Raw genomic sequence first — 57,013 nt, 5'->3', positions numbered from 1 at the left:
GTGGCGTTGTGGGTGGCGAAGCAGTACCAGGGCTCGCCCTTGCGGCAGGCCCGGCACTCCCCGCACACCGCGCGCCAGTTGAGGATGACCTTGTCCCCGACGGCGACCTCGGTGACGCCCTCGCCGACCGCGGACACCACGCCCGCGGCCTCGTGGCCGAGCAGGTAGGGGTAGTCGTCGCCCACCGCGCCCTCCTTGTAGTGCAGGTCGGTCTGGCAGACCCCGCACGTGAGGACGTCCACCAGCGCCTCCCCGGGCCCGGGGTCCGGGACGAGGATCGTCTCGAGGGTGGCTGGTGCGTTCTTCGCCGTGACGACGACGGCTCTGACCTCGTGCATGAGTCGGACCTTTCCTGCGGACGACGTGACGGTTCCGGTGCGGAACATCGCTCCCAGTCTAGGGAAGGACGCCCGGGGTGTGCGGTGCGGCGGTGGGACGCGGCGACGCCCTGCCGTGCCGTGCCCCGGCAGGTCCACCTCCGGCGCACGGAAGCCCGCGCGCCCGAGAGCACACCTCTCCGGACGGGGCGGACCCGGCCGGAGCGCGACGGAGCGGCGGACCCGTGGCTCAAGCCCACGGGTCCGCCGCTCGGGTCGCCGTCGAGCTCCAGGAGCTCCACGCGCGCGGGTCGCCCCCCCCCCCCCAGGGACGGCGGTCAGCTCCTGCCGGAGTCCTTCCCGGAGTCCTTTCCGGAGTCGTCCGACGAGTAGTCGAGGTGCTCGTGGTCGAGGCGCAGCTTGCGGCCCTGGTCGACGAGCTTCTCCTCCTTCTTGTCCTTCTTGTCGACCTGGCGGGTGTCGCGCGGCGGGAGCTGGATGGTCTCCTCGGCCTTGATCCCGCCCTGGAGCTGGCGGCCGCGCTCGACCTCGGCGTCGATCTCCGCGCCCAGCAGCAGCACGTTGTTGATGATCCACAGGCCGAGCAGCAGGACGATGACGGAGCCGATGATGCCGTAGGTGGCGTTGTAGGACGCGAAGTTGCTCACGTACCACGTGAAGGCCGCCGCGGCCACGGCCGCGACGAGCAGGGCGACGATCGAGCCCATGCTGATCCAGCGGAACTTGGGCTGCTTCACGTTGGGGGTGAAGTAGTAGAGCACCGCGATGAGCACGACGGCGAGGATCACGACGGCCGGCCACTTGGCGATGTTCCACACCGTCACGGCCGTGGTGCCGAGACCCACGAGGTCACCGACCCACTGGGCGATGCCGCCGGAGATCAGCACCATGAGCATGATCAGCACCACGATGAGGACCAGCATCAGCGTGACGAGGAGGTTCATCGGCCGCAGCTTCCAGATGGGCCGGCCCTCCTCGACCTCGTAGATGCGGTTCATGGCCCGGCCGAAGGCCCCCGTGTAGCCGGAGGCGGTCCACAGGGCGCCGACGATGCCGACGATCAGGGCGAGCCCGGCGCCGGTGCCGGAGGTGAGGTTGTTGATGGGTTCCTCGAGCAGGGTCACGAGCTCGGGCGGGGCGGCGCCCTCGAGGAAGCCCGTGATCGCCTGGGTCGTGGCCTGCCCCTGGCCGAACACGCCGAGCAGGGACACGATGGCGAGCAGCGCGGGGAAGAGGGAGAGCACCGCGAAGTAGGTCAAGGACGCGGCGAGGTCGGTGCAGTCGTCCTTGGAGAACTCCGAGAGCGCGCGCTTGGCGACGTAGCCCCACGAGGGCTTGCTGATCTCGGTGGGGCTGTCGGGCTTGCGGGGGTCCTCGGGGTCCGGTGCGGTGCGCTCCTTGGAGCGGCTGTCCTGGGTGGTGTCCTGGGCCATGCTGCGTCCTTCGCGGTCGGCCGCCGGGTGTAGCGCGCGGGCTCCGGCCGGCGGCGGGGCGTGTGGGGGATGTCTCGTGGATCAGTGTACTGATGAATCGCCCCCGTGAGCGACAATGGAGCGGACGGACCACCGGTCCTCCGCTCATCCCCCCCGACCAGGAGGCCATTCGTGCCCACCACCCGGCGCACCGTTTCCGCGGAGGTCGACTTCGCGTCGGAGACCGACCACCTCGCGGTGTTCTCCCTCGCCGCCGCCCGTCCCGGGGGTCACGCCCGTCCCGGCGAGCGTCTGAGCCTGCACGTCGACGGGACCGAGGTCGCGCTCGAGGAGGCGGAGGACCTGCACGGCACGCGGCTGCACCTGGCCCGGGTCCCGGGCGGCGCGCAGTGCACGGTGTCCTACGCGCTGGAGCTGGACGGCCCGACGGGTTCACCGCCTCCGGCGGAGTCCGTCGACGTCGTCCGCTACACCCGGCCCAGCCGCTTCTGCCCCTTCGACGAGATGGCCGGCACCCCGGACGCCCTGTTCCCCGGGGCCCGGGACGGCGGTTACGAAACGCTCCAGCGGGTGCGGGACTGGGTGCACGAGCACCTGGACTACGTGGTCGGCTCCTCGACGGCCACCGACACCGCCGTGCACACGTTCCTCACCCGGCAGGGCGTGTGCCGGGACTACGCGCACCTGCTCATCACCCTGCTGCGGGGCCTCGGGGTGCCGGCGCGGCTCGTGTCGGTCTACGCGCCCGGGCTGTCCCCCATGGACTTCCACGCGGTGGTCGAGGCCTGGCACGACGGCGCCTGGTACGTCCTCGACGCCACCGGGCTCGCCCCGCGCACGGAGTTCGTGCGCATCGCCACGGGTGCGGACGCCTCCGAGACGGCGTTCCTGACCACGCTCCAGGGCGCGATCACGCTGGGGGACATGCAGGTGTCGGCGGAGTCCTCCGAGCCCAGGCGCGAGGACCCGGAGGCCCGGGTCGTCCTCCCGCTGTAGGACGGCAGGGGAGACCGGGTCAGAGGTCGTTGACGGCTTCCCGCAGGCGGTCGGCGAGGCGGGTGAGGATGCGCAGCTCCTCCGGGTCCAGGCCCGCGGACATCAGCTCGTGGACGTGCACCCGGAACTGCTCGGCGATCTCCACCTGCAGCTGCCGGCCCCGGTCCGTCAGCCGGATCCGCAGCCCCCGCAGGTCCTGCGGGTCCTGCCAGCGGTGCACCAGTCCCTTGAGCTCGAGACGTTCGAGCATCCGGCTGAGGCTGGACTGGGTGAGCAGCACGTACTCGTTTAGCTCGTTGAGGCGCATGCCGGTCTCGTCGGAGCGGGAGAGGTTGAAGAGGACGTCGTACTCGCGGGCGGAGAGCTCCGCGAACTCGGGTTGGCGCTGAAGACGCCGCATGACCGTCACCTGGGCCCTGAAGAGGGCCTCCCAGGCGTCGGCGCTGTTCTGCACACGATCTGTTTCTCTGCGGGTCACAGGATAATGCTACGACCCGGTTACATCGGCGCACCGGGCACCGGTGTCCCCCCTTTCGGGGAGTGCCTCCTCCGGGCCTCCGGCACGCCGACCGCGCCGGGGCGTCGATTCCAGGTGTGACCAGCGGCGATGATACCTTCCGGGTCACCGGAGTGGGGAGGGCGCGAGGCGCGCACGTCGGTATTTTCGAAAGCAAACGTCCACGAAAGAGCGCACGGTGACGAGTGTCACGTCCGGCCCGGTGGGCGCCCCTTGCCCGGTGCTGCGGCCAGCGCCGTGATCCGCTCCTCCCGGGCGCGGTGCCGTTCCTCCTTGCGTGCCTCCACGAGCCGGTACAGCACCGGCACGAGCACCAGGGTCAGCAGGGTGGAGGAGATCAGTCCGCCGATCACCACCACGGCCAGCGGCTGGGAGATGAAGCTGCCCTGGCCCGTGATGCCCAGCGCCATGGGCGTCATCGCCAGGATGGTCGCCAGTGCTGTCATCACGATGGGCCGCAGCCGGCGGGTCGCGCCCTTCTCGATGGCCTCCTCCAGGTCCATGCCGTGCTCCCGCCCCCGGTACTGGTTGATGAGGTCGATCAGCACGACCGCGTTGGTCACCACGATGCCCACGAGCATCAGCACGCCCACCAGCGAGGCGAGGCCCAGCGGCACCCCGGAGGCCAGCAGCGCGAGCACCGCGCCCGTCGCCGCGAAGGGGATCGAGACCAGCAGGATCAGCGGCTGGACCAGCGACTTGAAGGTGGCCACGAGCACCACGTAGACGATCGCGATCGCGGCGAGCACGGCGAGGCCGAGCTGCCGGAACGTGGTCTCCTGCTCGGTCGCGGCCCCGCCCAGCTCGGCCGAGGCGCCCTGCGGCAGCTCCAGGCCCGCGAGCGCGTCCCGGACCGCGGCGCTCGTGGCGCCGAGGTCGTCACCGCCCGGGGTGACGGCCACGGTGGCGGTGCGCTGGTCGTTGCTCGAGGTGATGGTCTCCACCGTGAGCGCCTCCTCGACCTCGGCCAGCTCGTCGAGCCGGACGGTCCCGCCCGCCGCCGGCACCGGGAGGGACCGCAGGGCCTCGACGTCCTCGACGGCACGGCCCTCGCCGATGGTCACGGCCACCGAGTCGGCGTCCAGGTCGATGGACCCGGCAGGGAGGGGGTTCACGGTGCCGGCGAGCGCCCCGGTGACCTGCTCCTCGCTCAGGCCCCGGCCGGCGGCGGCCGCCCGGTCGACCGTGACCACGACGGTGGGCTGCGTGGCGGCCAGGTTGCTCGTGACCTGCCTGGCGGACTCGAGCTCCCGCATGGCCTGCACCACGGCGTCGTCGGCCTCCGCCAGCGTCGCCTGGTCCGTGGCGGTGACGGAGATCTCGACGTCGTTGCTCGTGAAGCCCTGGGCGCCCTGCACCGAGAACTCCCCGGCGCCGTCCAGCCGGTCCAGGCGCTCCCCGACGGTGCGGCGGAGCCGCTCCTGGTCCACCGCGGCGTCGGTCGTCACGGAGAAGGTGGCGCTGTTGGTGCCGCTGCCGGGCAGGAACGCGGAAAAGCCGCCGCCGGGCCCCATGGTGACCTGCACGTCCTCGATGCCCTCGGTCCAGTCGAGCACCTCCTCGGCGCGGCTCGCCTGCTCGGAGGTCACCGCCAGCGCGGTTCCGGGCGGCAGGTCCTGCTCGATCGTCATCGTGTTCTGGCCCGTGTCCCCGAGCAGGTTGGTGGGCAGCACCGGCAGCAGGGCGGCGGTGCCGGCGAGGACCAGGACGCTCACCCCGAGGGTGGCCCACGGGTGGCGCTGGGTGCCGCGCAGGACCGGGAGGTAGCCCTGGGCCAGGCGCGGCGGCGTCCCGGCCGCGGTGCCGGCCCAGGGGGCAGGGCGTCCCGCCGGTGCCCGGCGGGCCCGCCGGACCAGGCGAGGGTCCCGGAGGAACCAGAACGCCAGCACGGGCACGATGGTCAGGGACACCACGAGCGAGGACATCAGCGCGATGGTCGTGGTCAGGGCGAAGGGGCGGAACAGCTCGCCGGTCACGTCGCCCACGAACGCGATGGGCACGAACACCGCGACCGTGATGAGGGTGGAGGCGGTGATCGCGCCCGAGACCTCGCGCACGGCGGTGAGGATGGCCCGGCGTTTCGCGTTGGCGGGGTCGGTGCGCAGGTCGACCGTCCCGTAGTGGCGCTTGATGTTCTCGATCACCACGATCGAGTCGTCCACGACCCGGCCCACGGACAGGGTGATCGCCGCCAGGGTCAGGAGGTTCAGCGAGTAGCCCAGGGCGTTGATCCCGATGAACGTGGCCAGCAGGGACAGCGGGATGGAGATCGCGGTGACCAGCGTCGAGCGCAGCGACGCCAGGAACACCAGGATGACGAGCACGGCGAACGCGAGCCCGAGGAGGCCCTCGACCGTGAGGTCCTCGATCGACTGCTCGATGTAGGGGGCCTGGTCGAAGACCGCGGTGATCTCGGCGCCGTTGCCGAGGTCCGCCTCGAGCTCGGGAATCATCTCCTCGACCGCCCGGGAGATCCCCACCGTGTCCCCGTCCGGGGTCTTGGTCACGGACAGGGCGAGCGTCGGGTCGCCGTTGGTGCGGGTGATCGAGGTCTGCTCCTGCTCGGCGAGCTCCACGGTGGCCACCGCGCCGACGGTGGTGGGCTCGGCGCCGTCGGGCGCGTCCTCAGGGAGGGGCAGCGGGACGTTTCCCACGGCCTCGAGGGAGTCGAGGGGGGAGCCGGCCTGGACGGGAAGGGTCGTGGCCCCGTCGTCCACGGTGCCCACGGGCACCAGGCCGCCGCTCTCCTCCAGGGCGGTGCGGATGTCGGCGGGCGTGGCGCCGGCCCGGGCGAGGTCGGCACGGTCCGGCAGGATCGAGACGACCTGATCGGGCGCGCCGCTGACCTCGGCGGAGCGCACGCCCTCGATCCTCTGCAGGTCCGGGACGGTCAGTCGTTCGAGGTCGGCCGCGAGCGGGCTGAGGTCCTCGTCGGAGGACACGGCCAGGAAGACGATGGGGAAGTCCGCCACGGAGCCGGCGAACGCGGTGGGCTCGACGTCGTCGGGCAGCTGCGTGCGCACGTTGGAGATCGCCCGCTCCACCTGATTGCGGGCCCGGTCCAGGTCGGTGCCGTACTCGAAGCCCAGCTGGATGTTGGACAGTCCGCTGCGGGAGGTGGACGTCGAGCTCTCGAGGCCCTCCACGATGTTGAGCGCGCGCTCCAGCGGCCTGCCCACCTGCTCGTCGACGACCTCCGCGGACGCGCCGGGCATCGCCGAGACCACGCTGATGGCGGGGATCTCCAGGGAGGGGATGAGCTCCTGCTTCATGGAGCGCATGCTGAGCACCCCGAAGAGGGCGACGAACAGCGTGATGAGCACGATCAGGGCGCGGTTGGCCATCGACGCGCGGGCGAGGGGAAACACTCGTGCTCCTTGGGGAGGGAAGGTCGAGGGCGTCCCGGCCGGACCGGGACGCACGCCCCTCAGCGTACCGCCGCCTACCGACAGGTCACCGGGGCCGCCGGGGCCGGGCGGCCGGGACGGACCGGGCGACGACGAGGCCCCGGACCGGTCGGTCCGGGGCCTCGTCCCGCGGGCACCGTGCCGGTCGGTGCCGTACGCCGCGGCGCCGGCCGAGGCGGTGCCAGCTGACGCGGTGCCGCTCGATGCCGTGCCGGCCGGCGCGGCGTCAGTTGATGCCGAGCACCCGGGCGGTGCGGCCCATGACCTCGTCCGCGAGCTGCGGGTTGTCATTGAGCTTCACGCCGTAGGAGGGGATGAGCTCCTTGATCCGCGGCTCCCACCCGGACATCCGTGCCGGGAAAGACTTCGCCAGGAGGTTGAGCATGATGGGCACCGCGGTGGACGCGCCCGGGGAGGCCCCGAGCAGCCCGGCGATGGAGCCGTCGGCGGCGGTGATGAGCTCGGTGCCGAACTGCAGCACGCCGCCCTTCTCCTTGTCCCGCTTCATGACCTGCACGCGCTGCCCGGCCTCGATCAGCTCCCACTGCGAGCCATCGGCGGTCGGGTAGAACTGCTGCAGCGCCTCGACCCGCTGGCCCTTGGACTTGGCCAGCTCGCTCAGCAGGTACTTCACCAGGTCCAGGTTGGCCAGGCCCGCCCGGGTCATCGGGTAGAGGTTGTGGGGGCGCACGGACAGCGGCAGGTCCAAGTAGGACCCCTGCTTCAGGAAGTTGGGCTTGAACCCGCCGTAGGGGCCGAACAGCAGCGCGCGCCGGCCGTGCTCGTAGCGGGTGTCCAGGTGCGGGACGGACATGGGCGGGGCGCCCACGGAGGCCTGGCCGTAGACCTTGGCGTTGTGCTGGGCCGCCACGTCCTCGTCGGAGTTGCGCAGCCAGAGGCCGGAGACCGGGAACCCGCCGTAGCCCTTGGCCTCCCGGATGCCGGACTTCTGCAGCAGCGGCAGGGCGCCGCCGCCGGCCCCCACGAAGACGAACTTCGCGCGCACGAGCCGGTGGCCCTCGGCGTTGAGACGGTTCCTGACCTTCGCCACCCAGGTGCCGTCGGACTGCCGGTCGAGGTCGAGGACCTGCTGGCCGTAGCGCACCTCGCCGCCCCGGGCCTGCAGGTGGGCCACCTGCTGGCGGGTCAGCTCGCCGAAGTCGACGTCGGTGCCCTCGGGGGACCAGGACGCCGCCACACGCCCCGCGCCGCGGCCGTGCATGGTCAGCGGCGCCCACTCGGCGATCTTCTCGCGGTCCTCGGTGTACTCCATGCGCTCGAAGAGCTTGTTCGGCTGGAGGGCCTCCCAGCGGCGGCGCAGGTAGTCGCTGTGGGCGTCGCCGAAGACGAGGGACATGTGCGGCACCGGGTTGATGAAGGAGCTGGGCTCGCCCAGCTTGCCCTCGGACACCAGGGAGGCCCAGAACTGGCGGGAGAGCTGGAACTGCTCGTTGATGCCGAGCGACTTCTCCGGGTTCACGGACCCGTCGGCGGCCTGGGGCGCGTAGTTGAGCTCGCAGAGCGCGGAGTGGCCCGTGCCGGCGTTGTTCCAGACGTTGGAGCTCTCCGCGCCCACCTGGTCCAGGCGCTCCAGCATCGTGATGTCCCACTGCGGCTCGAGCTCCTTGAGGAACACGCCGAGGGTGGCGCTCATGATGCCTCCGCCGATCAGGAGGACGTCGGTCGATTCCGTTGCCTGAGGTGATGTCACAGTCGATGCTCCCGTTGAACGCCCGGCGCTGCGCCGGTGAGTGGTCGGGATCAGACTAGCGCCACGCCCGGACGAACCCCGAATGCGGCGGGGGCGCGCCGGGGCCGGCGCTCACTCCGCGGCGCCGAGGTCCACCCGGTTGAACACCTCGTTGCCGGTGGAGCTCAGGGGGAAGGACGTCACGGAGTCGCCGACGGCGACCGCCGAGATCGGGTGGGCCAGGGGGACGGCGGGCAGCAGGCGGGAGACGCGGTTGTTGATCGACGCGTACGCTCTCGAGCGGTCCTCGCCGTCGGGCAGCGCCGCCGCGCGGTTGACCGCGCCGAACAGGGACCCGGCGTCCAGGCCGAACTCCCCGCGGGGGGCGCCGAACAGCGCGGCCGTGAAGTGGTCCGGGTCGCGGTACCCGCCGTTGAGGCCGAGCAGGTGCAGGGCGTGGTCGCCCTCCGGGTCCTGGACCTGCTCCACGTAGCCGTCCGACCAGTCCACCGGGACGGGCTCGATCACGAACCCCGCCCGCACGAGCTGGGCCGCGATGTCGGCGTAGATCTTCTCGGGCTCCTGCATGTAGGTGCGGGAGGTGCTGCGCGGGTAGTAGAAGCGCAGCGGTTCGCCGGCGTAGGAGGAGGCCTCCAGCAGCTCCTGCGCCCGCTGCGGGTCGTAGGACGGGACCCGCAGGTCGGTCCCGTCCATCGCGAAGCGGGCCGGCAGGAACTGGTCGGCCACCCGGGTGCCGTCGGGGTAGTGCTCGCGCACGATGGCACCGCGGTCCACGGCGGCGGCGATCGCCGCCCGCACGTCGGGGTCGTCCAGGGGTGCCACGTCCTGGTTGATGCCGAGGTAGGACACGGAGTACGGGTCGCGCTGGAGCACCTGCACGCCCTCGCGGGCGAGCGGGGCGAAGGAGTCCAGGCCCACCTGGTCGTAGCCGTCCACCTGGCCGAGGCGCAGGGCCACGTAGCGCAGCTCGGGCTCGGCGATCGTGCGGAACTCGAGCCGGCCGATGTCCCCGAGCTCGCCCCAGTAGTCCGGGTTCGCACTCAGCACCACGTGCGTCCCGTCCCCCGACTCGTAGCGGAAGGGGCCGGTGCCCACAGGGTGCGTCTTGTGCGTGCCTGCCGCCAGGGCGGCGGGCGACGCGATCCCGAACGCGGGCTGCGTCAGCGCCCGGAGCAGGGGGGTGTGCGGCGCCGTCAGCGAGAGCACCACGGAGGAGTCCGAGGCCGGGGCGCACCCCGCGTAGAGGGGGTCGACGCCGGGGGCGCCCGTGCGCAGGACGGTGGCGAACGGGGTCCGCGCCCCGTCGGCGGCGAGGGCCTCCCAGCGCTCGAAGTTCGCGCACACCGCCGCCGCGTCCAGGGCGGTGCCGTCGTGGAAGCGCACGTCCCGGCGGAGGTCGAAGGTGTAGGTGAGCCCGTCCGCGGAGCGCTCCCACGACCTCGCCAGGGCCGGCACCGCCTCGCCCGTGGAGGGGTCGGCGGAGACGAGCCCCTCGAGCATCTGGGCCCCGATCCGTGACGTCTCGAGGATGTTGACCGTGGCCGGGTCCAGGGTGGGGGCGGCGGCGGCGTTGGCGAACACGAACTCCGCGCTCGGCACGGACCGGGAGGCGGTCGGGGCGTCGGGCCCCTCGCCCGCGGGGGCGCACCCGGCGAGGACTCCCGCGACGAGCGCGAGCGCGGCCGCGGTGCGGGGGGTTCGCCTGGGCGCCATGGGTCCTTCGCTGCCTCGCCGGATCGGTCGTCGGTGTCGTCGTGGGCCGGCCACGGGCCGTGCCCGGGAACCGTCGGGTGCGCGAGGCGGGACTCGAACCCGCACGCCGGTCAGGGCACAGGAACCTAAATCCTGCGTGTCTGCCAGTTCCACCACTCGCGCCGAAGGGGCCCGTCCGGGCCCCTCGTCCATCCTAGCCTCAGCCCTCCAGGCCGAGGTCGCGGCGCAGCTTCGCCACGTGACCTGTGGCGCGCACGTTGTACTGCGCGAGCTCCACGTCGCCGTCGGGGCCGACCACCACGGTGGAGCGCACCAGGCCCTGGTAGGTCTTCCCGTAGTTCTTCTTCTCCCCCCAGGCCCCGTACGCCTCGGCGACCCGGTGGTCGGCGTCGGAGAGCAGGGGGAAGCTGAGGGACTGCTCCTCGGCGAACCGCGCCAGGGCCTCCGGGCGGTCCGGGGAGATCCCGATCACGGCGAAACCGTCCGCGGCGAAGCGCTCCAGGCTGTCCCGGAAGTCGCACGCCTGCGTGGTGCAGCCGGGGGTGGAGGCCTTCGGGTAGAAGTAGACGACCACGCGCTGCCCGCGGTGGTCGGCGAGCGAGACGGTCCGGCCCTGGGCGTCGGGCAGGGCGAAGCCGGGGGCCGGCCGGCCGGGTTCGAGACGTGCTGCCATGGGGATGCTCCTCTGTCGTTCCGGTGTCGTTCCGTTGGTGGGTTCCGGTCGGGTGCCGGGGCCGCGGGACGGCCTCCGACCACGAACACTACCGGCGCCCGCCCCGGGGACTCCGGCGGTCCGGGAGGCGCGCTCCGGTCCGCCGCCTGTTCACGCGCAGAGAAATGCTCGTAAGTTTGCTTAGCATGGTGCTGTATTCCGGGTTCCGGATCGGTAGACTGCTTTGCATGCCTTTCACCACTCAATGGCCGACCAACCGATTGCTCTCGACCGCGGCCCGGCTCGTGGAGCACGCGTGGAACGAGCGCCTGGCCACGCTCGGAGTGACCCACGCGGGCGTCATGGCGCTGGACGTCCTGAAGACGGCGGGGAGCATGACCCAGGCCCAGCTGGCGCACCGCGTCCGGGTGCAGGCCCAGACCATGGGCAAGACGCTGCACCGGCTCGAGCTGCACGGCCACGTCACCCGGTCCAAGAACGTCCACGACCGCCGCAGCCACCTCGTGTCGATCACCCCGGAGGGCCAGCGCATCCTCGAGGCCGCCACCCAGCTCGAGGACGAGCTGGTGGACCACGGGCTGCTCACGGACGAGAACCTGCGCCGCACGCTGGCCGACATCATCACCACGCTCGGCGGCGCCCGCTGGAAGCTGCGGGTCCAGCCGGACGGGACCGTCACCGACGCCGGCTCCGCCGACGCGACCACGCCCGAGGAGTCGCGTGAGATCGCCGAGGCCGGCACCCAGGGGGACACCGCCTCCTGAGCCGGTTGCGGCCCGCGGTCCCCGCACGGGTGGACCGGGGCCAGGCCGGCACGGGGTCGAGGACCCCGGCACGAACGCACGCGCGAGGTCACGAGGTGGTGATCTCCGGCGAGAGCACCCGGGGCACGACGACGACCCCGGGTTTCTTCGTGCCCGTGGCCCCTCCCCGCAGCCCGCTGGCGCGGAAGGGGTGCGTCCGCGACCAGGGGCTCGCTGACGACGATCGGACGACGAAGGACCCCACCGCGCTGCTCCGCGGTGGGGTCCTTCTGTGGTGCGCCCCCTCGGACTCGAACCGAGAACCCATTGATTAAGAGTCAATTGCTCTGCCAATTGAGCTAGAGGCGCTGGTGGTGCGGCAAGAACAGTAGCACGTCCCCGGCCCGGGGGCCGAATCGCGCCAGCCGGCTTCCGCCGGGCCCCGCCTCGCAACGAGAGAGTACTCTACCAGCTCGCCCCGCCTTGTCCATTCGGCGCGACCGCCCGGGCAGGGGGTGGCGTCTAGCATGGCGCCCATGCCCTCCGCACAGACGCCCGCGCCGTCCACCCCGTCCGTCCCGCTCTCCGAGCTCCGCGTGGTCTCCCTCCCGGAGCAGGAGCTGGTGGACCACTTGAGCACCCGCGTCCCGGGCTTCCGCTACGTCCTGTGGGACATGGCCGGTGACCCGGTCGGGGCCCGTGCCGACGAGATCGACGTGGCGGTGGCCCCATACTTCACCGGCCACTGGGTCAGGGCTCTGCCCGCCGCGACCCGTCTGCGGCTCGTGCAGCTGCAGAGCACCGGCTTCGACGGCGTGCCGGAGGCCATCGGGCCCGACCTCGCGCTCTCGACCGCGGGCTGGGTGCACGCGGCCGGGACCGCCGAACTGGCCCTGGGCCTGATGATCGCCGCCCAGCGGGAGCTCGACCGCGCCGTGCGGCAGCAGCACGAGGGGGTCTGGCGCCGCTTCGAGACCCGCAGCCTGGCCGACAGCCGCGTCCTGGTGCTGGGCGTGGGGGAGATCGGCTCGGCCGTGGTCGACCGGCTGCTCCCCTTCGAGGTCGAGTTCACGCGGGTGGCCTCCCGCGCCCGCACCGACGGGCGCGGTCCCGTGCACGGCATCGACGAGCTGCCGGCCCTGCTGCCCGACGCCGACGTGCTCGTGGTGGCCCTGCCCGCGAGCCCGGCGACCGATGGTCTCGTCGACGCCCGCGTGCTGTCCCGGCTGCCCGACGACGCCCTGGTGGTCAACGTGGGCCGCGGCCGGGTGGTCGACACCCCAGCGCTGACCGAGGAGGTCGTGTCCGGGCGGCTCCGCTGCGCGCTCGACGTCGTCGAGCCCGAGCCCTTCCCCGGCGACCACCCGCTGTTCCGCGCCCCCGGGGCGATCCTCACCCCGCACACCGGGGGCTCCTGCACCTCGTACAAGCCGCGCGTGCGGCGGCTGCTGCGGACCCAGCTCGAGCGCATCGCCGTGGGGGAGCGGCCGCTGTTCCTGCAGCAGGAGGGCCGCCTCGACGTCCCGGCGGCCGGGGACGGGTAGACCCGGACGTGCCGTGTCTCACATCGTGGGACGCGGCGTCCGAAGATTGACACACCCGGGCGGGCGGCAGAGCATGGGACCATGCAACTCAGCCACGGTGTCGTCCAGCTCACGGTACGCGTCCTCGTCGGACGCGGGGCCTGAGCCGACGACCGGTCGAGCGCACGGGCCCTGTCGCACCTCCCGGTGCCGCGAGGGCCTTTTTTCTTGCCCGGCGTCCACGGCGGAGCGACAGTCGAGCCGGAACAGCACCATCCGCCCAGAAGGCCAGACCAGAAGGACAGTGACATGAGCAAGGGACAGCCGATCAGCCCAGCGCTGATGGCCACCAAGCGCGCGGAGACCGCCGCTGACCACCGGCCCCCCGGGGCCCCGGAGAAGTCCGTCCCCGCCGTCCCGTCCGTCATGGGCCCGGGCAGCACGGTGGCCCCCACGGAGATGACCGGCTCCCAGGCCGTCATCCGGGCGCTGGAGGAGCTCGGGGTCACCGACGTCTTCGGCCTCCCCGGCGGCGCGATCCTGCCGACCTACGACCCGCTCCTGGACTCGGACAGGATCAACCACATCCTGGTCCGCCACGAGCAGGGCGCCGGCCACGCCGCCGAGGGCTACGCCCTCGCCTCGGGCCGCGTGGGCGTCTGCATCGCGACCTCCGGCCCCGGCGCCACGAACCTCGTCACCGCCCTCGCGGACGCGCACATGGACTCGATCCCGATGGTCGCGATCACCGGGCAGGTCTCGTCCAAGGTGATCGGCTCCGACGCCTTCCAGGAGGCCGACATCGTCGGGATGACGATGCCGGTCACCAAGCACTCCTACCTGGTGACGCACGCCGGGGACATCCCCCGTGTGCTCGCCGAGGCGTTCCACCTGGCCTCGACCGGCCGCCCCGGCCCGGTGCTCGTGGACATCGCCAAGGACGCCCAGCAGGACACCATGACGTTCAGCTGGCCGCCCCGCATGGACCTGCCCGGCTACCGGCCCGTGACGCGCGGGCACGCCAAGCAGATCCGGGAGGCCGCCAGGCTCATCGCGGCGGCCCAGCGGCCCGTGCTCTACGTGGGCGGCGGGACGATGCGCGCCGACGCGGCCGCCGAGCTCATGGAGCTGGCCGAGCTGACCGGCGCCCCCGTGGTGACCACGCTCACCGCCCGGGGCGTGTTCCCGGACTCCCACGAGCAGAACCTCGGGATGCCCGGCATGCACGGCACCGTCCCGGCCGTGTACTCGATGCAGCAGGCCGACCTGCTGGTGACCCTCGGCGCCCGCTTCGACGACCGCGTCACGGGCCACCTGGAGACCTTCGCCCCCACGGCCAAGATCATCCACGCGGACATCGACCCCGCCGAGATCTCCAAGAACCGCACCGCCGACGTCCCGATCGTGGGCGACGTCAAGGAGATCCTGCCGGACCTCGTGACCGCCGTGCGCCAGGAGTTCGAGCGCGGCGGCAGCCCCGACCTCTCCGTGTGGTGGACCGCGCTCAGCAGTCTGCAGGCCACCTACCCGCTGGGCTACCCCAAGCCGGCCGACGGGCTGGGGTCGCCGCAGCACGTCATCGAGCGCATCTCCGCCCTGACCGGCCCCGAGGCCGTCTACGTCTCCGGCGTCGGCCAGCACCAGATGTGGAGCTCCCACTTCGTGCAGTACGAGCGGCCCCGGCAGTGGCTGAACTCGGCCGGGCTGGGGACCATGGGCTTCGCGGTCCCCGCCGCGATGGGGGCCAAGGTCTCCCAGCCCGACCGCGTGGTCTGGGCGATCGACGGCGACGGCTGCTTCCAGATGACCAACCAGGAGCTCGCCACCTGCACGATCAACAAGATCCCGATCAAGGTGGCGGTGATCAACAACTCCTCGCTGGGCATGGTGCGCCAGTGGCAGACCCTGTTCTACGACGGCCGGTACTCCAACACCGACCTGAACACCGGCCACGACAGCATCATGGTGCCGGACTTCGTCAAGCTCGCCGACGCCTACGGGTGCGCCGCCCTGCGCTGCACCCGGGACGAGGACGTGGACGACGTCATCCGGCAGGCCCTCGAGATCAACGACCGCCCCGTGGTGATCGACTTCGTGGTCTCCGCCGACGCGATGGTGTGGCCGATGGTGCCCACCGGCGTGTCCAACGACCAGATCCAGATCGCCCGCAACATGACCCCCGACTGGGACGAGGAGGACTGACCCATGAGCCGACACACCCTCTCCGTGCTGGTCGAGGACAAGCCGGGCGTGCTGACCCGGGTGGCCGGACTGTTCGCGCGCCGCGCCTTCAACATCGACTCGCTCGCCGTGGGACCCACGGAGCTCGACGGCGTCTCCCGCATCACCGTGGTGGTGGACGCCGAGGGCGAGCTGCTCGAACAGGTCACCAAGCAGCTGAACAAGCTCATCAACGTCATCAAGATCGTCGAGCTCACCCCCGATTCGTCGGTGCAACGCGACCACATCATGGTCAAGGTCCGCGCCGACGCCGCGACCCGTCTGCAGGTCACCCAAGCCGCGGACCTGTTCCGGGCCACCGTTGTCGACGTCTCCACCGAGTCGCTCGTCATCGAGGCCACCGGCGCCCCGGAGAAGCTCCGGGCGCTGCTGGACATCCTGGAGCCCTTCGGCGTCCGGGAGATCGTCCGGGCCGGTACGCTGGCCCTCGGACGTGGTCCCAAGTCGATGAGCGACCGCGCCCTGCGCCACTGACGCCCCCGGGCGGCGGTGGACGCGGGCGCCGGCCCACAGACACCCCAACCACCTCGCGGCGGTGCACCCGCCGCACCCACCCATGCTTCAAGGAGACAACCCCATGGCAGAGATCTTCTACGACGACGACGCCGACCTCTCGATCATCCAGGACCGCTCCGTGGCCGTCATCGGCTACGGCTCGCAGGGCCACGCCCACGCGCTGAACCTGCGCGACTCCGGCGTGGACGTGCGCATCGGGCTCGCCGAGGGCTCCCGCTCCCGGGCCAAGGCCGAGGCCGAGGGCCTGCGGGTGCTCACCGTCGCGGACGCCGTCAAGGAAGCCGACGTCATCATGATCCTGACGCCGGACCAGGTCCAGCGCCACGTCTACGCCGAGTCCGTCGCCCCGAACCTCGAGCAGGGCGACGCGATCTTCTTCGCCCACGGGTTCAACATCCGCTACGGCTACATCGAGGCCCCCGAGGGCGTCGACGTCGTCATGGTCGCCCCGAAGGGCCCGGGCCACACCGTGCGCCGCGAGTTCGAGGCCGGCCGCGCCGTGCCCGCCCTCGTGGCCGTGGAGAAGGACGCCTCCGGCAAGGCCCTCGAGCTGGGCCTGTCCTACGCCAAAGGCATCGGCGGCACCCGCGCGGGCGTCATCAAGACGACCTTCACCGAGGAGACCGAGTCCGACCTCTTCGGCGAGCAGGCGGTCCTGTGCGGCGGCGTGTCCCACCTGGTCCAGTACGGCTTCGAGACCCTCACCGAGGCCGGCTACCAGCCGGAGATCGCCTACTTCGAGGTCCTGCACGAGCTCAAGCTCATCGTGGACCTCATGGTCGAGGGCGGCATCGCCAAGCAGCGCTGGTCCATCTCGGACACCGCCGAGTACGGCGACTACGTCTCCGGCCCCCGGGTGATCAACCCCGCGGTCAAGGAGAACATGAAGGCCGTGCTCGCCGACATCCAGGACGGCACCTTCGCGAAGCGCTTCATCGAGGACCAGGACCAGGGCGGTCCCGAGTTCAAGAAGCTGCGCGAGAAGGAGGAGACCCACCCGATCGAGGTCACCGGCCGCGAGCTGCGCAAGCTCTTCGCGTGGACCTCCCCGGACGCCGACTACGTCGAGGGCACCGCGGCCCGCTGATCCGCGACCGCTCCGCACGACCACGCCGGGCCGCCTCCCCACCGGGAGGCGGCCCGGCGTGGTCGTCGTGCGGCAGGACCTCAGCCCTGCCGCACGACGGGGATGCCCTCGGAGGGCTGGACGACGACGAAGCCGGGGCCCGAGAAGGCCAGCTGGAACGACTCGCCGGAGCCGCCGCGCAGCAGCGAGCCCATCGACAGGTCGTTCTGGATCCCCGGCACGAGGTTGGACGACCACGCGACGGCCGCCTGCGGGTCGACGTACGTGGGCTGGCTCGCGCAGTCGAGGATCATCGGCGCCCCGTCCGAGCACAGGGCCAGCATGCCGTGCCCGGAGAGCTCGAGGTTGAACAGCCCGCCCGCCATCAGCCCGGCCCCGCCGACGCGGCGGATGTCCCAGGACAGGGAGTCGTCGAAGGCCAGCAGGGACGAGCTGCTGACCGTCATCCCCTCGCCCTCCAGCAGCACGGTGAACACGTCACGCGCCTGCCGGGCGAAGAACACCTCGCCCTCGCCCGAGACGCGCATCATGGGGGCGTCCTCGCTGCTGAGGACCTTCTTCATGAGCTTGCCGATGGAGCCGGCGCCCTCGTGGCGGAAGCCCATCCGTCCCTGGTAGGCAACCATCGCCCCCTTCGTGGCGACCACGTCCGGGCCCAGGCCCACCCGCAGCATCCGGGGGGACTGGAGGGTCCAGCGCTCCTGGCTCTGGCGTTCGAAGTTGTCCTGGGCGAAGAGCTCGCTGCGCACGGTGTCCTCCTGGGGGTCGCTGCCGGCTGTCCTGCCCATCGTGGCACCCACGGGCAGGGAACCGCAGCATCCCGGCGGTCGGTAGAGTGGAGGCCGTGACTTCCTCCCACCGCACCCCGTACTACATCACCACGGCCATCGCGTACCCCAACGGCACCCCGCACATCGGGCACGCCTACGAGGTCATCGCGACCGACGTCATGGCCCGGTTCAAGCGGCTGGACGGCTACGACGTCCGCTTCCTGACCGGCACCGACGAGCACGGCCAGAAGATGCAGCAGACCGCGGAGAAGGAGGGCCTCACGGCGCGGGAGCTCGCGGACCGCAACTCGGCGCGCTTCCGCGAGATGGACGACGCCCTGAACATCTCCTACGACCGCTTCATCCGCACCACGGACGCCGACCACTACGCGGCGTCGGCGGCCATCTGGCGCCGGATGGAGGAGGCCGGGGACATCTACCTCGGCAAGTACGCCGGCTGGTACTCCGTGCGCGACGAGGCGTTCTACGGCGAGGAGGAGACCGAGCTCCGCGAGGACGGCGTGCGGTGCTCGACGGGCACCGGCACGGAGGTCACCTGGACCGAGGAGGAGTCCTACTTCTTCCGACTCTCCGCCTACCAGGACCGGCTGCTGGCCCTCTACGAGCGGGAGGGCTTCGTCCACCCCGAGACCCGCCGCAACGAGGTCGCCTCGTTCGTGCGCTCGGGCCTGGAGGACCTCTCGATCTCCCGCACCACCTTCGACTGGGGCGTGCCCGTGCCCGGCAACCCGGACCACGTGATGTACGTGTGGGTGGACGCCCTCACCAACTACCTCACCGGCGTGGGCTTCCCGGACACCGAGTCCGAGACCTTCCGGCGGTACTGGCCGGCCGACGCGCACGTGATCGGCAAGGACATCGCCCGCTTCCACGCCGTGTACTGGCCGGCGTTCCTGCTCTCCGCCGGACTGCCCCTGCCCAAGCGGGTCTTCGCCCACGGCTTCCTGTTCAACCAGGGCGAGAAGATGTCCAAGTCCGTGGGCAACGTCATCGACCCCCACGCCCTCGTGGCCGAGTACGGCCTCGACCCGCTGCGCTTCTTCCTGCTGCGCGAGGTGCCGTTCGGCCAGGACGGCAGCTACTCGCACGACGGGATCAAGAACCGCATCAACTCCGACCTCGCCAACGACCTCGGCAACCTCGCGCAGCGCTCGCTGTCGATGGTCGCGAAGAACTGCGAGGGCCGGGTCCCCGTGCCGGGGGAGCTCACCGCCGAGGACCGCGCCATGCTCGCCGCCGCCGCCGGGCTCTACGAGCCGGTGCGCGCGGAGTTCGACGAGCAGCAGTTCCACCGGGCGCTCGAGCGGATCTGGCGGGTGGTCGCCGAGGCCAACCGGTACTTCACCGCCATGGAGCCCTGGAAGCTGCGCAAGACCGACGCCGAGCGGATGGCCACGGTGCTCTGGGTGACGCTCGAGGTGGTGCGCGTGGTCGGCCTCCTCGTCCAGCCGGTGGTGCCGGACGCCGCCGCCCGGCTGCTCGACGTGCTCGGCCAGGCCGAGGGCGGTGCCCGCCTGTTCACCGCCCTGGACACACCCCTCGCGGCCGGGACGGAGCTGCCGGCGCCCGCGCCGGTGTTCCCGCGCTACGAGGAGCCCGCGGCGCTCCAGGCCTGAGCAGCGGCTCCTGTCCACCATGCGAGACGTCCGTCCATACCGTGGTCGGACGGGCGGGGCTGCTCCTATCCTGGGCCCATGAGCCAGCCGACCTCCGCAGCAGCCCCCGCCCACCTGAAGATCGCCCTCGTCCCCGGGGACGGCATCGGCCCCGAGGTCGTGGCCGAGGCGGAGAGGGTCCTCGACGCGGTGACCGCCGCCGCCGGCGTCACGGTGGCGAAGAAGGAGTTCGGCCTCGGTGCGCAGCACTGGCTGGACACGGGGGAGACCCTCACGGACGGGACGCTGGACGAGCTGCGGGCCCACGACGCCATCCTGTTCGGCGCCGTCGGCGCCGCCCCGGGGGACCGGCGGGTCCCGTCCGGGATCATCGAGCGCGACGTGCTGCTGAAGATGCGCTTCAGCCTCGACCACTTCGTCAACCTCCGCCCGTCCAAGCTCTTCCCCGGCACCACCAGCCCGCTCTCCGCCCCCGGGGACATCGACTTCGTGGTGGTGCGCGAGGGCACCGAGGGCCCCTACGCCGGCAACGGCGGCGTCCTGCGCGGCGGCACCGACGCCGAGATCGCCACGGAGGTCTCGCTCAACACCGCCTACGGCGTGCGCCGCCTCGTGCGCTACGCCTTCCAGCTCGCCGCCGTGCGCGAGCGCAAGAAGCTGACGCTGGTCCACAAGCACAACGTCCTCGTCAACGCGGGCCGCCTCTACGCACGCCTCGTCGAGGAGGTCGGCGCCGAGTTCCCCGACGTCACCGTCGACTACCTGCACGTGGACGCGGCCACGATCTTCCTCACGACCGACCCGGCACGCTTCGACGTCATCGTCACGGACAACCTCTTCGGGGACATCCTCACCGACCTCGCCGGGGCGGTGACCGGCGGCATCGGCCTGGCCCCGGCCGGCAACATCAACGCGGACCGCACCGCGCCGTCGATGTTCGAGCCCGTCCACGGCTCCGCGCCGGACATCGCGGGGCAGCAGAGGGCGAACCCCGTCGCGGCGATCCTCGCGACCGCCATGATGCTGGAGCACCTCGGCCACTCCGGGCCGGCCGCCCGGATCGAGGCGGCCGTGCAGCAGGACCTCGCCGCGCACGGCAACGAGCCCCGCACCACCGCCCAGGTGGGCGACGGCGTGCTCACCGCCCTGGCCTGAGCCGATCCGGCCGTGCTCCGGGGATAGGCTGGAGCACGGAACCAACAGCTGAGCCCCGCGTGCCGGTCGCCACGGGGTCGACCTCGCAGGGAGACGCAGTGACCACACAGCCCACCACCTTCGCCCACCACCTCAGCCAGGACCCGGTCCCGGACGAGGTCCGCGCGGCCGTCCTCGCCGATCCGGGCTTCGGCACGAACTTCACCGACCACATGGTGAAGATCGACTGGTTCGGGGACGTCGAGAAGGGGACGGGCCGCTGGAGCGACCCCCGGATCGAGCCGTACGGGCCGCTGGTGCTGGACCCCGCCGCGGCCGTGCTGCACTACGGCCAGGAGATCTTCGAGGGGCTCAAGGCCTACCGGCACGCGGACGGCTCCGTGTGGACGTTCCGGGCCGAGGCCAACGCGGCCCGGCTCAACCGGTCGGCCCGACGGCTGGCGCTGCCGGAGCTGCCCGAGCAGCTGTTCCTGGACTCGCTGCGGGAGCTCGTGTCGGTGGACGAGCAGTGGGTGCCCGACGGGGACGGCGAGTCCCTGTACCTGCGCCCGTTCATGATCGCCACGGAGGCGTTCCTGGGCGTGCGCCCGTCCCGGCAGGTGCTGTACTCGGTGATCGCCTCCCCGGCCGGCAACTACTTCGGCGGCCCGGTGAAGCCCGTGGACATCTGGCTCTCCCGCGACTACGCCCGGGCCGGCCGCGGCGGCACGGGGGCGGCCAAGTGCGGAGGCAACTACGCCGCCTCCCTGATCGCCCAGATGGAGGGCGACGCCCACGGGTGCCAGCAGGTGATGTTCCTGGACCGCGACCGCGGGGACGCCGTCGAGGAGCTGGGCGGCATGAACGTGTTCTTCGTCTACGAGGACGGCCGCCTGGTGACCCCCGAGCTCACCGGCACGATCCTCGAGGGCGTCACCCGCCGCTCGATCATCCAGCTCGCGAAGGACCGCGGGATGGACGTCGAGGAGCGCCGCTTCACCCTCGACGAGTGGCGCGAGGGCTGGCAGGCCGGGACCATCACCGAGGCGTTCGCGTGCGGCACCGCCGCCGTCATCACCCCCATCGGCCGGCTCGTCTCCGCCGAGGAGACCATCGGCGACGAGGGGGCCCGTCCCGGCGAGGTCACCATGGACATCCGCAAGCAGCTCCTGGAGATCCAGACGGGCCGCGCGGAGGACCCGCACGGCTGGCTGACCCGCCTGGTCTGAGCCGGCGGCCCCCGGTGGCGCCGCCGGGGGCCGCGCGGCCGGCCGCAGGCCGTGGGATAGCCTGGTCCCATGCGAATTGCCAGGTTCACGGTCGACAACGAGATCCACTTCGGCGCGGTGCAGGGCGCCGCCGGCGGGGAGACGGTCACCGTCCTCGCGGGCGACCCCTTCTACACCGGGATCAACCCCACGCAGCAACGCCACGACATCGCCGACGTCCGCCTCCTGGCCCCCGTGATCCCGCGCTCCAAGATCGTGTGCGTCGGCCGCAACTACGCCGACCACGCCGCGGAGCTGGGCAACGAGCTGCCCACCTCCCCGATGCTGTTCTTCAAGCCCAACACGTCCGTCGCCGGTCCCGGCGACCCCGTGACCCTGCCCTCGTGGACCGAGCAGGTCTCCTACGAGGCCGAGCTCGCCGTCGTCATCGGGCGGATGTGCAAGGACGTCCCCGTGGAGCGCGTGCCCGAGGTGGTCTTCGGCTACACCGCCGCCAACGACCTCACCGGCCGCGACGTGCAGAAGACCGACGGCCAGTGGGCGCGCGCCAAGGGCTTCGACGGGGCCTGCCCGCTCGGGCCCTGGATCGAGACGGACCTCGACACCTCCGCCCTCGCCGTGCGCAGCCGCGTCAACGGAGAGACCAAGCAGGACGGCAACACCCGGGACATGGTCTTCGACGTCCCGTTCCTCGTCTCCTACGTCTCCCAGGCGTTCACGCTCCTGCCCGGCGACGTCATCCTCACGGGCACGCCCGCCGGCGTCGGCATCGTCGACGAGGGCGACCGGATCGAGGTGGAGGTCGAGGGCATCGGCGTCCTGCCGACCGTCCTGCGCCGCTGACCCGCGACGCCGACCCGCGACGCCGACCCGCACGAGCCCCGGGGGCGCCCCGCCCCACCGCACGACCCCACCCGGCCCCCGACCGCACCACGAAAGAGCCATGACCGACACGCCCGCCACCCCGGCCACCGCCTCGACCACCTCCTCGCCCGTGCGCGTGCGCTTCTGCCCGTCCCCGACGGGCACCCCGCACGTGGGGCTGATCCGCACCGCACTGTTCAACTGGGCCCACGCCCGGCACACCGGCGGCACCATGGTGTTCCGCGTCGAGGACACCGACACCCAGCGCGACTCGGAGGAGAGCTACCAGCAGCTGCTCGAGGCGCTGGCGTGGCTGGGGATCGACTGGGACGAGGGCGTCGAGACCGGCGGTCCGCACGCCCCCTACCGGCAGTCCCAGCGCCTGGACGTCTACCGGGACGTGGCGACCCGGCTCCGGGAGCACGGGGCGGTCTACGAGGCGTACTCCACCCCGGAGGAGGTCGAGGCCCGCCACCGGGCGGCCGGGCGCGACCCCAAGCTCGGCTACGACAACTTCGACCGCGACCTCACCGAGGAGCAGATCGCGGGGTTCCGGGCCGAGGGCCGGGAGCCCGTGCTACGGCTGCGGATGCCGGACGAGGACATCGTGGTCCACGACATGATCCGCGGCGAGATCGTCTTCCGGGCCGGCTCCATCCCGGACTACGTGGTGGTGCGCGCCAACGGCCAGCCGCTGTACACGCTCACCAACCCCGTGGACGACGCCCTCATGGAGATCACCCACGTGCTGCGGGGCGAGGACCTGCTCTCCTCCACGCCGCGCCAGATCGCACTGTTCCGCGTCCTGGTCGAGATCGGCTTCGCGAAGTACGTGCCCGAGTACGGCCACCTGCCCTACGTCATGGGCGAGGGCAACAAGAAGCTGTCCAAGCGCGACCCCGAGTCCAGCCTCTTCCACCTCAAGGACAGCGGGTTCGTCCCCGAGGGTCTGCTCAACTACCTGGCGCTGCTGGGCTGGTCCCTGTCCGCGGACGAGGACGTCTTCACCGTGGAGCAGCTCGTGGAGCACTTCGACGTCCACGACGTCCTGGCCAACCCCGCCCGGTTCGACCTCAAGAAGGCCACCGCGATCAACGGCACCCACGTCCGCCGGCTCGCACCCGAGGACTTCCGCGACCGGCTCGTCCCCTACCTGCAGGCCGGCGGCGTGCTGGGGGAGACCCTGGACGAGCGCCAGCAGGACATCCTCGACCGGGCCGCCCCGCTGGTCCAGGAGCGGATGAACCTGCTCGGCGAGGCCCCCGAGCTGCTGTCCTTCCTCTTCGCCGCGGATGACGAGATCGAGGTCGCCGACGACGCCCGCAAGCAGCTCAAGGACTCCGCCGGCGACGTCCTGCGGGCCGCGCTCGCCGCCCTCGAGCCGCTCCAGGACTGGAGCGCCGCCGCCCTCGAGACCGCGCTCCGCGAGGCCATCGTGGACGGACTGGGCATCAAGCCGCGCCTGGCCTTCGGCCCCGTCCGCACCGCTGTCTCCGGCCGGCGGATCTCCCCGCCGCTGTTCGAGTCCCTCGAGATCCTCGGCAGGGACTCCTCCCTGACCCGCCTGCGCGCGCTCGCCGCCCAGCTCGGCTGAGCGCCCGCCCCGCCGACGACGACGGTCCGGCCCGCCCTCCGTGGAGAGCGGGCCGGACCGTCGTCGTCGGCGACGTCATCTGCACACACCGGGGGCTCTCCGGCGTAGCCTGGAACACGGGGGCGATCACCATGGACCGGACCGACGAGCAGATCGAGGCGATGCGCGTGGGGCGCCGGCAGCACCGCAATCCCGTGCAGCGGGACACCGTCACGTGGTTGCGGACCGGCGCCGAGACGGGGGGCGAGCACGCCCTGCTGCACGTCGAGGTGGAGCCCGGGGGAGAGGTGCTCGCCCACTACCACCACCGGTTCGGGATGCGCCTGCGCGTCCTGGAGGGCGTGCTGCGGGTCCAGGTCGGCCACGTCGTGCGGGATCTCGGCGCGGGCGGAGAGGTCGAGGTGCCCGAGGACCACCTGTTCCGCTGGAAGAACCCGGGCGGGACGCCGGCCCGGTTCGTGGTCGAGGTGCGGCCCGCCCACGAGGGCTTCGAGAAGGGCCTGGTGGCCCTGTACGGGCTCGCCCGGGACGGCCGGGTCCGCAGGGACGGCCGGCCGAAGAGCCTGCTCCGGACGGCCCTGCTCATCCAGTGGACCGACATCAACCTGCCGGGGCTCTACCGCTGGCTGGGACCGCTCGTCCGGGCGCTCGCGGGGATCGCCCGCCGCCGGAGGATCGACCGCGAGCTCGAGGACCGCTACTGCGGCTGAGCCCGATTTGCCGCCCCGCCGGAAGGCCGGTATAGTTCTTTTGCGTTGCGCCGGTCGCCGCGGGTATCCGCCGGACCGGGGACGACAGTGGGATATGGTGTAATTGGCAACACTACGGTTTCTGGTACCGTCATTCTAGGTTCGAGTCCTGGTATCCCAGCACTGCTCCATCGGATCAGTACGGCCCCATCGTATAGCGGCCTAGTACGCCGCCCTCTCACGGCGGTAACGCGGGTTCGAATCCCGCTGGGGTCACCACCGCGGAACACCCCCGGACCACACGGCCCGGGGGTGTTCCCGCGTCCGGGCTCCGAAGCCCGACCGGCGTCCGGAGCAGGGTCCGGGACCTGGTACAGTGTACGAGGCCGGTCGCGGGAAACCGCGGTCCGGCTCGGCAGGGCCCCATCGTATAGCGGCCTAGTACGCCGCCCTCTCACGGCGGTAACGCGGGTTCGAATCCCGCTGGGGTCACCACGGCAGAAGTCCCCCGGACCACATGGTCCGGGGGACTTCTGCGTCTGCGCCGCGACCGGGCGGCCCCTTCAGGCCTGCCTGACGGTCGCGTCCACGAGGATTCCGGCGTCACCCATCACTAAGCAGGCTTACATCGTGGCTCCCGCACTGCTACGTTGGCAGGGCGGCGCAGGGCCGTCGCCGAGACCGCCCCCGGGACGAAGGAGCACACGATGAACGAGAGCTACGACGTGGTCGTCGTCGGCGGCGGGCCCGCAGGCCTCGCCGGCGCGCTGTGCCTGGCCCGTGCCCGGCGCACGGTCCTCGTGGTGGATGCCGGTGCCCCGCGCAACGACCCCGCCGAGCACCTCCACAACTACCTCGGCCGGGACGGCGACGCCCCGGGCGCCCTGCTCGCGGACGGGCGTGCCGAGATCACCCGCTACGGAGCGGACGTCGTCGCCGGCACGGTGGCCTCCGCGCGCTCCACCGGCGAGGAGGGCGGCGACGTCCGGTTCCTCCTGACGCTCGATGACGGCCGGTCGGTGCGGGCGCGCCGCGTGCTGATCACCTCCGGACTGACCGACGAGCTGCCCGACGTCCCCGGCGTGGCGCAGCGCTGGGGACGCGACGTCATCCACTGCCCCTACTGCCACGGCTGGGAGTGGCGGGACGAGCCGCTGACGGTGCTGGGCACGGGCCCCCTGGGCGTGCAGCAGGCGCAGCTGTTCCGGCAGTGGAGCCACGACATCACGCTCGTGCAGCACACCGCCCCGGCACCGGACGACGAGGAGCGCGAGCAGCTGGCGGCCCTCGGCATCGGATGCGTGGCGGGCGAGGTGTCGCGCGTTGAGGTGGCCGAGGACCGGATCACCGGCCTGCGGCTGGTCTCCGGCGAGCTCGTGCCGTGCCGTGCCGTGGTCGTGGTGCCGCGCTTCACGGTGCGCTCCAGCCTCATCGACTCCCTCGGACTGGGCACGTCCCAGGAGGAGGAGAAGGGCCATGTCGTCGGCACCTGTGTGCCCTCGGCGCCCACGGGCGCCACCGACGTGCCGGGGGTCTACGTGGCGGGCAACGTCACCGACCTCCACGCCCAGGTCCTCGCCGCGGCGGCGGCCGGGCTCAAGACCGGTACGGCCGTCAACACCGACCTGCTGGCCGAGGACCTCGGCCGGGCCCGCGCCGGACGCCACCGGGTGTGACGCCACAGGGTCTGACGGATCCGGTCGACCGGCAGCGGATCCACGAGGAGCTGGAGCGGTCGCGCGAGGCCTTCCACGCCCTCGTCGCCCAGGCCGCCCCGCACGACCTGCGGCGCCGGTCGTCCGGCACCCGCTGGTCGAACCAGCAGCTGCTGTTCCACATGTACTTCGGATACCTGGTCGTGCGCCGGCTCCGGCCGATCGTGCGCGTCGTCGGCGCGATGCCACCGGACAGCGGCCGCTCCTTCGCCCGGGTCCTGGACGCGGCGCACCGGCCGTTCCACCTGATCAACTATCTGGGCTCGTGCGGCGGCGGCGCCGTCGTGCGGGATGCTCGGCTCACGCGGTGGTTCGACCGGACGGTGGAGGTGCTGCACCGTCGTCTGGACGCGGAGACAGAGGAGGCCCTGCGGCGGACCATGGCCTTCCCGACCACCTGGGACCCGTGCTTCCGGCGGTCCATGACCCTCGCGGAGGTCTACCGCTACGGGACCGCGCACTTCGAACACCACCGGCACCAGCTCACCCTGGGCACGACGAGCCCGTGAGACCCGTCCCTCACCCGGCCGCTGACCGCCGCGCGCACGGTGCGGCGGGTGGGCGCCGCCGGCCCGGGCAGGACCCGGGCCGGCGGAGCCGGGCACCGGATCAGGCCAGCGAGGCGTCCAGGGTGATGTCCACCGACAGCGCCTGCGAGATCGGGCAGCCGGCCTTGGCCTCCTCGGCGATACGCGCGAAGTCCTCCGGGGAGATGTTCTCCACCTGCGCCTCGACGGTCAGCTTGACCCCCTTGACGCCCTCGCCCGCCACGAAGGTCACCTCGGCGGAGGAGTCCAGGCGGGTGGGCGGGGTGTCGTTCTGGGCGAGCATGTTGGAGAACGCCATGGCGAAGCAGGTGGCGTGCGCCGAGGCCAGGAGCTCCTCGGGGCTCGTCCTGGGTCCGGCGCCGCTCTCCGCGCGCGTGTCCCAGTCCACGTCGAAGGGGCCCAGGCCCGAGCCGCTCAGGCTGGTGGTGCCCGAGCCGTTGAAGAGATCGCCGGTCCAGACGGTGCTGGCCTTGCTGACGACGGGTTTCGGCATAGTTCCTCCTGAGGTCCACGGCAGGCGGGCGCTCCGACTGCCGGCGCCGGACGGCGCTGCTGTCACGCTAGCGGATCCCGTGCCGCGTGCGACCGGCCGGGGCCGTGTTTCAGCCGTCGGCGCGTGCCGGACCTGACCGGCACGTGCTAGCCCAGGGGCTTCCTGGGGGTGACCGGGCCGCGGGAGGTCCCGCGGTCGGCGACGGCACGGGCGGTCGCGTGCGCCGCCCCGGACACGATCCGTTCCAGCGGGCCCCGCCCGAACGCGTGCCGCCAGGCGAGCGCCACGAGGGCGGAGACGACGAGGCAGGCGACGAACCAGAGCAGCGGGCTGCTGTAGTGGACCTCGGTGGCGAGCAGGGCCAGCTGTCCCGTGTACAGGGACAGGGTCATGGCTCCCATGGCCGTGAGCGGCATCAACCACTTGCCGTACTCCCGCCCGACGAGCAGGCAGGCGCCGAGCACAGCCATGCTCACGCCCAGGCTCCACGCCACCGAGAGGGGCGTGTTGGTGTGCGGGGCGGAGAGCACCTGCCACCACGGCGAGGAGGTCGGCAGCGGTTCGCCGGCGCCGAACACGATGATGTGGTCCAGGTCCGCCCGGGTCAGGGAGGCGATGCTGTAGAGCAGGACGTTGTAGCCGTCCATGCCGTAGAGGAGCACCCAGGAGACGAGCTTGGCGAGGGCCGCAAGTCCGAGCCCCGCGGCCAGGAGGCGGGTCTGCAGACGCAGGCTCTTGAGGTTGAGCCGGCCGAAGGCCAGACCGGCCAGCAGGTACGCCATGTACGTCACGGCCGGGTACGTGCCGGTGAGCGTGAGCTGCCAGAACAGCGCGACCGGTTCGGTGACCAGGTGGGCGAACGTCGGGTTGGCGGCGCTGTGCTCCGGCACCACGTCGCCCAGCCAGTGGATCAGAAGGGGCCCGAGCAGCAGGAACGCGCCCGAGCACAGGAGCAGGGTCCGCGCCCGCAGCCCGAGGAAGGGCAGCGCGAGCAGGAAGAAGAGCCCGTAGTGGACCAGGATGTTGACGGCCGGCGGGTCCTCCGGCATCAGGTAGTCGACGGTCAGCCCGACCGCCATGATCAGCAGCGCGCGCACCACGATCCCGGCGCGGGCGGCGGTGAACTCACGGCCCTTGCGGGGCCTGCGCCCGCCGGTGGAGAAGGCCAGGCTGACGCCGGCGAGCAGGGCGAACAGCGCCGCGGAGTCCCCGGCGAACAGCAGCCAGGACAGCGTGGGCCGGTCGTTGTCGGAGTAGGACTGCGGCAGGAAGTGGACGGCCGTCAGCCCGACGAGAGCCAGTCCCCGCGCGGCGTCCACGGCGACCAGGCGCCCGGCCGACCGGCGGGGGTCGAGCCCGCCGGCGGCCTCCGCCGTCCGGTCCCTCGTGGAGTGGTCGTTCATGGGTCCCGCCGTCCTGTTCCTCCTCCCCGGTCCCACGGTGGGTCGCGCTGAAGGATGTCGTGTGCACTGCCGCCAATCTTCGCATCCGTGCCGGTGGTCGCGGCAACGTTGCGCCGGAAGGCTCAGGAGGCCGCGTGCAGCTCCAGGCCGGGCGGCGGCACGGGCAGTCCGGCGCCGCGGCGGTGCAGGATCTTGGCCCGCATCCGGCGCCGGGCGTCCAGGGCGGCCGCGGCCGGTTCGGCGGGCTCCGCCTCGGGCGCGAGGACCTCCACCGCCTCGCGCAGGGTCCCGTCGTGCGCGACGGCCCGGCGGAGCAGGTCCACGGCGGTCGGCTCGAGCTGGTGCACGCAGGTGAGGTCCACGCTCACCCTCGCCGCAGGGAGCGTCGTGCGGGCCCGCCGGAGGACGGGGTGCAGCGCCTGCTGGTTCGTGCGGGTCAGGGCGCCGGTCACGCTCACCCGGACGCACCGGCCGTCGGGGTCCACCTCGACGAGGACGGAGATCTTGCGCTGCACGGGGTTCGCTCCTTCACGGGGCGGGGACCGCCGCGCCGTCCGATGGTCGACAAGCACACTGTGCTTCCAGGTGCTCGCGCACCATAAGGCACCTTATGGTCGGACTGCAAGCGCGCTGCCGGGCGCTCGCTGAAGATTTGACGAAGATCCGCTCCCGGACGGCCGATCCGTGCTCCCGGGACCCGGGGCGGGGAGAGACTGGAGGCATGGACGTTCCTGTCGAGGCCTCCGCTCCTGCGGCCGGGCGGGTGCTGGTGGTGGACGACGAGAGGGCCCTCGCAGGCATGGTCGCCTCCTACCTCGCGCGGGCCGGCTACACGGTCGTCCAGGCGCACACCGGTCCCGGTGCCCTGGTTGCCGCCCGGACGGAGCGGCCGGACGTGGTGGTCCTGGACCTCGGGCTGCCGGGGCTGGACGGGGTCGAGGTGTGCCGGCGGATCCGGGCGTCCTCCGAGTGCTACGTCCTGATGCTGACGGCGCGGGGGAACGAGGAGGACAAGCTCGCCGGGCTGGCGGTCGGCGCCGACGACTACATCACGAAGCCCTTCAGCGTCCGGGAGCTCGTCGCCCGCGTGCAGGCGGTCATGCGGCGCCCGCGCACCGGGGCGCCCGCGGCGCGGCCCGGGGCACCGCTCGTGTTCGGGGACCTCGAGGTCGACGTCGCCGGCCGTCAGGTGCGGGTGGCCGGAGAGCCGGTGGCCCTCACGCGCACCGAGTTCGACCTCCTGGTCGCCCTCGCGACGCGCCCGCACGAGGCCCTGTCCCGCCGGCGTCTCATCGACGTCGTGTGGGATCCCGCCTGGGTGGGGGACGAGCACATCGTGGACGTCCACATCGGTCACCTGCGCCGCAAGATCGGGGACGACCCCGCCCGCCCCCGCTGGGTCGACACCGTGCGCGGCATCGGCTACCGGATGGTGTCGCCGTGAGGCCGCCGCGCGAGCGCGGACTGGCCGCGCGCTTCCTGCTCGCCCAGCTGCTCGTGGTGGTCGCGAGCGTGCTCGCCGCGGCGGTCGTGGCGTCCCTGGCCGGCCCACCGCTGTTCCACGAGCACCTCCTCCGGGCGGGGACGGAGCCCGGCTCCTCCCAGCTCTTCCACGCGGAGCGTGCCTACCGTGACGCCAGCCTGTGGACGCTCGGGGTCGCCCTGCTGACCGCCCTGCTCTGCGCGCTGGCCGTGACGTCGTCCTTCACCCGCCGGCTGCGGCGACCGCTCGCCGAGCTCACCCGCGCCGCCGAGGACATGTCCGGCGGCCGCTACGGGACCCGGGTGCCGACCATGGGCGCCGGGGCGGAGGTCGACGCGCTCGCGGAGTCCTTCAACACCATGGCCGCCAGGCTCGAGCGCACCGAGCACGTCCGGCGCCGGATGCTCTCCGACCTCGCCCACGAGCTGCGCACGCCGGTCGCGGTGCTCGCGGTGTACCTGGAGGGCCTCGAGGACGGCGTCGCCACGTTCGACGGGTCCACCGGGGCCGTCATGGGCGAGCAGCTCGCCCGGCTCACCCGGCTGATCGAGGACATCGACGACGTCTCCCGCGCCGAGGAGGGGCGCATCGTGCTGGAGCGGGAGCACGTCCCGGTGGCCCGGCTGCTGCACGCGGGCGCCGACGCCGCACGGGAGGCCGGCGCCGACCGCGGTGTGACCCTGCGCGTCGAGGCGGAACCGACCGGGGAGCCGGGCGCGGGGACCGTGCTCGTGGACCGGCAGCGCATGGGGCAGGTCCTCGGCAACCTGCTGTCCAACGCCCTGCGGCACACCCCGCCCGGAGGAGAGGTGGTGCTCGGTGCGTGCGGAGGCCCCTCCGGGGACGTGGTGATCCGGGTCGCCGACACGGGCGAGGGCATGACACCGGAGCAGCTCCCGCACGTCTTCGAGCGCTTCTACCGCGGGGACACCGCACGGGACCGCGACCACGGCGGCTCCGGCATCGGCCTGACCATCTCCCGGGCCATCGTGGAGGCCCACGGCGGCACCCTCACGGCGGCCTCGCCCGGACCGGGGGGCGGATCGGTGTTCGTCCTGACGGTGCCCGGTGCCGGGGGCGGCGTCGAGCGGGACGGGCCGGTGGGGCCGTGACAACGAGCGCAGTCCTCTTGTCGGATACCCCTAGGGGGTATAAAGTGAGAGCTCTTCCCGGGTGCCGCCGAACCCACGGCACCCGGACGCCGCGGAAAGGAGCACCATGAGCACCCCGCAGTCCCACGACCGCCAGGCCGTGCCGGACGACACCCGCACCCGTCACCACGCCGACGCCGCCACCCACGGACAGGCCATGCCCCACGACCACGCCCACTCCGCCGTGGACGAGGACCATGCCGTGCACACCCACGGCGAGCACGCGGGGCACTCCACGGCCATGTTCAGGAACAGGTTCTGGCTCAGTCTCGTGCTGGCGGTCCCCGTGGTGGTCTTCAGCCCCATGGTCGGGCACCTGCTGGGCTACCACGTCCCCGAGTTCCCGGGGTCCGCCTGGATCCCTCCGGTGCTGGGCACGGTGATCTTCCTCTGGGGCGGGGCCCCCTTCCTCAGGGGAGGGCTCACCGAGCTGAAGTCGAAGCAGCCGGGGATGATGCTGCTGATCGCCATGGCCATCACCGTCGCCTTCGTCGCCTCCTGGGTGACGACCCTGGGGATCGGCGGGTTCGACCTCGACTTCTGGTGGGAGCTGGCCCTGCTGGTGGTCATCATGCTGCTCGGCCACTGGATGGAGATGCGCGCTCTCGGGGCGGCGTCCTCCGCCCTGGACGCCCTGGCCGCCCTCCTGCCCGACGAGGCCGAGAAGGTCGTCGACGGGGACACCGTCACCGTGTCCGTCGCCGAGCTGGCCGTGGGCGACGTCGTGCTGGTGCGCCCCGGAGCCCGTGTCCCCGCCGACGGGGAGATCGTCGACGGGACAGCGGAGTTCGACGAGTCCATGATCACCGGCGAGTCCAGGGCCGTCGCCCGCGGCGTGGGCGAGACCGTGGTGGCCGGGACCGTGGCCACCGACAACACCGTGCGCGTGCGGGTGGAGGCGGTGGGGGCCGACACCGCCCTGGCCGGGATCCAGCGGATGGTCGCGGCCGCCCAGGAGTCCTCCTCCCGGGCGCAGGCCCTGGCCGACCGTGCCGCCGCGCTGCTGTTCTGGTTCGCCCTGGCCGCCGGCATCCTCACCGCCATCGCCTGGACGGTGCTCGGGCAGCCCGACGACGCGGTGATCCGCACCGTCACCGTGCTGGTCATCGCCTGCCCGCACGCCCTGGGGCTGGCCATCCCCCTGGTCATCGCGATCTCCACCGAGCGCGCCGCCCGCGCCGGGGTGCTGATCAAGGACCGGATGGCCCTGGAGCGGATGCGCACCATCGACGTGGTGCTCTTCGACAAGACCGGCACCCTCACCGCGGGCGCCCACGCGGTCACCGGCACGGCCCCCACGCCCGGGGTCTCCGAGGGGGAGCTGCTGGCCTGGGCGGCGGCCGCCGAGGCAGACAGCGGGCACCCCGTGGCCCGGGCCATCGTCACCGCCGCCGCCCAGGACCCGGAGGCGTCCCGGCTGGGGCTGCACGGCACCGGCTTCACCGCGGCCACCGGCCGCGGGGTGAAGGCCGCTGTCGACGGGTCCGAGGTCCTGGTCGGCGGGCCCAACATGCTGCGCGAGCTCGGCCTGTCCACCCCGGCGACGATCACCGCGACCACCCGTGGATGGGTGGAGCGCGGCGCCGGCGTGCTCCACGTCCTCCGGGACGGGCAGGTCATCGGGGCGCTGGCCCTGGAGGACGAGGTCCGGCCCGAGTCCCGCGCCGCCGTGGCCGCCCTCCAGGACCGGGGGGTGCGCGTGGCGATGATCACCGGCGACGCCCGCCAGGTCGCCGAGGCGGTCGGCCGTGATCTGGGCATCGACGAGGTCTTCGCCGAGGTCCTGCCGCAGGACAAGGACAGCAAGGTCCTCGAGCTCCAGTCCCGGGGGATGACGGTCGCGATGGTCGGCGACGGCGTCAACGACGCCCCCGCCCTGGCCCGGGCCGAGGTCGGCATCGCCATCGGGGCCGGCACCGACGTGGCCATGGAGTCGGCCGGCGTCGTCCTGGCGGGCAACGACCCCCGGGCCGTGCTGTCGATGATCGACCTGTCGCGGGCCAGCTACACCAAGATGATCCAGAACCTCGTGTGGGCCACCGGCTACAACGTGATCGCCGTGCCCCTCGCCGCCGGCGTGCTCGCCCCGATCGGTGTCGTCCTGTCCCCGGCCGTCGGGGCGGTGCTGATGTCGGTGTCCACGATCGTGGTGGCGCTCAACGCCCAGCTGCTGCGCCGGCTCGACCTGGACCCGGCGCACCTGGCCGGCACCGACCGGCAGGCTCCTGCCCCAGAGCGGCGCCCCGCGCCGTCCATCTCCTGACGACCCACCCCGACCGCCGCACCAAGAGACCACCACCACACAACAGACCACCACCACACAACAGACCACCACCACACAACAGACCACCACACCGGCAGAAGGACACCTCGTGAAGCGATCCACCACCCTCACCACTGTCGCCCTGGCCTCCGCCCTGGCCCTGGCCGGATGCGGCACCGACAGCACGGAGCAGGGCGCCGGCACAGGCCCGCAGACCGCCGCCCCGGCCATGTCCGCCCCGGCCGCCTCCGGACCCGGGGCCACGAGCACCGGGCAGGCCTCCGGGGCCGCGGGGGAGATCTCCGCCGAGCACAACGACGCGGACGTGATGTTCGCCCAGATGATGATCCCGCACCACGAGCAGGCCGTGCAGATGAGCGAGATCCTGCTCGGCAAGGACCTCGTGCCCGGAGAGGTCCGCGACCTCGCCGAACGGGTCGTCGACACGCAGGGGCCCGAGATGGAGCAGATGCGCGCCATGCTCGCCGCGTGGGAGGCCCCGGACACCCCGGAGACCTCCGCGGCCGAGCACGGCGGCCACGGCTCGGGCATGGTCGACGAGCAGGGCATGAACCGGCTCCGGGAGGCCGAGGAGGGTCCCGAGGCCGCCCGGCTGTACCTGGAACAGATGACGCAGCACCACGAGGGCGCGATCGACATGGCCCGGGAGCAGGCCGAGAAGGGATCGAACCCGCAGGCAGTCGAACTGGCCCGGGAGATCGTCGAGGCCCAGGAGGCGGAGATCGCCGAGATGGACTCGATGCGGCAGGAGCTGTCGGGGGGCTCCTGACCGTCCTGGCGCCGGGCGTCGTCGCGCTTCTGCGGCAGCCGGTGGAGACCGCCGAACCGATCGACGAAGGAGGACCGTGATGATGCGGGGCGACGGCATGGGGTGGGGCATGGGCTGGATGTGGCTGTTCTGGCTCCTGCTCATCGTGGGCACGGTGGTGCTGGTGCTCGTGCTGGTGAAGGCGTTCACCGGGAACGCGGGCGGCGGGCCCCGGCAGGGCGGCACCGCGCCGCCGCCGACGCGTGCCGGTCCGCGCCGGTCCCGGGAGATCCTCGAGGAGCGCTACGCCCGCGGGGAGATCAGCACCGAGGAGTTCCGGGAGCGGTTGCGGACCCTGGAGGAGGGCGAGCGGTGAGCCCGCTGAGCCGCCGGCAGCTGCTGGCCCTGGGCGCGGCCGGGGCCGGGGCCGCGGCCGTGGGCGGGGCCGGGCTGTGGTGGACCGGCGGCGGCGGCCAGGCTCTCGGCGGCGGCCGGGAGCTGGTGCAGCCGGAGGTGGTCTCCAGCCGCGACGGGGTTCTGGACCTGGCGCTGGAGGCCGCCCCCGCCCGGGTGCGGATCGGGGCGCGGGAGGCGAACGTGCAGGCGTTCAACGGCTCGCTGCCCGGGCCCACCCTGCGGGTCCGGCCCGGGGACACGCTCCGGGTGGCGATGACCAACCGGCTGGAGGCCCCGACGAACCTGCACGTGCACGGTCTGCACGTCTCCCCGGAGGGCAACGGGGACAACCCCTTCGTGAGCATCGGGCCCGGGGAGTCCTTCGACTACGAGTACGTGCTGCCGGACGACCACCCGCCGGGCACCTACTGGTACCACCCGCACCACCACGGCCACGTCGCCGACCAGCTCGCCGCGGGTCTCTACGGGACCATCGTCGTCGAGGACCCCGACCCCGTCCCGGTCGCCCGGGAGCGGGTGCTGGTGATCTCCGACCTCACCCTGGACGGCTCCGGCGACCTCGCCGAGGTCACGCCCATGGAACGGATGAGGGGCCGGGAGGGCGAGACGGTGCTGGTCAACGGCCGGCTCCGCCCCTCGGCCACGGCGGCACCGGGGGAGCGGGAGCTGTGGCGGGTCGTCAACGCCTGCCCGTCCCGGTTCCTGCGCCTGAGCCTGGACGGCCAGGACCTGCGGCTGTCCGGCCGCGACCTCGGCCGGCTGCCCGAGGCGGTCGGGGTCACCGAGGTGACCCTGGCGCCGGGCAACCGGGTGGAGCTGCTGGTGGACACCTGTGAGGGCACCTCCACCCTGGTGGCCGTCCCGGTGGACCGCGGCAGCACGGCCGGGATGATGGACGGCATGATGGACGGCACGACGGGCCGGGGCGGGCCCGGCGGCGACGAGCCCGTCGACCTGCTCAGCCTCGAGGTCGCCGGGGACCCGGCCGGGGACCTGGACCCCGTGCCCCCGGGCCCTTCCCTGCGGGACCTGCGCGAGGAGCCGGTCGCGGCCCGGCGCACCCTGGACTTCGGCATGGGCGGCATGGGCGGCGGCATGATGGGCGACGGTGGAGGCCCGGGCCGGATGATGTCCTTCACGATCGACGGGCAGGAGTTCGACGCCGAGCGCACCGACCAGCGGGTCCGGGTGGGTGCCGTGGAGGAGTGGACCCTGACCAACTCCAGCCCCATGGACCACCCGGTGCACCTGCACGTGTGGCCGATGCAGCTCGTGGCCGAGCAGGGCCGCGATGTCTCCGGACCGCGGTGGCAGGACGTGGTCAACGTCCCGGCCTTCGGGGAGGTCACGGTCCGGGTGGCCTTCGAGGACTTCGGCGGCCGCTCCGTCTACCACTGCCACATCCTCGACCACGAGGACCTCGGCATGATGGGCACCCTCGAGGCCCGCTGAGCAGCGGTGGCGGGGCGCCCGGTGGGCGAGCGGGCCCAGGGCGGCCCGCTCCACGACGCGGCCGATCACCGGCGCCGCCGTGTGCGGGTCCGCCGGGCAGGTCCTCGGTGCTACGCTCCGCAGTGAGCCGGGGACCCCGGCGACGACGGCGGGGCCTCCCGCCGTGCCCGTCCGCAGCGCTCCAGCCCGTCCCGGATGGTGGTGATCACCGTTTTCCCGCACCCGTCCCCCGCAGGGACCACCGGCCCCACCCGCACCTTCGGCGTGGAGGAGGAGCTGCTCCTCGTGGACGCCGTGACGCTGGAGCCCGCCGCCGCGGGCGTGGCCGCCGTGCGCGCGCACGCCGCCGGCGTCGGCTCCTCCCCGGCGACGGCGCCGGCACACGCGGTCACCACCGAGTTGCAACAGGAGCAGATCGAGGTCGCGGGCCCGCCGCTGACCGGTCTCGCCGACCAGATCGCCGCCATCCGGCAGGGACGCGGCCTGGCCGACGACGCCGCCCGTGCGGTGGGCGCGCGCGCCGTCGCCCTCGCCTCACCGGTCGGGGCGGGAGCCCCGCACCTGGTGCCCGCGCCGCGCTTCCGGTGGCTCCAGGAGCGCTTCGGGCTGGTGGCCGCCGAGCAGCTGACCTGTGGCCTGCACGTCCACGTGGGCGTCGGCAGCCGCGAGGAGGGCGTGGCCGTGCTGGACCGCATCCGCGGGTGGCTGCCCGTCCTCCTCGCCCTGAGCGGCAACTCCCCGTTCTGGTACGGCCGGGAGACCGGCTTCAGCAGCTACCGCTACCAGGCCTGGGTGCGCTGGCCCACCTCCGGTCCTACGGAGGTCTTCGGCACGGTCGACGAGCACGACCGGCAGCGCGAGGCCCTGCTGCGCACCGGGGTGCCCCTCGACCTCGGCATGATCTACTTCGACGCCCGGCTCTCCGCCCGCTATCCCACCGTGGAGATCCGGATCATGGACGTGTGCCTGGACGCGGAGCAGGCCGGGGTGCTGGCCGCCCTCGCCCGGGCGCTGGTCGAGACGGCCGCCCGCCAGTGGCGGGCGGGTCTCCCGGCGCCGCCCGTGAGCGCGACGCAGCTGCGGACCTGGTCCTGGCAGGCCAGCAGGGCCGGCGTCGAAGGACCGTTGATCAGCCCGGCCTCCGCCGCGCCCGCCCCGGGCGGGGACGTCGTGGCCGAGCTGCTCGCCCTCGTGCACCCCGTGCTCGCGGAGTGGGGCGAGGCCGAGCAGGCGGAGTCCGTGGTGGCCGGCGTCGTGCGGGACGGCTCCGGTGCCCGGCGGCAGCGCGCGGCCTTCGCCGCGCGCCAGGACCCGCTCGACGTCGTGCGCCTGGCGCTCGAGGAGACCCACCGATGAGGCTGCGGCGGCACCCCCGGCTCGAGCGGCGGCGCGTCGTCGCCGGGACCCACCCGGTGGACGTGCGCGGGACCTTCGACCCGGCGCGGCCCCCGGTGGTCCTCGTGCACGGCGTCGGCATGTCGGGCCACTACTTCCTGCGCTTCGCGGACGCGCTCGCGGCCACGCACGACGTCTACGCCCTGGACCTGCCGGGCTACGGCACGGCCCCCCGCCCCCCGCGCCCCCTGACGCCGCCCGAGCTCGGCCGCGTGGTCGCGGACGCGGTCGAGGCGCTGTGTCTGGAGGCTCCCGTCGTCGTCGGCCACTCCATGGGCTGCCAGATCGTGGTGGACGCGGTCAAGGACCACCCCGACCGGTGGGCCGGCTACGTGCTGGTGGGGCCGACCGTCGACCCCACCGCCCGCACCCTGCTCCACCAGGGGTGGCGGCTGCTGCGGGACACCCTGCGCGAGCCGCCGCGCACCAACGCCGTGGTCGCCCTCGACTACCTCCGGATGGGCCCGCTCCGCTACCTGCGCACGGCCCGGCACATGCTCCGCGACCGGATCGAGGAGAACGTCCGGGGCTGCACGCCCCCGGGGCTGGTCGTGCGCGGGTCCCGCGACCCCATCGCCCAGCGGGACTGGGCGCGCCGCCTGGCCCGGACGGCCCCCGACGCCCGCTTCCTCGAGATCCCCGGCGCCCCGCACAACGTCCAGCACACCGACCCCCAGGAGCTCGCCGCCGCATGCGCACCCTTCCTCGACTCCTGCCGACCCGGTCCCCGTCCCGGGAGCCCGGCATGATCCCGCGCCGGCTGGGCGAGACGGGCACCAATCTCACGGCTTGGGCCCGGGACTACGTCTACGCGGTCCGGTGGCAGGCCGCCGGGCTCCTCGGCCGCTGGGACCCCGCCCACTACCGGGGCGCGGGGGAGCCGGGGCGGACGCCCGTCCTGCTGATCCCCGGGATCTACGAGTCGTGGACGTTCCTGCTCCCGGTGGCCGGGCTGCTGCGGAAGCACGGCCACGAGGTCCACGTGGTGGAGGACCTGAGGTTCAACACCGGGACCATCGAGGAGATGGCGGCGCTGGTCGACGAGCACATCCGGCGGGAGGGGCTCGAGCGCTGCGTGCTGGTCGCGCACAGCAAGGGCGGGCTCATCGGCAAGTACCTCCTGGCCCACCACAACGAGCGCACCGCGATCCAGGGTCTCGTGGCCGTCAACACCCCCTTCTCCGGCTCCGAGCTCGCCCGGCTCCTGCCCCTCCCGGCGATCCGGGTGTTCCTGCCGCACTCCCCGGAGCTCACCGCGCTGACCACCAGCCGGGAGGTCAACCAGCACATCGTCTCCGTCTACGGCCTCTTCGACCCCCACATCCCGGGCGGCAGCCGCCTCGAGGGGGCGCGCAACGTCCAGCTCGGCACGCGCGGGCACTTCCTGCCGCTGAGCGACCCGCGCGTGCACGAGGCGATCCTGGAGGGGATCGGCACGCTCGCCGGCTGACCGCGCCGGCGGCACCGCGCACCCGGGCGTCGTCGACCTGTCCCGGCCGGCACGGGCCCGGCCCGGTGGCGTCGGAGGCGAATGCTACTGTTCGGCCACCGAGCGCTCCCGTGACGGGCGCCGGGGGCAGGAACGACGGACGACGTCGGAGGGACGGGTGGGACCGTGGGCGGACTGGGACTGACGCCCTTCCAGGGCTGGGAGGTGATGTCCTGGGCCCTGCTGGTCGCCGCCGCGGTGTGGACCGTGGCGCGGGGCGTCCGGTGGCTCGTGGGACGCTACGGGCAGAACACCCGATGGGGCCGCAGGTCGCGCACCCGGCTCGGCCTGCGCCGGGCCCGCGACGGACTGCTGGAGCGCCACGCCGCGGGAGAGCTCACCGAGGACGAGTATCGGGAGCGGTTGCGGCTGCTCGAGCAGGAGGGCCGCTCCGGGCCGTGAACGCCCAGGGACCTCCCGGACCAGTAGCGCCCGGACTCACCGCACGGGACCGAGGCCGTCCCCGCCGAGCGGGCCGTGCGGTCCGCTCCGCCGTGCTCCGGCGGCGGTGCCGAAGGCTTCATCGAATCTTCAGCGCCCTGGGGTTCACCCGGCGGAACGAAAAGTCTACCGTCGATCGCACAGGGCGCGGCAGCGTCGCGCCCTGTGCCGCCGCCGCGGAACGAGCGGCCGGCGACGACAGGCCGTCGATCGGATGAAGGAGCGGGACCATGACCCACGTGACCTCGATGCTCGAGACCTACCCGAAGGACCTGGGAGGCATCGACCGGCAGAAGCTGGCCGCGTGCATCGCGGCGTGCTTCGAGTGCGCCCAGACCTGCACCGCCTGCGCCGACGCCTGCCTGGCCGAGGACATGGTCGCGGAGCTGACCACGTGCATCCGCAAGAACCTCGACTGCGCCGACGTCTGCGCGAGCACCGGCAGCGTGCTCTCCCGCCAGACCGGCAACAACGCCGAGGTCGCCCGCGCGGTGCTCGAGGCGTGCCGGACCGCCTGCGGGTCCTGCGGCGACGAGTGCGAGCAGCACGCGAGCATGCACGAGCACTGCCGGGTCTGCGCCGAGGCGTGCCGCCGCTGCGAGCAGGCCTGCGCCGACCTCCTCGCGTCCCTGGGCTGAACCCCGGCGCCCAGCGCCCCGCCCGCGACCGGAAGCGTCGCGGGCCGGGCGCTGGGCGCCCGGACGTCCAGGTGGTCCCCCGCGCCCCGGCAGGGACCGGGCCACGCTCACTCGTCCGGCCCGGTGCCCGTTCCTGGCTCCGGAGCACGGTCGTGATCGCGCACGTCCTCCAGCGCCGAGCCGTCCCCGTACTGGTCGGCGGTGATCACGCTGAGCTTCCCGTTCGTCTCGAGCACGACGGCCCGCACGGTCGAGAGGTCCCCGGTGCCCTGCATGCGCACCGCCTGACGGAGCTCCGACTCGGTGAGCCGGTTGCGGCGCAGTGCGTCGTGCCGGATCCTGCCGTCGGCCAGCAGCAGCGCGGGCTCCGAGGTGAAGAACCGCCGTGCCCGCGGCCAGCGGGCCGAGATCCAGGCGACGAGCAGCTGGAGACCGGCGAGCAGGGCAAGAGCGGTGAACCCCTCGGTCCACGACACGTCCGTGCTGAGGAAGATCGTGGCGAGGGTCGAGCCGAGGGCGACCGTCACCACGAAGTCGAAGACGTTGAGCTGGCCGAGGGTGCGCTTGCCGGACAGGCGCAGGATGACCACCAGCGTCGTGTAGGAGGCGGCGCCCACGAACAGGATCCGCAGGACGTCGGCCCAGGAGTCAAACCACACGGCAGGCCCTCCGTTCCGTCGCGGCGGTCCCGGGGAGGTGCTGCTGGGAACTCATGCGATGGTCTCCTCTTCCTGTTTCCGCTCCGGCTCCCGGTGCTGGAGCCAGGCGCTCAGCGGGGCGGTGGACAGCCCGTGGATCAGCACGGACAGGCTGACGGCCAGGGTGGTGTGGACGAAGATCTCGTGGTCGCCCGTGTGCCGCTCGGCCAGCGTCGCACAGTACAGGGCGGAGACGCCGATGGGGCCGAACCAGCTCAGGAAGAACGTCTCGGAGCGGTCGTGCACGCCCCGCAGCAGCGGCCGCAGCGACCACAGGGCGACGAGGCGACGGAGCAGCAGCGCGGCGCGGAGGACCACGGGTGCCACCCAGCCCAGCCGGGCCCAGTCCTCGAGCGGGAGGGCCCGTCCGAGGAGGATGAAGACCGGCAGCAGGAACAGCCGGGCGACGGCGTCCTGCACCGTGTCCTCCTGCGCCTCGTCCCGCTGGGGGATGACCTGGCCGAAGACGGCGACGCCCACGAACACGGCCAGGAGCAGCGTCGACAACGCCGAGATCAGCAGGACGGCTCCGGCGAAGAGCGCCAGTACCAGGTCGATGTCCATGCCCGTCCCTCCTCGGGTGTCCGGGGCAGCCGCGGTACCCGTCCGGACCGCGCACCCCCAACCGTAGCCCTGCTGGAGTCCCGCCGGGCAGGATCGGAGCAGCCCGGGCGAGAGGCGGTAGGGTCCCCCGGAAGAACGGTCATCGACAGGAACGGAGCGACGACGTGGACGTGCTGCTGACGCTGCTGGGGATCGCGATCGTCGTGGTCGGCCTGTGGGACATCTACCACAGCCTGCTGCACCCCAGCGGCACGGGCGCCGTCGGCGGCAGGGTGCAGTCGGGCGTCTGGTGGATCTCCCGGCGCACCGGGCACCGCTTCGGCTCGGCCGTGGGCCCGGGGTCGATGATCACGGTGGTCGTCCTGTGGGTCCTCCTGCAGGGGGTCGGCTGGGCGCTGGTCTACCTGCCGCACGTCCCCGGGGGCTTCACGTACTCGCCCGGGGTCGACCCGGTGGACTATCCCGACGTCGTCGACGCGCTCTACGTCTCCCTGGTGACGCTGGCGACGCTGGGGTTCGGGGACGTCGTGGCCACCGACCCGTGGATCCGGCTGGCCACCCCGCTGGAGGCGCTGACCGGGTTCGCACTGCTCACCGCGGCCCTGACGTGGTTCACCCAGATCTACCCGCCCCTGTCCCGCCGCCGGTCCCTCGCGCTCGAGCTGAAGTCCCTCGCCGAGGTGGACTACGCGGACGGCATCGCGGAGGAGGACCCCGTGACGGCGGCCCGGGTGCTGGACCGGCTGACCGCAGAGGTGTCCCAGGCCCGGATCGACTTCACCCAGCACGGCGAGACGTACTACTTCCAGGAGGAGGACCCGGACCTCTCCCTGGCCCGGCAGCTGGCCTACGCCCTCGAGCTGCGCGACCGTGCCGCCGCGTCCTCGGCGCCGCCGGTGCGCACGAGCGCCCGCCGCCTGGGCCTGGCCCTGGAGCAGCTCGCGCGAAAGCTGCGGGAGGACTTCGTCAGCACGGGGGAGGCCCCCGAGGAGGTCTTCGCCGCCTACGCCGCGGATCACCTGCGGGAGCCGGGCCGCTGACCCGCGGTCGGGAACAGATCCCCGGGATCCCCGGTTGCGCGAAGCATGAAGGCATTGACGTACGCCCGCTACGGCGGCCCCGAGGTCCTGGAACTGACCGACCTGCCCGAGCCCAAGGTGCCCCCCGGCTGGGTGCTCGTGAAGGTGCGCAGCGCCGCGATCAACCCGGTCGACTGGATGATCATGGCCGGTGGCCTCGACCCGCTCATGGAGGTCCAGTTCCCGGTGGTGCCCGGCTGGGACGTGTCCGGGGTCGTGGAGTCCGTCGGCATCGACGTGCCCGAGTGGGCCCCCGGCGACGAGGTGATCTCCTACGCGCGCACCGACTGGGTGCACGGCGGGACGATGGCCGAGTACGTGGCCCTGCCCTCCCGCCTGCTCGCGCCGAAGCCGGCCTCCGTGGACTGGGACCGGGCGGCGTCCCTCCCGCTCGCCGGGCTGACCGCCTACCAGGTGCTCGGCCGCCTGGAGGTCGCCGCGGACCGGACCGTGCTGGTGCACAACGCCTCCGGCGGCGTGGGCGGCTACGCCGTGCAGCTCGCCGTGGCCCGGGGCGCCCGGGTGATCGGCACCGCGTCGAAGGCCAACCACGACTACCTGCGCGCCCTGGGCGCCGAGCCGGTGGTCTACGGGGAGGGGCTGCCCGAGCGGGTCCGGGAGCTGGCGCCCGAGGGCGTGGACGTCGTCGTGGACCTCGTGGGCGGGGTCGTCGAGCAGACCCTCGCCGTCCTGAAGGAGGGCGGGCGGCACGCCTCCGTGGCCGACGACGCCGTCGAGGCCCACGGCGGGACGTGGATGTGGGTGCGGCCGTCCGCCGAGGACCTCACCGAACTGAGCCGGCTGGTGGACCGGGGGGCGCTCCGGATCGAGCTCGCCCGCAGCGTTCCCCTGGCCGAGGCCGTGGAGGCCTACCGGCTCAGCCAGGAGGGGCACGTCCGCGGCAAGATCGCCGTCCGGATGGCGTGAGCCCCCGGGTGCCCCGCGCCGCGTAGGTGCACAGCAGGCTTACTGGCACAATGGCCCTGTGACCGACCAGACAGAGATCCTGAGCGCCCTCGAGGACGCGCGGGCGCTGCTCGCGGCGTCGAACCTCCCGCTGTCCACGACCAACGTGCTGCACGAACGGGAGGACATCGACCGAGCCGTCGCCCAGCTCGACGACTACGTGCTGCCCCGGGTGCGCTCCCTCGACGCGCCATTGCTCGCGGTGGTCGGCGGGTCCACGGGCGCCGGCAAGTCGACCCTGGTCAACGCGGTCGTGGGCCACCCCGTGACCCGGTCCGGGGCCATCCGCCCGACCACCCGGCAGCCCATCCTGATCCACCACCCGCGCGACGCCGAGGCGTTCTCCACCCAGCGGGTGCTCCCGCACCTGAGCCGCATCCACGCGCAGAAGGTCACCCCCGCCGGCTCGACCGCCGCGGACACCGCCTCCCCGTCCGCGCTGCCCGGCACCGCGGACGGCCAGGCCCTCGTGCTGCTCGCCGAGCCGCGCATCCCCGAGGGCGTCGCCCTGCTCGACGCCCCGGACGTCGACTCGATCTCCGACGAGAACCGCCGGCTCGCGGGACAGCTGCTCGCCGCCGCCGACCTGTGGCTGTTCGTGACCACCGCCAACCGCTACGCCGACGCCGTGCCGTGGCGGCTGCTCGTCGAGGCAGCCCAGCGGGACATCACGGTGGCCGTGGTCCTCGACCGGGTCCCGCACGGGCTCGAGGCCGAGATCGAGGACGACCTCCGGCGGATGCTCGCGGAGCAGGGCCTCGGCGACGCCCCGGTGTTCACCGTCCCGGAGTCACCGCTCAACGAGATGGGCATGCTCCCGCCCCATGTCGTCGCCCCCGTCGTGGACTTCCTCGCCGAGCTGGGCCGCAACGCCGCCTCCCGCTCGGAGATCGCCCGCCGGACCCTCGGCGGCGCGGTGCGCTCCATCGCCGAGCGCACCGGAGCGGCCGGGACCGCGGTGCTCTCCCAGCAGCGCGTCGACGCGCAGCTGCGCAACGACGTGGACCGTGCCTTCGACGAGGCCCTCACCGCCGTCGTCGAGTCGACCCGCGACGGGACCCTGCTGCGCGGGGAGGTCCTCGCCCGCTGGCAGGACTTCGTGGGCACCGGCGAGTTCTTCCGCAACCTCGAGGCCGGGATCGGCCGGATGCGTGACCGGCTCACGGCCCTCCTCAGCGGGAAGCCCGCGCCCGAGGTCCAGGTGGAGGAGGCCATCGAGACCGGCCTGCAGACCGTGATCGTCGAGGAGGCCGCGCGCGCCTCCGAGACCGCGGAGCGCCGCTGGCAGGACGAGCCCGCCGGGCGGGTCCTGCTCGGCGGGTCCGACCTCGGCTCCCTGCCCCCGGACTTCCGCGAGCGCACGGCCGAGCAGGTGCGCGCCTGGCAGGGCGACCTCATGGAGCTGATCCAGCGGGAGGGCGCGGACAAGCGGACCAAGGCGCGGGCCATGTCCCTGGGCGTCAACGCGCTGACCGTCATCCTCATGATCGGCGTGTTCTCCATGACGGGCGGGCTCACCGGACTGGAGGTCGGCATCGCCGGCGGCTCCGGCGTGGTGGGCACCAAGCTGCTCGAGGCGGTCTTCGGGGAGGACGCCGTGCGGCGGATGGCCGAGGACGCCCGCAAGAACCTCGAGTCCCGGATCCACACGCTCATGGACCAGCAGGCGTCCGTGTTCCTGCGGCGCCTCGACGTCCTGGACGGGCACCCGGAGGCGAACGAGCTCGCGGCCGTGGCCGAGCGCATCCGCACCGCGGGCCGCACGCTGGGGGAGAGCCGGTGAGCCCCGCCCGGCAGACCGCCCCCACCCTCTCCGAGCGGCTCACGGCACTCGCGCGCGCCACCGAGCTGGCCTCCGGCCGGCTCGACGAGGACGCCGTGGCGGCGTCCCGCACCGTCCTGGACCGCGCCGCCGAGCGGCGCTCCCTGTCCGCCGACCACACCGTGGTGGGCTTCTTCGGGGCGACCGGCTCCGGCAAGTCCACCCTGTTCAACGCGGTCGTGGGGCGGGACATCGCCCGGTCCGCGGCCCGCCGCCCCACCACCTCGGAGCCGCTGGCCGCCGTCTGGGGGGAGCAGGGCAGCGAGGCCCTGCTGGACTGGCTCGGCGTCTCCCAGCGCCACCACGTCGACACGCCCCTGCCCACGAGGCACGGGGACACCGGCCGGTGGACGCGCGTCAAGGAGCGGATGACGGGCGGTCCCGCACCGGAGGGGCCCGGCGGGCTGATCCTCCTCGACCTGCCGGACTTCGACTCCGTGAGCCTGCACCACCGCACCATCGTGCAGCGCCTCGTCGGCATGGTCGACGTCGTGGTGTGGGTCGTGGACCCGCAGAAGTACGCCGACGCGATCATCCACCAGGAGTTCATCGCGCCGCTGGCCCGCCACGGGGCCGTGACCATGGTGGTGATGAACCAGGTGGACCGGCTGCCGCCCGCGGAGGTCCCCGCCGTGATGGCCTCCCTCGAGGAGCTCGTGGCCCAGGACGGGCTGCCCACCACCGGGCTCTCGAAGCCGGTGGCCGTCTCCGCCGTGACGGGGGAGGGCGTCGAGGCCCTCCGCGCCCGGATCCGCCAGGTGGCCGACACCCGGGCCGCGGCCGGCGCCCGGCTCGACGCGGACGTGGACGACGCCGCCGAGCGGCTCGCCGAGGCCTCCGGCGACGGGGAGCCGGCCGGGATCACCGAGCCGGCGCAGGAGCGGCTCACCGACGGCCTGGCGCAGGCCGCCAACGTGCCCGGGATCGCCCGGGCCGCCGGGAGGTCCTACGCCCTGCACGCCGCGGGCCACACCGGGTGGATCCCCACCCGGTGGCTGCTGAAGTTCCGCAAGGACCCGATGCGGCGGCTCAACCTCGACCGGGGCGGGACCGTGAACCCGGAGATCAACCGGACGTCCCTGCCGCCCATGGGCGCCGCCCAGCGGGCGGCGGCCGACTCCGCGGTGCGCACCTTCGCCCACGACGCCGCGGACGGGGCCGCGGAGCCGTGGACGCGGTCGGTCCGGCAGGCCGCGCGCACCCACGAGCAGAGACTGCCGGACGCGATCGACCAGGCCGTCGCCCGCACCGACTTCCGGGCGGGGCGGAACTCCTGGTGGTGGCTCGTCCTCGACGTCGTCCAGTGGCTCGCGATGCTCGCGGTGGTCGCGGGTCTGCTGTGGCTCCTGGGGATGTTCCTGCTCGAGTGGTTCCAGATCCCCGCCCCGCCGCCCCCGTACGTCGAGGGCTTCCCGCTGCCCGTGCCCACGCTGCTCGTCCTCGCCGGGGTGGTGCTCGGGATCTTCGTGGCCCTGACCGGCCGGATCCTCGCCGGCTTCGGCGCCCGGATGCGGGAGCGCTCGGTGCGGCGCCGGCTGCGCGCGTCGGTGGCCGAGGCGGGCCGGCGCACCGTCGTCGAACCCGTGCGGGGGGAGCTCGAGGCCTTCGCCGCCTTCCGGAAGGCCCTGTCCCTCCTGCGCGGCTGAGCGGCGGGCACGCTGGCGCCGTGGACGACGCCCTCGCCGGGGCGCTCCTCGGCGGGGCGGTCCGGACGCCCCGACGACCTCCGGACCGCGGCGGAGCCCCGAGGACGGTGGGCCCGCCGCGGGGCGGGGGCCACCGCCGGAGCCCGGCTACTGGGCGGTGGCCCGGACCGCCTCCGTGAGCTGGCGCGCCGCCTGCACCACGACCTCGGCGTGCAGCCGGCCCGGCTGGCGGGTGAGCCGTTCGATCGGCCCGGAGATCGACACTGCGGCGATCACCCGGCCCGAGGGCCCCCGCACCGGCGCCGAAACGGAGGCGATGCCCGGTTCGCGCTCGCCCAGCGACTGCGCCCAGCCCCGGCGGCGCACCCCGGCCAGCACGGTCGCAGAGAACCGCGCGTGGCGCAGGCCCTCGAGCAGGCGGTCGTGGTCCTCCCACGCGACGAGCACCTGCGCGGCGGAGCCCGCCTTCATCGACAGCTGCGTGCCCACGGGGATCGTGTCCCGCAGCCCGATCGGCCGCTCGGCGGAGGCCACGCACACGCGCCAGTCGCCCTGCCGGCGGAAGATCTGCGCGGACTCCCCAGTGGCGTCCCGCAGGTTCATCAGGACGGGGCCGGCGGCGGCGATCAGGCGGTCCTCGCCGGCCGCGGACGCCAGCTCCACGAGCCGGGAGCCGAGCACGAACCGGCCCTGGATGTCCCGGCCCACGAACCGGTGGTGGGCCAGCGCCACGGCCAGCCGGTGCACGGTGGGACGGGCGAGCCCCGTGGCGCTCACCAGCTGGGCGAGCGTCGCCGGGCCGGCCTCGAGGGCGTCGAGGATCACCGCGGCCTTGTCGACCACCCCCACGCCGCTGGGGGCGGTGGTGGACGTCAGCGCGAGCGTCCCCCCGGTGCCCTGCCCGCCGAGGGGCGTGCCGAGCGGCGCGCCGGACGGATCCATGTGTCCAGATGTGTCCATGGGTTGATACTGCCGTCTCAGAATGTGAGAAGCAAGCCCGAAAGGTGGCCCGGCGCGACCCGGGCACCGACCATGGAGGAAACACGTTGCACAGGCAGCACGGAAGGATCCGCCATGCCGGACTACCAGTCCTCGACCCCCTCCACGACCTCCGCCACGGCCTCCGGGGCCGCGGGCGGGCGCACCCTCGCCGAGAAGGTCTGGGCGGACCACCTCGTGCGCCAGGGCGAGGACGGGCGGCCGGACCTGCTCTACATCGACCTGCACCTGCTCCACGAGGTCACCTCGCCGCAGGCCTTCGAGGGGCTGCGCCTGGCGGGCCGCCCGCTGCGCCGTCCCGAGCTGACGATCGCCACGGAGGACCACAATACGCCCACGCAGGACATCTTCTCCCGCATCGCCGACGACACCTCCCGCAAGCAGATCGAGACCCTGCGGGCCAACTGCGCCGAGTTCGGTGTCCGCCTGCACCCGCTCGGGGACGCCGAGCAGGGCATCGTGCACGTGGTGGGTCCCCAGCTGGGGCTCACCCAGCCCGGGATGACCGTGGTCTGCGGTGACTCCCACACCTCCACCCACGGCGCGTTCGGCGCGCTGGCCTTCGGCATCGGCACCTCCGAGGTCGAGCACGTGATGGCCACCCAGACGCTGCCGCTGGCCCCGTTCCGGACCATGGCCATCAACGTCGAGGGCACGCTGCGCCCGGGGGTGTCCGCCAAGGACATCATCCTGGCCGTGATCGCGAAGATCGGCACCGGCGGCGGACAGGGCTACGTCCTGGAGTACCGGGGCTCGGCCATCCGCGCGCTGTCCATGGAGGCGAGGATGACCATCTGCAACATGTCGATCGAGGCCGGCGCGCGGGCGGGCATGATCGCCCCCGACGACACCACGTTCGACTACGTGCAGTCCCGCCCGCACGCGCCGGCCGGCGCCGACTGGGACGCGGCCGTGGCGTACTGGCGGACCCTGCGCACCGACGAGGACGCCGTCTTCGACGACGAGGTCTTCCTCGACGCGGACGGGCTCGAGCCGTTCGTCACCTGGGGCACCAACCCCGGCCAGGGCGTCCCGCTGTCCCAGTCCGTGCCCGACCCCGAGGACATCGGGGACGAGAACGACAAGGCCAACGCCCGCCGGGCCCTGGAGTACATGGGCCTGGCCGCCGGCACGCCGATGAAGGAGATCCCGGTGGACACCGTCTTCCTGGGCTCCTGCACCAACTCCCGGATCGAGGACCTGAGGGCGGCGGCGGAGATCGTCAAGGGCCGCGCCAAGGCCGCCAACGTCCGGATGATGGTGGTGCCCGGCTCCGCCAAGGTGCGGCTGCAGGCCGAGGCCGAGGGCCTGGACCGGGTGTTCAGGGAGTTCGGCGCGGACTGGCGCTTCGCGGGCTGCTCGATGTGCCTGGGCATGAACCCGGACCAGCTCGCCCCGGGGGAGCGGTGCGCCTCGACGTCGAACCGCAACTTCGAGGGCCGGCAGGGCAAGGGCGGGCGCACCCACCTCGTCTCGCCCGTGGTGGCCGCCGCCACCGCGGTCCGTGGCACGCTGTCCTCCCCGTCCGACCTCGACGTCCCCGGCGACGTCGCCATCCCGGCCTGACCGGCACCTCGAACCCAGGAAGGTTCCTCCCATGGAGAAGTTCACCACCCACCGGGGTGTCGGCGTCCCGCTGCGCCAGTCCAACGTGGACACCGACCAGATCATCCCGGCCGTCTACCTCAAGCGGATCACCAAGACCGGTTTCGAGGACGCCCTGTTCGCCGCCTGGCGCAAGAACGAGGACTTCGTGCTCAACCGGGAGCCCTACCGGCACGGCTCGGTGCTGGTGGCCGGACCCGACTTCGGCACCGGCTCCTCCCGCGAGCACGCGGTGTGGGCGCTGCGCGACTACGGCTTCCAGGCCGTCATCTCCTCCCGCTTCGCGGACATCTTCCGCGGCAACTCGGGCAAGCAGGGCCTGCTGGCCGCGCAGGTGGACCAGGCGGACGTCGAGCTGCTGTGGAAGCTGATCGAGGAGCACCCCGGCACCGAGATCGAGGTGGACCTCGAGTCCCGCACCGTGACCTGCGACACGGTGACCGTGCCGTTCACCATCGACGACTACACGCGCTGGCGCCTGATGGAGGGCCTGGACGACATCGGCCTGACCCTCCAGCGCGAGGAGGACATCGCCGCGTTCGAGGCGGGCCGTCCCGCGTTCAAGCCGACCACGCTGCCCGCCCGCACCTGACCCCGCCGCCCCCGGCACGGCCCGGCGGAGCCCGCCACGGCCCGCCGGGCCTCGTGCTGTCCCGGACACGCACGACGCCCGTCCCTGTGCGAGGGCCCGCGCCGGGGAACCTACACTGTACGGGTGCCGCTCCCGCTCGGGGGTGGCCCGGCAACAGCAGATCGGAAGGTCATGAGCAGCGCACTGCACATCACGGGCGGCATCCCCCTGTCCGGGCAGGTCACCGTGCGAGGTGCCAAGAACCTCGTCCCCAAGGCCATGGTGGCCGCCCTCCTGGGCTCGACACCGTCCGTCCTGGCGAACGTGCCCCAGATCAAGGACGTCCAGGTCGTCACCAACCTGCTGGCGCTGCACGGGGTGGACGTGGGGCGCGAGGACGGCCGGCTGTCCCTGGACCCCTGCAACGTCACCACGGCGCGGCACGCGGACATCGACGCCCACGCCGGGGACTCCCGGATCCCGATCCTGCTGTGCGGGCCGCTGCTGCACGCCATCGGCGAGGCGTTCATCCCCGACCTCGGCGGGTGCAAGATCGGCGACCGGCCCATCAACTACCACCTCGACGTGCTGCGCCACTTCGGCGCCCGCGTCGAGAAGCTGGAGTCCGGGATCCGGATGAGCGCGCCGCACGGACTGCACGGCGCCAAGGTCGAGCTGCCCTATCCCTCGGTCGGCGCGACCGAGCAGGTGCTGCTCACCGCCACCCGGGCCGACGGCCACACCGAGCTGCGCGGCGCGGCCACCGAGCCCGAGATCATGGACCTCATCGCGATCCTGCAGAAGATGGGCGCCATCATCACCGTCCAGACCGACCGGGTGATCCGCATCGAGGGCGTCCCCGAGCTGACCGGCTACCGGCACCGGGCCATGCCCGACCGGATCGAGGCGGCGTCCTGGGGCTCCGCCGCGCTCGCCACCGGCGGCGACATCTTCGTGGCCGGGGCCCGGCAGTCCGACATGATGACCTTCCTCAACACCTTCCGGAAGATCGGCGGCGGCCTCGACATCACGGAGGACGGCATCCGCTTCTTCCACCCCGGCGGGGACCTCAACCCGCTCATCGTCGAGACCGACGTGCACCCCGGCTTCATGACCGACTGGCAGCAGCCGCTCGTGGTCGCCCTGACCCAGGCCACAGGCGTGTCCATCGTGCACGAGACCGTCTACGAGAACCGCTTCGGCTTCACCGCCGCCCTCAACCGGATGGGGGCCACGATCCAGCTGCACCGCGAGTGCCTGGGCTCCGTGCCGTGCCGCTTCGGGCAGCGCAACTTCGTGCACTCGGCCGTGATCTCCGGGCCCACCCCGCTGCACGCCTCCGAGATCAACATCCCCGACCTGCGCGGCGGCTTCTCCCACCTCATCGCGGCGATGGCCGCCGAGGGCACGTCCCACGTCACGGGCGTGGAGCTCATCGAGCGCGGCTACGAGCACTTCACCGACAAGCTGACGGGGCTCGGGGCGTCGTTCGAGCTCGACGGCGCGTGAGCCGGGCCCGCCGATGAGCCGCACCTCGAACCGCCGCCTGTTCCGCGTGCTCGCGGGCGTCGTCAAGCCGGCCTACCGGCTGGTGGCCCGGCTGCGCTGGACGGGGGAGGAGCACCTGCCCGCCGAGGGAGGGTTCATCGTGGTGCCCAACCACCTCACCGAGCTCGACCCCCTCACCGTCGCCATCACGCTCTACGACAACGGGATCATGCCGCGGTTCCTGGCGAAGGAGTCGCTGTTCCGCGCCCCCGGGGTGGGGGCGGTGCTCCGGGCCACGGGCCAGGTCCCCGTGCTGCGCGGCACGGCCGACGCCGCGGCGGCGCTCACGGCCGCCCGCGCCGAGCTCGCCTCCGGCGGCGCCGTGGTGATCTACCCCGAGGGGACCCTCACCGGCGACCCCGGGCGGTGGCCGATGACCGGGCACACGGGCGCCGCGCGCCTGGCCCTCGCCACCGGGGTCCCGGTGGTCCCGCTCGCGCACTGGGGCGACCAGGAGGTCCTGGACCACGACCGCTCCACCGGTCGGCGCACGGTCAGCCTCTTCCCCCGGAAGGACGTGCGCGTGCGGATCGGGCCGCCCGTGGACCTCACGCCGTGGCGTGACGACGTCCCGGACCTGACCCGTCCGGTGGGCCGTCACGCGGCACAGCTCGAGGACGCCACCGACGCCGTCATGCGCGCCGTGACCCGGGAACTGGCCGTGCTGCGCGGGACGGACGCGCCGGCCGCCCCCTGGGACCGCCGCCGAGGAGGCCGCCTGTGACGAGGCCCGAGACCACCGCCGTGCTCCCCGCCGGGCTGCCCGCCACCGGGCCGCGGAGGATCGCCGTCCTCGGCGCCGGGTCCTGGGGCACGACCTTCGCCAAGATCCTCGCCGACAGCGCCCGGGAGTCCGCGCACGCCCGCGCCGAGCCGGTCGGGCGGACCGTGGCGCTGTGGGGACGCAGCACCCCCGCGATGGACCACACCGCGCGCACCCGCGTCAACGACCGCTACGTCCCCGGCATCCGGCTGCCCGAGCGCCTGGAGATCACCGCCGACCTCGCCGCCGCCGTGCGCGGGGCGGACCTCGTGGTCCTCGCCGTGCCGGCCCAGTCCCTGCGCGCCCAGCTGGCCGCCGTGGCCGGGCACCTCGAGCGGGACGCCGTGGTGCTGTCCCTCGCCAAGGGTCTCGAGCGGGACACGGGGCTGCGGATGAGCGAGGTGGTCGCCGAGGAACTGGGGCGGGACACGGGCCTGGGCGCCGAGCACTGGCGGGCGCGCACGTGCGTGCTCTCCGGGCCGAACCTGGCCATGGAGATCGCGGAGGAGCAGCCCACGGCCTCCGTCGTCGCCGCCACCGCCACGGAACTGGCCACCTGGGTGGCGCACGCCTGCCGGACCCGCTACTTCCGCCCCTACACGAACACCGACGTGGTGGGCACCGAGATCGGTGGTGTCGTCAAGAACGTCATCGCCCTCGGCGTGGGCATCGCCGACGGCCGCCACTTCGGGGAGAACTCCAAGGCCTCCATCATCACCCGGGGGCTCGCCGAGACCACCCGGCTCGCGCTCGCCCTCGGCGGGAGGCGGGAGACCCTCTCCGGCCTGGCCGGGCTGGGGGACCTCGTGGCCACCTGCTCCTCGCCGCTGTCCCGCAACCGCACCGCGGGCCGGCTCCTCGGCCTGGGCCACACCCCCCAGGAGGTCCAGGAGGAGATGACCCAGACCGCCGAGGGCATCAAGTCCGCCCCGGCCGTGCTCGCCCTGGCCCGCCGCCACGGCGTCGACATGCCCATCACCGAGGCCGTCGTGGCCATCCTCCGCGAGGAGATCACCATCGACGACGTGGCCCCGCTGCTGCTGGGCCGCGAGATCAAATCCGAAGGGACCGCCCCATGACCCCCCGCCCCTGCGTCGCCGTGCTGTTCGGCGGACGCTCCAGCGAGCACGCCATCTCCCTCATCACGGCCCGCGGCGTCCTGCGCGCCATCGACCGGGAGAAGTGGGACGTGGTGACCGTCGGCATCGCCACCTCGGGCGAGTGGTTCCTCTGCCCCCAGGAGGAGCTGGAGGCCCTGCTCGACGCGAACCCGATCGCCGAGCTGCCCGTGGGCGACGAGCTCGTGAGCCTGCCGCTGAAGGTCGGGGAGAGCGAGCTCATCGTGCGCCAGGACGGTCCCTGCGGGCAGACCGTCAGCCGGGACCGGCACATCGACGTGGTGCTGCCCCTGCTGCACGGCCCCTTCGGCGAGGACGGCACCCTGCAGGGCCTGCTCGAGCTCGCCGACCTGCGCTACGTGGGCTGCGGCGTCACCGCCTCCGCGGTGGGCATGGACAAGCACTTCATGAAGCTCGCCTTCGAGGCGGCGGGCCTGCCGGTGGGCCCCTACACCGTGGTGACCGACCGGCAGTGGGCCGTGGACCCCCACGGCGTGCGCGAGCGCATCGCCGCCCTGGGCTTCCCGGTGTTCGTCAAGCCCGCCCGCGCGGGCTCCTCCTTCGGCATCACGAAGGTGGACCGCGCCGAGGAGCTGGACGCCGCGATCGAGACCGCCCGCGAGCACGACCGCAAGCTGGTGGTCGAGGCGGGGATCGTGGGGCGGGAGATCGAGTGCGCCGTCCTCCAGGGCCGCGGGACCGGCGCCGCCCGGACCTCCATGCCGGGCGAGATCGAGATCGTCGACGAGCACGCGTTCTACGACTTCGAGGCGAAGTACGTCTCGCAGGCCTCCGCGAGGCTCAGCTGCCCCGCGGACCTGCCGGAGGAGGCCATGGGGACGATCCGCCGCAGCGCCGTGACCGCCTTCGAGGCGCTGGACGGGGAGGGCCTGTGCCGTGCCGACTTCTTCTACACCCCCGACGGGCGGGTGGTCATCAACGAGATCAACACGATGCCCGGGTTCACGCCGATCTCGATGTACCCGCGGATGTGGGCCGCGTCCGGGCTCGACTACGCGGGCCTGATCGACGAGCTCCTGGGCCTCGCCCTGGAACGGCCGGTGGGGCTGCGCTGAGCCGCGGCACGGCTCCGGGCGCGGAGCCCCCGGCTCACGGTGCGGGCGACGCGGTGACGACGACGTTCTTGCCGACCGCGTCCTGGGTGTAGCAGCTGATCAGGACGATGCGGTTCGGGACGACCCGCCAGATCTCGCTGTCCTTCAGCGTGTCCTTCTCGTAGGTGGTCACCGAGTCCACCACGTAGTCGAGGGTCCCGTCCACGGTCTCCACCTCGAGCTCCTGCCCGACCAGCGCCGGGTCGCTCAGCTTGTTGAAGGGCAGCTCGACCTTGTCGTAGCTGTGCCCGGCGATGTACGTGGTGTTCGTCGACCCCTCGCCGGGCATCCCGTAGGGCGTGAGCCGGTAGCCGCTGTAGGTCTGCGGCGGCACGAGCGAGCCGCCCGCGAGGTCCTCGTCCGTCGGGTCGTAGGGGAGCACGTCGGCGTCGAAGCCGGCGGAGTCGATGCTCAGGCGCACCGGAGACGCGGCGGACGGCACGTGCCCCAGGAAGTGCTGGGCGATGAACCACTGGTTGATCAGCGCCACCCACAGCACGGCGGCGCACAGCGTCACCACGGCCGCTCGCCGCGCCAGCGGGTCCCTCTCCGTGGCAGGGACGGGACGCGGCGACCCCGCCAGGGTGCTCGATGCCATGCGGTGCTGTCCCTCTCTGCGCTGGGCTGTCGTCCCGTGCGGGCGCACCGGGGCGGTGCCGTGCCGGCGCCGCCCCGCGGGCGCCACCGGCACGGCACGCGGCTCAGGCGCCGCTGCGCCCGAGCCGCCGGGCCCGGTACGCGAGCGCACCGGGAAGGGCCACGGCCGCCGCGAGCAGAGCCGTGAGCAGACCAGCACCGGCCGACTGCCCCAACGGTGCCGCGGTGAGGCGGGTGTCCACGTTGAACCCCGGGTTCGCGGCCCCGACAGCGGTCTCCTGGGGCGCGAGCTCCGGGGTCACCGCCTGCTGGACCGCCGCTCCGGCCGGTGCGGCGGGCGCCGCGTCGGGCAGCGCCGGTGCGGCGGGTGCCGCAGGCGCCACGTCGGCGACGAACGGCGCCGGGGCCTCGGCCGGTGCGGGCGGGTCCACCTCGGCGACCGGCACGTCCGCGGGTGCGGCGGCCGGGACGTCCGCGGGTGCGGCGGCCGGCAGGTCGGGCGCCACCACGTCGGCGACGACCGGTGCCGGCTCGGGGACCGGGGCCACCGCCGGTGCGGGCGGAACGGCCTCGGCGATCAGGACCTCGGCGGCCGGGACGTCCGCGGGCGCCGCGGCCGGCAGCTCCACCGCGGCACCGGCCCCCTCGGTGGATGCGGCCGCGCCCGGTGGGGCGTCGACCGGCGGGGCGTCGCCCGGTGCGGCGACGGCCGCCGGGGCGCCCAGGAACAGGCCCCCCACCAGCACGCTCGCCGAGGCACCGGCAACAGCCAGTCTTCTCGTAGTTGTCATGTCGATGTGTCTCCTGTATCCCGTAGTCGGCCCGGGCCCACCCCAGGACCGTCAGCGCGCCGCACGGCCCCACGGGATCGTTCCCGCGCCCCCGCGCGGACGCACCCCCGTCGCGTCGTGCCGCTCGTCGTTCGGCCGGGACGGACCGTGCGCCCGTCCCACGGAGCCGGAACCCCCTGCCGAAGAACAGCTGTGCTGTTAACTATCGTCCACATTCCGGCATTAGCAAGGGTGAACTGCTACGTGACGGGAGGAGTCGGGGGCCCGCGCCGGGCGCGGCGGACTCCACCGGGCCCCCGTGACCGGCCGTCCCGGGGCGTCGTCGCCGGACGTGCCCGCCGGTGCGGTCGCGGGACAGCATTAGTGGGGACAGGGATCGGGTCGCCACCACCATTAACTTATGCACATGATGAGTGCGGGACGTGGTCCCGCAGCGGCCGTCCGGGGGGACGGGCGCTCCGACAGGGGGAATCCGATGACGTCCGCGGTGCTCGAGGCCGAGAACCTGGTCAGGATCTACGGCCGGGGGGACACCCGCTTCGCCGCGCTGCGGGGCGTGGACCTGCGGATCGGGCACGGGGAGTCCGTGGCCGTCGTCGGGAAGTCCGGTTCGGGCAAGTCGACCCTGATGCACCTGCTCGCGCTGCTCGACGCGCCGA

The 57,013-nt window shown here is 73.1% G+C and carries 52 protein-coding genes and 5 tRNA genes (1 of these 57 running past the window's edge); 39 read left to right on the top strand and 18 right to left on the bottom strand.

Features of this window, described 5'->3' with window-relative positions:
• The coding region (locus tag ACFYE3_RS16005) for an alcohol dehydrogenase catalytic domain-containing protein (RefSeq protein WP_387610728.1) at positions 1-338 on the bottom strand (338 nt) is incomplete at its 3' end.
• Between the two features lie 317 nt (positions 339-655).
• Complete coding sequence (locus tag ACFYE3_RS16000) at positions 656-1,771, bottom strand: YihY/virulence factor BrkB family protein (RefSeq protein WP_387610726.1); 1,116 nt, start codon at positions 1,769-1,771, stop codon at positions 656-658.
• A 171-nt stretch (positions 1,772-1,942) separates the two neighbouring features.
• On the opposite strand from ACFYE3_RS16000, the gene ACFYE3_RS15995 reads away from it, so the two are divergent.
• Complete coding sequence (locus tag ACFYE3_RS15995; RefSeq protein ID WP_387610724.1) at positions 1,943-2,767, top strand: transglutaminase-like domain-containing protein; 825 nt, start codon at positions 1,943-1,945, stop codon at positions 2,765-2,767.
• 19 nt (positions 2,768-2,786) lie between these two features.
• Here the strand turns inward: ACFYE3_RS15995 and ACFYE3_RS15990 are convergent, their stop codons facing one another.
• The 6 genes from ACFYE3_RS15990 to bcp form a co-directional block, all read right to left on the bottom strand.
• Positions 2,787-3,221: a MarR family winged helix-turn-helix transcriptional regulator gene (locus ACFYE3_RS15990; RefSeq protein ID WP_387610734.1), complete on the bottom strand. Its 435-nt coding sequence runs from the start codon at positions 3,219-3,221 to the stop codon at positions 2,787-2,789.
• A gap of 251 nt (positions 3,222-3,472) precedes the next feature.
• Positions 3,473-6,652 carry an efflux RND transporter permease subunit gene (locus ACFYE3_RS15985; RefSeq protein WP_387610723.1) on the bottom strand — a complete coding sequence of 1,060 codons (3,180 nt, stop codon included), beginning with the start codon at positions 6,650-6,652 and terminating at the stop codon, positions 3,473-3,475.
• 265 nt (positions 6,653-6,917) lie between these two features.
• A complete protein-coding gene (locus ACFYE3_RS15980) occupies positions 6,918-8,402 on the bottom strand; it encodes a malate:quinone oxidoreductase (protein ID WP_387610721.1) in 1,485 nt (494 codons plus the stop codon).
• Between the two features lie 111 nt (positions 8,403-8,513).
• Positions 8,514-10,115, bottom strand: coding sequence for an ABC transporter substrate-binding protein (locus ACFYE3_RS15975; protein ID WP_387610720.1), 1,602 nt, complete (start codon positions 10,113-10,115; stop codon positions 8,514-8,516).
• 78 nt (positions 10,116-10,193) lie between these two features.
• A tRNA-Leu gene (locus ACFYE3_RS15970) sits at positions 10,194-10,277 on the bottom strand.
• A 37-nt stretch (positions 10,278-10,314) separates the two neighbouring features.
• Entirely contained in the window at positions 10,315-10,788 is a 474-nt protein-coding gene (gene bcp / locus ACFYE3_RS15965; RefSeq protein WP_387610718.1) for a thioredoxin-dependent thiol peroxidase, read from the bottom strand.
• A 227-nt stretch (positions 10,789-11,015) separates the two neighbouring features.
• On the opposite strand from bcp, the gene ACFYE3_RS15960 reads away from it, so the two are divergent.
• The gene (locus tag ACFYE3_RS15960) at positions 11,016-11,552 is read left to right on the top strand and encodes a MarR family winged helix-turn-helix transcriptional regulator (protein WP_368822240.1); all 537 of its coding nucleotides are present in this window, start codon (positions 11,016-11,018) and stop codon (positions 11,550-11,552) included.
• 272 nt (positions 11,553-11,824) lie between these two features.
• Here ACFYE3_RS15960 and ACFYE3_RS15955 read toward each other — a convergent pair.
• Positions 11,825-11,900, bottom strand: a tRNA-Lys gene (locus tag ACFYE3_RS15955).
• Between the two features lie 167 nt (positions 11,901-12,067).
• Here ACFYE3_RS15955 and ACFYE3_RS15950 point away from each other — a divergent pair.
• The 4 genes from ACFYE3_RS15950 (at position 12,068) to ilvC (ending at position 16,898) form a co-directional block, all read left to right on the top strand.
• Complete coding sequence (locus ACFYE3_RS15950; RefSeq protein WP_387610716.1) at positions 12,068-13,075, top strand: NAD(P)-dependent oxidoreductase; 1,008 nt, start codon at positions 12,068-12,070, stop codon at positions 13,073-13,075.
• Positions 13,076-13,363: 288 nt separating this feature from the next.
• On the top strand, positions 13,364-15,256 hold the full coding sequence (locus tag ACFYE3_RS15945) for an acetolactate synthase large subunit (protein ID WP_387610715.1): 1,893 nt from the start codon (positions 13,364-13,366) through the stop codon (positions 15,254-15,256).
• A 3-nt stretch (positions 15,257-15,259) separates the two neighbouring features.
• Positions 15,260-15,769 (top strand): acetolactate synthase small subunit, encoded by a 510-nt coding sequence (ilvN, locus tag ACFYE3_RS15940; protein ID WP_017833218.1) that lies wholly within the window; start codon positions 15,260-15,262, stop codon positions 15,767-15,769.
• 103 nt (positions 15,770-15,872) lie between these two features.
• Entirely contained in the window at positions 15,873-16,898 is a 1,026-nt protein-coding gene (ilvC, locus tag ACFYE3_RS15935; protein ID WP_368822236.1) for a ketol-acid reductoisomerase, read from the top strand.
• 80 nt (positions 16,899-16,978) lie between these two features.
• On the opposite strand, the gene ACFYE3_RS15930 is transcribed toward ilvC, so the two are convergent.
• Positions 16,979-17,647, bottom strand: coding sequence for an AIM24 family protein (locus ACFYE3_RS15930; protein ID WP_387610732.1), 669 nt, complete (start codon positions 17,645-17,647; stop codon positions 16,979-16,981).
• A gap of 95 nt (positions 17,648-17,742) precedes the next feature.
• Here ACFYE3_RS15930 and metG point away from each other — a divergent pair, with 95 nt between their 5' ends.
• The 11 genes from metG to ACFYE3_RS15875 all read left to right on the top strand — a co-directional run bounded on the left by metG (position 17,743) and on the right by ACFYE3_RS15875 (position 27,039).
• Positions 17,743-19,305, top strand: a complete 1,563-nt coding sequence (metG, locus tag ACFYE3_RS15925) for a methionine--tRNA ligase (RefSeq protein ID WP_387610713.1) — start codon at positions 17,743-17,745, stop codon at positions 19,303-19,305.
• A gap of 78 nt (positions 19,306-19,383) precedes the next feature.
• Positions 19,384-20,460 carry a 3-isopropylmalate dehydrogenase gene (locus ACFYE3_RS15920; RefSeq protein WP_387610711.1) on the top strand — a complete coding sequence of 359 codons (1,077 nt, stop codon included), beginning with the start codon at positions 19,384-19,386 and terminating at the stop codon, positions 20,458-20,460.
• Between the two features lie 98 nt (positions 20,461-20,558).
• Positions 20,559-21,668 (top strand): branched-chain amino acid aminotransferase, encoded by a 1,110-nt coding sequence (locus ACFYE3_RS15915; protein ID WP_387610710.1) that lies wholly within the window; start codon positions 20,559-20,561, stop codon positions 21,666-21,668.
• Positions 21,669-21,737: 69 nt separating this feature from the next.
• Complete coding sequence (locus tag ACFYE3_RS15910; RefSeq protein ID WP_387610709.1) at positions 21,738-22,511, top strand: fumarylacetoacetate hydrolase family protein; 774 nt, start codon at positions 21,738-21,740, stop codon at positions 22,509-22,511.
• 100 nt (positions 22,512-22,611) lie between these two features.
• Complete coding sequence (gene gltX, locus ACFYE3_RS15905) at positions 22,612-24,126, top strand: glutamate--tRNA ligase (protein WP_387610708.1); 1,515 nt, start codon at positions 22,612-22,614, stop codon at positions 24,124-24,126.
• A gap of 131 nt (positions 24,127-24,257) precedes the next feature.
• A complete protein-coding gene (locus tag ACFYE3_RS15900; RefSeq protein ID WP_387610706.1) occupies positions 24,258-24,836 on the top strand; it encodes a cupin domain-containing protein in 579 nt (192 codons plus the stop codon).
• A gap of 88 nt (positions 24,837-24,924) precedes the next feature.
• Positions 24,925-24,996 (top strand) — tRNA-Gln (locus ACFYE3_RS15895).
• Between the two features lie 22 nt (positions 24,997-25,018).
• A tRNA-Glu gene (locus ACFYE3_RS15890) sits at positions 25,019-25,094 on the top strand.
• Positions 25,095-25,234: 140 nt separating this feature from the next.
• Positions 25,235-25,310 (top strand) — tRNA-Glu (locus ACFYE3_RS15885).
• A gap of 212 nt (positions 25,311-25,522) precedes the next feature.
• A complete protein-coding gene (locus ACFYE3_RS15880; RefSeq protein ID WP_387610704.1) occupies positions 25,523-26,491 on the top strand; it encodes an NAD(P)/FAD-dependent oxidoreductase in 969 nt (322 codons plus the stop codon).
• Positions 26,488-27,039 (top strand): DinB family protein, encoded by a 552-nt coding sequence (locus tag ACFYE3_RS15875; RefSeq protein ID WP_387610702.1) that lies wholly within the window; start codon positions 26,488-26,490, stop codon positions 27,037-27,039. Before ACFYE3_RS15880 ends, ACFYE3_RS15875 begins: the two co-directional genes overlap by 4 nt.
• Before the next feature lie 100 nt (positions 27,040-27,139).
• On the opposite strand, the gene ACFYE3_RS15870 is transcribed toward ACFYE3_RS15875, so the two are convergent.
• The 3 genes from ACFYE3_RS15870 to ACFYE3_RS15860 form a co-directional block, all read right to left on the bottom strand.
• Positions 27,140-27,571 (bottom strand): OsmC family peroxiredoxin, encoded by a 432-nt coding sequence (locus ACFYE3_RS15870; protein ID WP_368822224.1) that lies wholly within the window; start codon positions 27,569-27,571, stop codon positions 27,140-27,142.
• A gap of 146 nt (positions 27,572-27,717) precedes the next feature.
• Entirely contained in the window at positions 27,718-28,974 is a 1,257-nt protein-coding gene (locus tag ACFYE3_RS15865) for a heparan-alpha-glucosaminide N-acetyltransferase domain-containing protein (RefSeq protein WP_387610701.1), read from the bottom strand.
• Between the two features lie 122 nt (positions 28,975-29,096).
• Positions 29,097-29,489, bottom strand: a complete 393-nt coding sequence (locus ACFYE3_RS15860; protein WP_387610699.1) for a hypothetical protein — start codon at positions 29,487-29,489, stop codon at positions 29,097-29,099.
• 206 nt (positions 29,490-29,695) lie between these two features.
• On the opposite strand from ACFYE3_RS15860, the gene ACFYE3_RS15855 reads away from it, so the two are divergent.
• The 11 genes from ACFYE3_RS15855 to ACFYE3_RS15805 all read left to right on the top strand — a co-directional run bounded on the left by ACFYE3_RS15855 (position 29,696) and on the right by ACFYE3_RS15805 (position 40,472).
• Positions 29,696-30,418, top strand: coding sequence for a response regulator (locus tag ACFYE3_RS15855; RefSeq protein ID WP_387610698.1), 723 nt, complete (start codon positions 29,696-29,698; stop codon positions 30,416-30,418).
• Positions 30,415-31,569 carry a sensor histidine kinase gene (locus ACFYE3_RS15850; RefSeq protein WP_387610696.1) on the top strand — a complete coding sequence of 385 codons (1,155 nt, stop codon included), beginning with the start codon at positions 30,415-30,417 and terminating at the stop codon, positions 31,567-31,569. The genes ACFYE3_RS15855 and ACFYE3_RS15850 overlap by 4 nt, the downstream gene beginning before the upstream one ends.
• A 280-nt stretch (positions 31,570-31,849) precedes the next feature.
• Positions 31,850-33,871 carry a copper-translocating P-type ATPase gene (locus ACFYE3_RS15845; RefSeq protein WP_387610731.1) on the top strand — a complete coding sequence of 674 codons (2,022 nt, stop codon included), beginning with the start codon at positions 31,850-31,852 and terminating at the stop codon, positions 33,869-33,871.
• 109 nt (positions 33,872-33,980) lie between these two features.
• Positions 33,981-34,661: a DUF305 domain-containing protein gene (locus tag ACFYE3_RS15840; RefSeq protein ID WP_387610695.1), complete on the top strand. Its 681-nt coding sequence runs from the start codon at positions 33,981-33,983 to the stop codon at positions 34,659-34,661.
• A 79-nt stretch (positions 34,662-34,740) separates the two neighbouring features.
• The gene (locus ACFYE3_RS15835; RefSeq protein ID WP_387610693.1) at positions 34,741-35,016 is read left to right on the top strand and encodes an SHOCT domain-containing protein; all 276 of its coding nucleotides are present in this window, start codon (positions 34,741-34,743) and stop codon (positions 35,014-35,016) included.
• Positions 35,013-36,509, top strand: a complete 1,497-nt coding sequence (locus ACFYE3_RS15830) for a multicopper oxidase family protein (protein WP_387610691.1) — start codon at positions 35,013-35,015, stop codon at positions 36,507-36,509. Before ACFYE3_RS15835 ends, ACFYE3_RS15830 begins: the two co-directional genes overlap by 4 nt.
• Before the next feature lie 195 nt (positions 36,510-36,704).
• On the top strand, positions 36,705-37,865 hold the full coding sequence (locus ACFYE3_RS15825; protein ID WP_387610689.1) for a glutamate--cysteine ligase: 1,161 nt from the start codon (positions 36,705-36,707) through the stop codon (positions 37,863-37,865).
• Complete coding sequence (locus ACFYE3_RS15820; protein ID WP_387610687.1) at positions 37,862-38,653, top strand: alpha/beta fold hydrolase; 792 nt, start codon at positions 37,862-37,864, stop codon at positions 38,651-38,653. The genes ACFYE3_RS15825 and ACFYE3_RS15820 overlap by 4 nt, the downstream gene beginning before the upstream one ends.
• Complete coding sequence (locus tag ACFYE3_RS15815; protein ID WP_387610686.1) at positions 38,650-39,354, top strand: esterase/lipase family protein; 705 nt, start codon at positions 38,650-38,652, stop codon at positions 39,352-39,354. Before ACFYE3_RS15820 ends, ACFYE3_RS15815 begins: the two co-directional genes overlap by 4 nt.
• Before the next feature lie 165 nt (positions 39,355-39,519).
• Entirely contained in the window at positions 39,520-39,795 is a 276-nt protein-coding gene (locus ACFYE3_RS15810; RefSeq protein ID WP_387610684.1) for an SHOCT domain-containing protein, read from the top strand.
• A gap of 269 nt (positions 39,796-40,064) precedes the next feature.
• Complete coding sequence (locus tag ACFYE3_RS15805; protein ID WP_387610682.1) at positions 40,065-40,472, top strand: four-helix bundle copper-binding protein; 408 nt, start codon at positions 40,065-40,067, stop codon at positions 40,470-40,472.
• Positions 40,473-40,579: 107 nt separating this feature from the next.
• On the opposite strand, the gene ACFYE3_RS15800 is transcribed toward ACFYE3_RS15805, so the two are convergent.
• Positions 40,580-41,131, bottom strand: coding sequence for a DUF421 domain-containing protein (locus ACFYE3_RS15800; protein WP_387610680.1), 552 nt, complete (start codon positions 41,129-41,131; stop codon positions 40,580-40,582).
• 51 nt (positions 41,132-41,182) lie between these two features.
• Positions 41,183-41,734, bottom strand: coding sequence for a cation:proton antiporter domain-containing protein (locus tag ACFYE3_RS15795; RefSeq protein ID WP_387610678.1), 552 nt, complete (start codon positions 41,732-41,734; stop codon positions 41,183-41,185).
• A 164-nt stretch (positions 41,735-41,898) separates the two neighbouring features.
• Between ACFYE3_RS15795 and ACFYE3_RS15790 the strand changes: the two genes are divergently transcribed.
• The 4 genes from ACFYE3_RS15790 to ACFYE3_RS15775 are packed head-to-tail and all read left to right on the top strand — an operon-like array spanning position 41,899 to position 47,247.
• On the top strand, positions 41,899-42,774 hold the full coding sequence (locus tag ACFYE3_RS15790; protein WP_387610676.1) for a potassium channel family protein: 876 nt from the start codon (positions 41,899-41,901) through the stop codon (positions 42,772-42,774).
• 45 nt (positions 42,775-42,819) lie between these two features.
• Positions 42,820-43,740: an NADP-dependent oxidoreductase gene (locus tag ACFYE3_RS15785; protein WP_387610674.1), complete on the top strand. Its 921-nt coding sequence runs from the start codon at positions 42,820-42,822 to the stop codon at positions 43,738-43,740.
• A gap of 58 nt (positions 43,741-43,798) precedes the next feature.
• Complete coding sequence (locus tag ACFYE3_RS15780) at positions 43,799-45,562, top strand: dynamin family protein (RefSeq protein WP_387610672.1); 1,764 nt, start codon at positions 43,799-43,801, stop codon at positions 45,560-45,562.
• The gene (locus ACFYE3_RS15775) at positions 45,559-47,247 is read left to right on the top strand and encodes a dynamin family protein (RefSeq protein WP_387610670.1); all 1,689 of its coding nucleotides are present in this window, start codon (positions 45,559-45,561) and stop codon (positions 47,245-47,247) included. Before ACFYE3_RS15780 ends, ACFYE3_RS15775 begins: the two co-directional genes overlap by 4 nt.
• Before the next feature lie 147 nt (positions 47,248-47,394).
• Here the strand turns inward: ACFYE3_RS15775 and ACFYE3_RS15770 are convergent, their stop codons facing one another.
• Complete coding sequence (locus ACFYE3_RS15770) at positions 47,395-48,207, bottom strand: IclR family transcriptional regulator (protein WP_387610669.1); 813 nt, start codon at positions 48,205-48,207, stop codon at positions 47,395-47,397.
• A 114-nt stretch (positions 48,208-48,321) separates the two neighbouring features.
• Between ACFYE3_RS15770 and leuC the strand changes: the two genes are divergently transcribed.
• The 6 genes from leuC to ACFYE3_RS15740 all read left to right on the top strand — a co-directional run bounded on the left by leuC (position 48,322) and on the right by ACFYE3_RS15740 (position 54,927).
• Positions 48,322-49,812, top strand: a complete 1,491-nt coding sequence (gene leuC / locus ACFYE3_RS15765; RefSeq protein ID WP_387610667.1) for a 3-isopropylmalate dehydratase large subunit — start codon at positions 48,322-48,324, stop codon at positions 49,810-49,812.
• A 31-nt stretch (positions 49,813-49,843) separates the two neighbouring features.
• Positions 49,844-50,443, top strand: a complete 600-nt coding sequence (gene leuD, locus ACFYE3_RS15760) for a 3-isopropylmalate dehydratase small subunit (RefSeq protein WP_017833194.1) — start codon at positions 49,844-49,846, stop codon at positions 50,441-50,443.
• 171 nt (positions 50,444-50,614) lie between these two features.
• Positions 50,615-51,931 (top strand): UDP-N-acetylglucosamine 1-carboxyvinyltransferase, encoded by a 1,317-nt coding sequence (gene murA, locus ACFYE3_RS15755; RefSeq protein WP_368822202.1) that lies wholly within the window; start codon positions 50,615-50,617, stop codon positions 51,929-51,931.
• A gap of 13 nt (positions 51,932-51,944) precedes the next feature.
• Positions 51,945-52,694, top strand: a complete 750-nt coding sequence (locus ACFYE3_RS15750; protein ID WP_387610665.1) for a lysophospholipid acyltransferase family protein — start codon at positions 51,945-51,947, stop codon at positions 52,692-52,694.
• Positions 52,691-53,812, top strand: coding sequence for an NAD(P)H-dependent glycerol-3-phosphate dehydrogenase (locus tag ACFYE3_RS15745; protein WP_387610664.1), 1,122 nt, complete (start codon positions 52,691-52,693; stop codon positions 53,810-53,812). Before ACFYE3_RS15750 ends, ACFYE3_RS15745 begins: the two co-directional genes overlap by 4 nt.
• Entirely contained in the window at positions 53,809-54,927 is a 1,119-nt protein-coding gene (locus ACFYE3_RS15740) for a D-alanine--D-alanine ligase family protein (protein ID WP_387610662.1), read from the top strand. The genes ACFYE3_RS15745 and ACFYE3_RS15740 overlap by 4 nt, the downstream gene beginning before the upstream one ends.
• A 34-nt stretch (positions 54,928-54,961) precedes the next feature.
• Here ACFYE3_RS15740 and ACFYE3_RS15735 read toward each other — a convergent pair whose 3' ends face one another.
• The gene (locus ACFYE3_RS15735; protein ID WP_387610660.1) at positions 54,962-55,564 is read right to left on the bottom strand and encodes a class F sortase; all 603 of its coding nucleotides are present in this window, start codon (positions 55,562-55,564) and stop codon (positions 54,962-54,964) included.
• Between the two features lie 103 nt (positions 55,565-55,667).
• Complete coding sequence (locus ACFYE3_RS15730; protein WP_387610658.1) at positions 55,668-56,354, bottom strand: hypothetical protein; 687 nt, start codon at positions 56,352-56,354, stop codon at positions 55,668-55,670.
• A gap of 475 nt (positions 56,355-56,829) precedes the next feature.
• On the opposite strand from ACFYE3_RS15730, the gene ACFYE3_RS15725 reads away from it, so the two are divergent.
• Positions 56,830-57,013, top strand: partial view of an ABC transporter ATP-binding protein gene (locus ACFYE3_RS15725; protein WP_387610656.1) — the beginning only. It continues 590 nt past the right edge of the window; the window shows 184 of its 774 coding nt (coding positions 1-184); its start codon is at positions 56,830-56,832; its stop codon lies off the right edge, out of view.

It is taken from the genome of Kocuria arenosa, assembly GCF_042879215.1.
Lineage (GTDB): Bacteria > Actinomycetota > Actinomycetes > Actinomycetales > Micrococcaceae > Kocuria > Kocuria arenosa.
Note: the sequence above shows the minus strand (reverse complement) of the source record. Positions and strands in the feature narration are given on the sequence as shown.

Coding starts and splice junctions, on each gene's coding strand:
- ACFYE3_RS15825 (WP_387610689.1), top strand. CDS start 36,705: ATGGTGGTGATCACCGTTTTCCCGCACCCGTCCCCCGCAGGGACCACC.
- bcp (WP_387610718.1), bottom strand. CDS start 10,788: ATGGCAGCACGTCTCGAACCCGGCCGGCCGGCCCCCGGCTTCGCCCTG.
- ACFYE3_RS15920 (WP_387610711.1), top strand. CDS start 19,384: ATGAGCCAGCCGACCTCCGCAGCAGCCCCCGCCCACCTGAAGATCGCC.
- gltX (WP_387610708.1), top strand. CDS start 22,612: ATGACCGACACGCCCGCCACCCCGGCCACCGCCTCGACCACCTCCTCG.
- ACFYE3_RS15975 (WP_387610720.1), bottom strand. CDS start 10,115: ATGGCGCCCAGGCGAACCCCCCGCACCGCGGCCGCGCTCGCGCTCGTC.
- ACFYE3_RS15820 (WP_387610687.1), top strand. CDS start 37,862: ATGAGGCTGCGGCGGCACCCCCGGCTCGAGCGGCGGCGCGTCGTCGCC.
- ACFYE3_RS15845 (WP_387610731.1), top strand. CDS start 31,850: ATGTTCAGGAACAGGTTCTGGCTCAGTCTCGTGCTGGCGGTCCCCGTG.
- ACFYE3_RS15960 (WP_368822240.1), top strand. CDS start 11,016: ATGCCTTTCACCACTCAATGGCCGACCAACCGATTGCTCTCGACCGCG.
- ACFYE3_RS15770 (WP_387610669.1), bottom strand. CDS start 48,207: ATGGACACATCTGGACACATGGATCCGTCCGGCGCGCCGCTCGGCACG.
- ACFYE3_RS15855 (WP_387610698.1), top strand. CDS start 29,696: ATGGACGTTCCTGTCGAGGCCTCCGCTCCTGCGGCCGGGCGGGTGCTG.
- murA (WP_368822202.1), top strand. CDS start 50,615: ATGAGCAGCGCACTGCACATCACGGGCGGCATCCCCCTGTCCGGGCAG.
- ACFYE3_RS15740 (WP_387610662.1), top strand. CDS start 53,809: ATGACCCCCCGCCCCTGCGTCGCCGTGCTGTTCGGCGGACGCTCCAGC.
- ACFYE3_RS15730 (WP_387610658.1), bottom strand. CDS start 56,354: ATGACAACTACGAGAAGACTGGCTGTTGCCGGTGCCTCGGCGAGCGTG.
- leuD (WP_017833194.1), top strand. CDS start 49,844: ATGGAGAAGTTCACCACCCACCGGGGTGTCGGCGTCCCGCTGCGCCAG.
- ACFYE3_RS15785 (WP_387610674.1), top strand. CDS start 42,820: ATGAAGGCATTGACGTACGCCCGCTACGGCGGCCCCGAGGTCCTGGAA.
- ACFYE3_RS16000 (WP_387610726.1), bottom strand. CDS start 1,771: ATGGCCCAGGACACCACCCAGGACAGCCGCTCCAAGGAGCGCACCGCA.
- ACFYE3_RS15865 (WP_387610701.1), bottom strand. CDS start 28,974: ATGAACGACCACTCCACGAGGGACCGGACGGCGGAGGCCGCCGGCGGG.
- ACFYE3_RS15945 (WP_387610715.1), top strand. CDS start 13,364: ATGAGCAAGGGACAGCCGATCAGCCCAGCGCTGATGGCCACCAAGCGC.
- ACFYE3_RS15880 (WP_387610704.1), top strand. CDS start 25,523: ATGAACGAGAGCTACGACGTGGTCGTCGTCGGCGGCGGGCCCGCAGGC.
- ACFYE3_RS15910 (WP_387610709.1), top strand. CDS start 21,738: ATGCGAATTGCCAGGTTCACGGTCGACAACGAGATCCACTTCGGCGCG.
- ACFYE3_RS15815 (WP_387610686.1), top strand. CDS start 38,650: ATGATCCCGCGCCGGCTGGGCGAGACGGGCACCAATCTCACGGCTTGG.
- ACFYE3_RS15805 (WP_387610682.1), top strand. CDS start 40,065: ATGACCCACGTGACCTCGATGCTCGAGACCTACCCGAAGGACCTGGGA.
- ACFYE3_RS15835 (WP_387610693.1), top strand. CDS start 34,741: ATGATGCGGGGCGACGGCATGGGGTGGGGCATGGGCTGGATGTGGCTG.
- ilvC (WP_368822236.1), top strand. CDS start 15,873: ATGGCAGAGATCTTCTACGACGACGACGCCGACCTCTCGATCATCCAG.
- ACFYE3_RS15795 (WP_387610678.1), bottom strand. CDS start 41,734: ATGGACATCGACCTGGTACTGGCGCTCTTCGCCGGAGCCGTCCTGCTG.
- ilvN (WP_017833218.1), top strand. CDS start 15,260: ATGAGCCGACACACCCTCTCCGTGCTGGTCGAGGACAAGCCGGGCGTG.
- ACFYE3_RS15950 (WP_387610716.1), top strand. CDS start 12,068: ATGCCCTCCGCACAGACGCCCGCGCCGTCCACCCCGTCCGTCCCGCTC.
- leuC (WP_387610667.1), top strand. CDS start 48,322: ATGCCGGACTACCAGTCCTCGACCCCCTCCACGACCTCCGCCACGGCC.
- ACFYE3_RS15900 (WP_387610706.1), top strand. CDS start 24,258: ATGGACCGGACCGACGAGCAGATCGAGGCGATGCGCGTGGGGCGCCGG.
- ACFYE3_RS15735 (WP_387610660.1), bottom strand. CDS start 55,564: ATGGCATCGAGCACCCTGGCGGGGTCGCCGCGTCCCGTCCCTGCCACG.
- ACFYE3_RS15750 (WP_387610665.1), top strand. CDS start 51,945: ATGAGCCGCACCTCGAACCGCCGCCTGTTCCGCGTGCTCGCGGGCGTC.
- ACFYE3_RS15870 (WP_368822224.1), bottom strand. CDS start 27,571: ATGCCGAAACCCGTCGTCAGCAAGGCCAGCACCGTCTGGACCGGCGAT.